Here is a 57,671-nt window from a genome sequence, read left to right as displayed (position 1 = left end):
TTAGGGATTAAATTTATCTCATTTAAATAACTATTCGCGGTTTTTTCATAACATGCTTTTACTTCATGAGCATCTTTTTTCATTTTACTTAAGAAAATGCATTGTATCTCTTGTAGGTTTGAACTATCTGTTTTTGCTAGTATTTTTTCAGTAACTATATAAGCTTCATTAAGACAACCTAAGTGTACAAGTATTTTACGTTTAGTTTTTAAAAAGTTTAAGTTGTTATCATTAGAAGGTATCTTTTTTAATAAATTTTTTAATTTTAAATGAGCCGTAATTTGGTCTTGTTCAGTATTTAGGTTGTAAATAATATCATTATATTCATATATATAAGTATTAACTTGTCTATGTTTCTTCTGAGTATCCTTCATATTAACTATTTTTGAAGGGCTATCATCAGTAGGGTGATCACAAGCGCTTAAACCTAAGCTTACTAAAGAAAACGCTAAAATTTTGTGCACTACAATTTATACCCTTATTCTCTTTTATGAGATTTGATAAGAATAATAAAATATAAAATAAAATACTGTGTAGTTTTTTATTTCTCTCATTATTGAGCAGTTCCATGGTAAATCTTAATTTGAAAATTAGTTTATATTTTTTATTGAATCAATAACATAAGGCCCTTTGTTTGAGCACTATAATTCAACAGGATCTGTACTCAACCTGTTAGAAATCCTTTTTTGTGCATGGATAGCTATTACATGCTTAATACTTTATAGATTAATAATTTAATCTACATAAATAAGAATAATTATTAACTTGAAGTTGATAACAATTATCATTCATGTTAATTTTTGTGCCGATCTTTTGCTACTGTGTAACAAGGAACATGGTAGTGAAAGGCTAAACATATGGTACAGCACATTGGTTATTATGGAATTTTCTTATGTACAATCCGCTCTTTAGAAAAGCATTTAGAGTTCACCCTTTAGCACTTTCTATGGCTTTAACAGTACCTTCAATTGTTTATGCAGATGAGGCAATGGGAACAGCCACTTTAGAAACGATAAAAGTGCAAGCAGAACAAGAAAATTCCGCTGTTACCGAAGGTTCGGGTAGCTATACAGCAAAAAGCACAAATACTTCTACAAAATTAAATTTGTCTCTTCGTGAAACTCCTCAATCGGTCAAAGTTTTAACTCGTGAATATTTAGATGATCGAAAAATCGATTCTTTTCAAGATTTAATGAACAATATTACGGGTGTTTCAACTTCACGCACCGATGAGCGCCAAAAAGCTTATGCGCGTGGCTTTGAGGTGGATTATTATTTACTGGATGGAATGCCTAGTACAACCAACTTAAGTATAGGCGATCTTGATCTAGATATTTATGATCGTGTTGAAGTCGTTAAAGGTGCTAATGGCTTAACAACAGGCGCGGGGAATCCCGCGATGGCACTCAACATGATCCGTAAACATGCTAATGCCAAAGAGCTTACAGGTAATGTTAGTACATCTTTGGGTTCATGGAACTCGTGGAGCAGCTCAGCAGATATCTCTACACCGCTTAATGCTGATGGGTCTTTACGTGGCCGTATGTTTGTAAAGCATTCTGATGAAAAATCATTTATGGATTTTTATGAGAAAGAACGGAATGTATTTTATGGTGCCCTTGATTATGACCTGAGTGATAAAACAAGCATGTCGCTTGGAGCTACTTATCAAGAGTTACACCGTGACGGTATCCGTTGGGGCGGGACACCGGCTTTTTATACTGATGGGACTCGTACTAATTTTTCTAGAAGCTTAACAGTAAGTGCGCCTTGGACTTATTGGGATGTGAATACAACCGCAGTATTTGCAAACTTAAAGCAGAATTTATTTAATGACATTAATTTAAATATAGCTTATACATTCCGCAAAGAAGATACGGACTCTATGTTGTTATATACAGCAGGCCAAGTAGATAAGGCGACCAATACCAGCCCATTAGAAAATCCGAATGATGAGAAGCATAAAGCTGATTATGTTTCTGTATATGGTGCAAAAGCTGCAAATGAAGAAAACAATATTGATGTTTTTATCAATGCACCATTTACGCTTTTTAATCTTCCACAAGAAATCATTATTGGTGGATCTTGGAATAAGAACGAAAAGACGAAAGATATTTTTGGTGGATCTAACACAAACCAAGACATTGAAAAATATTTAGGTGGTCCGCTTAACTATAACGATATAGCTCAAGAGTTGCTTCAGCCTGTTGTTTTAAACGGTAAAAATGCGCTAAATGAAACTACACAAACTGCCGCATATATTGCTGGTAAATTTCAAATTCTTGATCCTTTAAAAATTATTGCTGGTGCACGTTTATCTAATTGGGAATATAAGTCTGAAAATGATAAAGGTAACCGTGAATTTAACAATGAATTAGCACCATATATTGGCGCTATTTATGATTTTGCCCCAGATCATTCTGTGTATGCGAGTTATACAGAAATTTTCAAACCTCAAGAACGTAAAGATGTAAATGATCAATATATTGACCCGATTACAGGTAAGAGTTATGAGGCGGGGTTAAAGAGCGAATGGTTTGGAGGGCGTTTTAATACAGCGTTGTCAGTATTCCGGATCGAGCAATCTAATTTTGCTGAATCGATACCTGGCCGATTCATTATTCGCAATGGTACACAAACTACAGAGCAGGCTTATCGAGCTGTAGATGGGGTTGAAAGTAAGGGCTTTGAATTTGAAGCTGATGGTGAAATTAACGACAACTGGGGGATTAGTTTCGGTGTTGCTAATTTCGAAGCAAAAGATGCAAAAGGTACAAAGGTTAATACGACAAACTCTCGAACAACTTCGAATTTATTTGTTAAGTACAAACTTGATCAATGGAGTGCAGGATTTGGTTTAAATTATAAGAGTAAATACTACACGGGTAGTGGAAGCTCCCGTATTGAGCAAGATGCTTATGTTTTAGCAAATGCGATGCTAGGCTATCAAGTAGATAAAAATATCAAACTTCAATTCAATATTGATAATATATTTGATGAGAAGTATTACGAAGGTATTGGTGAAAACTCAATGAATTGGGGAACACCACGAAATGCAACAGTAAGTGTTCGTTATAATTTCTGATTTAGACTCTCATAAGCAGTCGATTTGTGAAAGCCCTCTGATGAGGGTTTTTCTATATTTACTCAGCATAATTTAATTATACTTAGACTAGCGTTTAGGTGCATAGATTGATTTATAAGCAGTTGTACTTATAAATATTATTTCCCTTTCAAATTCCATTCATTTTTGACAAAATGATACAAGTCACAATGGTCAATTAAAGTAATATGCCCATTAATAATTTTGCTTAAATTTTTGCAGGAATTGCGCATGTTGTTTGTTAATTACTATACAATACAAACTCTTAACGAAAGTTTTTAATTAAAAATCTTAATGATATGTTAGAAGTATTTCGATCCACTTCAAGCAAACTGATATTGCTACTGGTTATTGTTTTAGTAGCTATACTGCAATATCAATTTTGGTTAGGTGAGGGTGGTTATATCCCTCATCAAGCTCTCATGCAACAAATTCAGCAACAAGCTGAGGTAAATGAAGAGCTTAAAGAACGGAACCGTATTTTGGCGGCAGAGGTTTTTGACCTTAAAAATGGTACAGAAGCAATAGAAGAACATGCTCGCCTTGATCTTGGTTTGGTTAAACCTCACGAGACATTTGTTCAAATGAGTACAATCAGTACCCATTACAAGCCTATTTATATTGACCCGAACGCTAAAGTTGATTTGGAAACGAATGAGACACCTGCATCTCCAGATATCCCAGACTAAATTATGGGCAGTGATTCCAGCTGCAGGATCGGGAAGTCGATTTTCTAAAACTGAATTGAAGCAGTATCAATATATTCAGGATAGGACTGTTTTAGAACACACTATTGGGCGTATAAGTCAGCTTCCTTTAAATGGTTATGTTTTGGCAATTGGTACACAAGATACCTTTGCCCAGACTCTTGCATTTCAAAATATAGATAAGGCGCATTTTTGTACTGGTGGAGCCGAGCGAGTCCATTCGGTGCTAAATGCGTTAAATCATCTTTTAAATTTTGCCGATGAAAATGATTGGGTGCTTGTACATGATGCGGCTCGGCCTTGTGTAACAATTGAGTGTTTGAATGCTCTTGTGGCAAAGGCAATTGAATCAAATGAGAGCGCTATTTTAGCAATTCCTGTTCGTGATACTTTAAAGCAGGTTAAGACAGGCAATCATATTGATAAAACGGTCAGCCGAGATTTATTATGGCAAGCTCAAACTCCTCAAATTACCAAAATTGGTAAACTCAAAAAAGCAATTGAACAGGCTTTAGAGAATAACGTCACTATTACCGATGAGGCAAGTGCACTCGAATATATGGGTGAAACTGTACAGGTTGTGATGGGACGTTCGGATAATATAAAAATTACCTATCCTGATGACTTAGAACTTGCGCGTTTGATTCTTCAATCTCAGTCTTAATTTGATTATTTTAAAATTGCTTGGATAATTAAACTGTCTAAGCAATTCTTTCTACATATCTATTTATAACAACTCATATTCTTTTACATTTATAAGTCTTACGATTTAACAAGATCGGGCAACTACACATAGATAATGTTCGATCATCGAACAAATAACACTTATACCGAACAAAACCATAGCGGGATAACTAGATCAAATTATAAAAATTATCAAGAATGTTTAAAAGGGAAATCTAAGGGAAACACTCGGGATTGAGTGAAAATATTTATCTATTCTTCTCGCCTCAGTGTGTCTAACTCTCTTACCTATCTCTTCTTCAATGAGCACAATGGAGTTGTCTAATGATTGACAAAAGTAAGTCCTCACTTAGCGAGGTTCTATCGCAGATTAAAGATGGTGCCACCATCCTGATTGGTGGTTTTGGTACCGCAGGACAACCCGCTGAACTCATTGACGGACTGATTGAACTGGGTATTAAGGACCTGACTATTGTCAGCAACAATGCCGGTAATGGCGATTACGGTCTGGCTAAATTGCTGAAGGCTGGTTCAGTTAAAAAAGTGATCTGTTCTTTCCCACGTCAATCTGACTCTTATGTATTTGATGAACTGTACCGTGCCGGAAAGGTCGAGCTTGAAGTGGTTCCGCAAGGTAATTTGGCTTGTCGTATTCAGGCAGCAGGTATGGGACTCGGAGCGGTATTTACCCCAACAGGCTTTGGAACACTTTTAGCTGAAGGCAAAGAAACCCGCCAGATCGATGGTAAAGACTACGTACTTGAATATCCAATTAAGGCGGACTTCGCCTTAATTAAAGCTTACAAGGGCGACCGCTGGGGCAATCTGGTTTACCGTAAATCTGCCCGTAACTTTGGCCCGATCATGGCTATGGCTGCGGATGTCACCATTGCTCAGGTTTCTGAGGTAGTTGAATTAGGTGGACTAGATCCAGAACACATTATCACCCCAGGTATCTTTGTACAGCACGTTGTTCAAGTCGCGCCAGCACAGTAAGCAATAAGGAGAAATAACATGAGCTACCAGAAACTCAGCCGTGACCAGATTGCAAAACGTGTGGCACAGGACATTCCTGATGGTGCATATGTGAACTTGGGCATTGGCTTGCCAACCAAGATTGCAAGCTATTTACCTAACGACAAAGATATTTTCCTTCATTCTGAAAATGGTTTATTGGCTTTTGGCCCACCACCAGTGGCGGGTGAAGAAGACCCTGAACTGATTAATGCAGGTAAAGAGTTTGTGACCATGCTAGAAGGTGGCAGCTTTTTCCACCATGGTGACTCATTTGCCATGATGCGCGGTGGTCACCTTGATATTGCAGTGCTGGGTGCCTTTCAGGTTGCAGCGAATGGTGACTTGGCGAACTGGCACACGGGTGCACCGGATGCGATTCCTGCTGTTGGTGGTGCGATGGATTTGGCAGTAGGTGCCAAGAAAGTATTTATCACCACAGATCATGTAACCAAGCAAGGTGAACCGAAGATTGTGGCTGAGCTGAGCTATCCGGTGACGGGTAAACGCTGTGTTGACCGTATTTACACTGACCTTTGTGTGATTGATGTCACGAAGGATGGTTTGAAAGTGATTGAGAAAGTGGAAGGTCTCAGCTTTGATGAGTTGCAGGCTTTAACAGGTGCAACTTTGATTGATGCGACACAAGGATAAGGACGTAGAAATGACTTTAAAAAACGCTTATATCATTGATGCTATCCGTACCCCATTCGGCCGTTATGCCGGTGGTCTTGCACCTGTCCGTGCCGATGACCTTGGCGCTGTGCCGATTAAAGCTCTCATGCAGCGTAACCCAAATATAGATTGGGAACAGGTCGATGATATGATCTATGGCTGTGCCAACCAGGCCGGTGAAGACAACCGTAATGTCGGCCGTATGTCAGCACTACTTGCAGGCTTACCTTATCAAGTACCAGCAACCACCATTAACCGTCTCTGTGGTTCTTCACTCGATGCCATTGCTATGGCAGCCCGTGCTATTAAGGCAGGTGAAGCGAACTTGGTGATTGCTGGTGGTGTAGAAAGCATGAGCCGTGCACCCTATGTGATGGGTAAGTCAGATAGTGCTTTTGGTCGTAGCCAGAAAATTGAAGACACCACCATGGGCTGGCGTTTCATTAACCCAAAACTTAAAGAATTGTATGGTGTTGACACCATGCCCCAGACTGCCGAAAACGTGGCTGAACAGTTCAACGTGAATCGTGCAGATCAGGACCAGTTTGCCTTGGTGAGCCAACAACGCACCGCAAGCGCGCAAGCCAAAGGCTTTTTTTCTAAAGAAATCGTGGCAGTTGAAATCCCTCAGCGTAAGGGGGATGCTGTTGTGATCGATACCGATGAACATCCACGTGCATCAACTACACTTGAAGCTTTAAGCAAACTTAAACCTGTTGTAAAAGCGGATGGCACAGTCACTGCGGGTAATGCTTCGGGCATTAACGATGGTGCAGCAGCATTACTGATCGCATCTGATGATGCAGTTCAAGCTTACAACCTAAAACCACGTGCCAAGATCATTGCCTCTACAGCTGTGGGTGTAGAACCCCGCATTATGGGGTTCGCTCCGGCACCTGCAATCAAGAAGCTTCTTAAACAAGCTAACCTGACCTTAGATCAGATGGATGTGATTGAGTTAAATGAAGCTTTTGCTGCACAGGCTTTGGCAGTCACCCGTGATTTAGGTTTGCCAGATGATTCTGCCAAGGTAAATCCAAACGGTGGTGCAATTGCTTTGGGTCATCCACTTGGCGCTTCAGGTGCACGCCTCGTAACAACAGCCTTAAACCAGCTTGAACAAACAGGTGGACGTTATGCCTTGTGTTCAATGTGTATTGGTGTGGGCCAAGGCATTGCACTCATTATTGAGAGAGTCTAATCATGAGCCAGTTATATGCCAGCTTGTTTTATCAAAAAGACGTCACTGACATCTTTAGTGATTCATCATTAATTACATACATGATTCAGGTTGAAGTTGCGCTAGCTCAAGCACAGGCACAAGTTGGTGTGATTCCTCAAAGTGCGGCTAACACAATTGCACAAGTGGCTGAACAAGCACTAGAAAAGTTTGACTTTCCAGTTTTAGCAGTGGCAACTGGACTAGCTGGGAATATTGCTATTCCGTTTGTAAAACAACTTACAGCAATTGTTAAAGATATTGATGAAGATGCTTCACGCTATGTGCATTGGGGCGCAACCAGTCAAGATATTTTAGACACAGCGTGTATTTTGCAATGTCGTGATGCGTTGAACATTGTGGAAGCTCAACTTCAACAGTGTTACACCACTGCATTACAACAAGCGAAACAATATCGCCATCAAGTCATGATTGGACGCACTTGGTTACAACAAGCTTTGCCAATTACCTTAGGGCATAAACTTGCTCGTTGGGCTTCTGCATTTAAACGTGATTTAGATCGTATTGAAGAGATGAAACCACGTGTATTCACTGCCCAGTTAGGCGGTGCTGTTGGTTCCTTAGCTTCTTTACAAGATCAAGGTTCACTTGTGGTTAGTGCATTTGCTAAACAGCTGAATTTGAGTGTTCCAACAAGTACGTGGCATGGTGAGCGTGACCGTATTGTAGAAATCGCAAGTGTGCTTGGCATGATTGTTGGTAATACAGGCAAAATGGCACGTGATTGGTCTCTTATGATGCAAACCGAAATTGCAGAATTGTTTGAACCCACAGCGAAAGGTCGTGGTGGTTCATCAACCATGCCTCATAAACGCAATCCGGTTGCGGCTGCTTCAGTACTTGCGGCAGCAAACCGTGTGCCAGCACTCATGTCTAGCATTTACCAAAGTATGGTACAGGAACATGAACGTAGCTTAGGTGCGTGGCATGCAGAATGGTTGGCAGTTCCTGAAATTTTTCAGCTTTGTGCTGGAGTATTGAGTCGTACTGGTGAGGTTTTACAAGGTTTCGAAGTTAATGCTGAGCATATGCAACGAAACCTTGAGTGTACCAATGGATTGATTATGGCAGAAGCAGTCATGATGGCACTTGCTCCAAAAATTGGCCGTTTAAATGCTCATCATTTGGTTGAAGCAGCTTGTAAAACAGCAGTGGCACAAAACCAGCATTTATGCGATGTCGTTAGCCAGTTAGATGAAGTAAAAGCACAGTTCAGCCAAGATGAAATTGTGGAAATATTTAAACCAGAAAACTATTTAGGCAATATTCAGCAACAGATTGATGCAGTTTTGCAAGAAGCACAAGGAGAGCCAAAGTGAAACAGACTATTAGCAACCGTCAAGGTAAACAGTTAGCTGTATACACTGAAGGCTTAAAAGATGCTCCTGTGCTTGTGTTTTCTAATTCGTTAGGAACAGGCCATGGTATGTGGCAACCACAAGTAAATGAACTTAAAAATCATTTCAATGTCATTACATATGATACACGAGGCCATGGTGAAAGCGAGGTGATTGGCGACACTTCATTGCAAAATTTAGCGGAAGATGTTGTAGATATTTTAGATGCTTTAAATATTGAAAAAGCTCACTTTTGTGGCATTTCAATGGGTGGCATTACAGGGCTTTGGTTAGGTATCCATTATCCAGAGCGCTTTCATAGCATTACTGTTGCGAACTCAGCAGCTAAAATTGGGCAGGCTGATGCTTGGTTGAGCCGTGCTGAATCTGTAGAGCAAAATGGTCTGGCTGAGTTGGTTAAAACGACACACACCCGCTGGTTTAGTGAAAAATTTGACTATCAACATAATGTTGTTGCACAGATGACCATTCAAAGTCTTGCAAATACACCAGCACAAGGTTATGCCAATGCATGTCGTGCTTTAGCACATGCCGATTTAAGAGATGAAATTGCACAAATCCAAATTCCGGTACTGCTGATTGCAGGAACAGAAGATCCGGTGACTACAGTAATAGATGCTGAGTTTATGCAGCGAGCAATTAACAACAGTCAACTTGCGAAAGTGGATGCATCACATCTGTCTAATATTGAGCAACCGCAAAAATTTACTCAGGAATTAACTCGGTTTATTCAACAGCTCTAGAAATTTAGCAGTTTAAAAGGAATTGGCCTTAAGGAGGCAAATATGGCGTCTCAGGATTACGCTGCACCAAATAAAAGTATCGATGCTCAAGCACTGATCAATGATGCTCCACTCAGTAAGTATCAATGGATGATCGCAATCATCTGTTTCTTAATTATTTTTACTGATGGTATCGATACTGCTGCGATGGGTTTTATCGCTCCAGCTTTGGCTCAGGATTGGGGCGTTGACCGCTCTCAGTTAGGCCCAGTGATGAGTGCTGCACTTGGTGGAATGATTATTGGAGCTTTGGTTTCTGGCCCAACAGCTGACCGTTTTGGTCGCAAAATTGTTTTAGCTGTTTCAATGCTTATTTTTGGTGGTTTTACCTTGGCATCTGCCTATGCAACAAATCTGGATAACCTTGTTGTATTGCGCTTTTTGACAGGTATTGGGCTGGGTGCAGCTATGCCAAATGCCACTACATTATTTTCTGAATACTGTCCAACACGCATTCGTTCATTACTCGTGACATGTATGTTCTGTGGCTACAACTTAGGTATGGCAACAGGTGGCTTTATTAGTAGTTGGCTGATTCCGACTTATGGCTGGCATAGTTTATTTTTGCTAGGTGGTTGGTCTCCTCTGATTTTAATGATTTTAGTGATTTTCGTTTTACCTGAGTCTTATCGCTTTTTAATTGTGAAAGGTAAAGACCCTGAAAAAGTACGCAAAATTTTAAATCATATTGCGCCAACTCAAGTTCAAGATGTAAGCACTTTTTATGTTCCAGAAGAAAAAACTGAAACAGCTCAAAAGAAAAATGTCTTTGGAATTATGTTTTCTAAACCCTATGCGAAAGGAACACTTTTGCTTTGGTTGACCTATTTTATGGGATTGGTTGTTGTTTACTTGCTTACAAGTTGGTTACCAACCCTCATGCGTGAAACAGGTGCTTCAATGGAGCGTGCTGCATTCATTGGTGGATTGTTCCAGTTCGGTGGTGTGGTAAGTGCTTTATTTATTGGCTGGGCAATGGACAAGTTCAACCCGAACCGAGTGATTGCCATCTTCTATTTTGCCGCTGGTCTATTTGCAATTGCTGTGGGTCAAAGCTTAGGGAATTCAACTTTACTTGCTGTGTTGGTTCTTTGCGCAGGTATCGCGATTAATGGTGCGCAATCTTCAATGCCAGCTTTAAGTGCACGTTTCTACCCAACTCAATGCCGTGCAACAGGTGTGTCTTGGATGACAGGTATTGGACGTTTTGGTGCGGTAGTTGGTGCTTGGATTGGGGCTGTATTACTTGGTAATGATTGGTCGTTTACTGCCATTCTCAGTTTATTACTAATTCCAGCGACTGCTGCGGCTGTTGCTGTATTTGTTAAATCACTTGTTGCGCATACCGATGCAACTTAATAGAGGTCTATCACAATGAATGATGAACAACGCTATAAACAAGGCATTGAAGTGCGGACTGAAGTTTTGGGTGAAAAGCATGTGGGTCGGTCTTTGCAAAATCTAAATGACTTTAACCAAGATTTTCAAAATTTTATTAGTCGTTATGCATGGGGTGAAGTGTGGTCTCGTCCAGGCTTACCACGCCATACACGTAGTTTAGTCACCATTGCAATTTTATTGGCTCTGGGCCGCGAAGATGAATTACGTATGCATTTACGTGCATGTTTCAACAATGGTGTAACTAAAGAAGATTTAAAAGAGTTGATCTTACATAGCTCACTCTATGCAGGTTTACCTGCTGCAAACGCTGCAATGCATATGGCCGAAGAAGTCTTTAAAGAGTTGGGAATAGAAGTCAACTCAGTTGCAGCGAAAGAACAGGATTAAGGAGATAAAGATGTCACAACATAGCTGGGGTGCTTACGCCCAACGTAATACAGAAGATCATCCACCTGCATATGCGACAGGTTATAAGACAAGTGTTTTACGTTCGCCAAAAAATGCATTGATTTCTATTAATGAGACTTTAACTGAAGTCACTTCACCGCATTTTTCTTCAAATTTGTTTGGCCCAAAAGATAACGATTTGATTTTGAACTATGCCAAAGATGGTTTGCCAATTGGTGAGCGTGTCATTGTTCATGGTTATGTTCGCGACCAATTTGGTCGTCCTGTAAAAAATGCACTTTTAGAAGTATGGCAAGCCAATGCTTCGGGCCGTTACCGTCATCCGAACGATAAATATATTGGTGCTATGGACCCTAACTTTGGTGGTTGTGGTCGTACATTAACCGATGAAAATGGCTTTTATATTTTCCGTACCATTAAACCGGGTCCATATCCGTGGCGTAACCGCATTAATGAATGGCGTCCGGCACACATCCATTTCTCTTTAATTGCTGATGGCTGGGCTCAGCGCCTAATTTCACAGTTTTATTTTGAAGGCGATACGCTCATCGATACTTGCCCGATCTTAAAAACGATTCCTTCTGAAGATCAACGTCGTGCATTGATTGCACTAGAAGATAAAAACAACTTTATCGAAGCTGATAGCCGTTGTTACCGTTTTGACATCACTTTGCGTGGTCGTCGAGCGACTTACTTCGAAAATGATTTGACTTAATCAGGAGCCTTAGCATGAATAACTGGAATTTTCAGGAATTAAAAGAAACTCCATCTCAAACAGGTGGTCCTTACGTTCACATTGGTTTGTTGCCACAACAAGCAAATATTGAGGTTTTTGAAAACAACTTTAATAACCAGCTTGTACAAGACCAAACTCAAGGCCAGCGTATCCGTCTTGAAGGGCAAGTATTTGACGGATTAGGTTTGCCGTTACGTGATGTGCTTATCGAGATTTGGCAGGCCGATGCAAATGGTATTTACCCAAGTCAAGCTGATACACGTGAGCAAAAAGCTGACCCCGCTTTTCAAGGTTGGGGCCGTACAGGTGCAGACTTTGAAACGGGTATTTGGAGCTTTAATACCATTAAACCGGGTGCAACTGCTGGTCGTAAAGGTTCAACTCAAGCACCACATATCGCTTTAGTGATATTTGCTCGTGGTATTAATTTAGGTCTTCATACACGTGTTTATTTTGAAGATGAAGCCGAAGCAAATGCTAATGATGCAATTCTAAATAGCATTGAATGGGCACCGCGTCGCCAGACCCTTATTGCAAAACGTTCTGAAGAAAATGGTGAAGTTATTTACCGCTTTGATATTCGTATTCAAGGCGATGATGAAACCGTATTTTTTGATATTTAAGAAACACCCAAGGCTACACATGATCGCCCATGGATGCGTGTAGCCTTTTAAGGATGAACGATATGAACATGAAAACATTATTAAGCTTAAGTTTGCTTGCACTTCCATTTTTTACAGCACAAGTGAATGCTGAACCTGTTGCTTTAGCTACTCAAACACAACCTGCGGCTATAGCTGTTAAAACGATTGTTCCGATTACAGCAAAAACCAAAGAACAAGCTTTGGCACAAGCTCAAGTGATTGCAAATACAGCAGATGCTGATTTGGCAGAATTCCGTATCGATTTATTGAGTTTTGCTAGTGACACAAAGCAAGTGATTGCCTTGGGCCACGAATTGAAAAAGATTTTAGGCAATAAGCCAATGATTGCCACAATTCGTACGAAAAACGAAGGTGGCCAGCTTGAAATTAGCGATGCGGATTATGGTAAGACTTATCAGGCTTATTTAAAAAATCCGTTCATGGACTGGCTAGATGTTGAAATGTTCCGTGATCAAAAAGTTGTTTCAGAAATTGTTCAAAAAGCACATCAAAAGAAAGTGCTGGTGGTGATGTCTAATCATGATTTCCAAAAAACGCCAAGCCAAGGCGAAATTGAAAAACGCTTGCTAAAACAAGATCAGATTGGAGCAGATGTTCTCAAAATTGCAGTAATGCCAAAATCTAAACAAGATGTTTTCACTCTAATGAATGCGACTTTAAAAGTAAGTCAGCAAACCACAAAACCATTATTGACCATGTCGATGGGACAGTTAGGGACGATCTCTCGTGTTGCAACAGCCAATATGGGTGGAAGTTATAGCTTTGGCATGATTGGTGAGGCTTCTGCACCGGGTCAAATTGATGTGACCAAGCTCAAACAGATTTTAAAAACCGTTCAACCAACAAACCCGTAAATCATAAGGACATGATGAAATGAATACATTACGTTTAACTACTCTTGCATTAGGTTTGATGGTTTCAGGGGTAGCCGCTGCGCAGACTTATGTTGTTGACCGTTATCAAGACGATAACAATAAAGGTTCTTTACGTTGGGCAATTGAGCAAGCCAATGCTAACCCGACTGAAGCAAGCGAAATCTTGATTCAGGCAGTGGGCAAAGCACCGTATGCAATTAAACTAAACGGTGCGCTTCCAGAGATTAAAGCGCCAGTCAAAATCATTGGTACCCAGTGGGATAAAACTGGTGAATATATCGGGATTGATGGTTCAAACTATATAAAAGGCGAAGGTGCGAAAGCTTGCCCAGGCGCAAACCCTGAACAGTACGGAACAAATGTACGTACGATGACTTTACCGGGATTAGTACTACGCGATGTAAATAACGTTACTTTAAAAGGACTGGATATTCATCGTTTCTGTATTGGTGTATTGATTAACCGTTCAAGCAACAACCTCATTCAACACAACCGTATTAGCAATAACTACGGTGGCGCTGGAGTGATGTTAACTGGTGATGATGGACAAGGTAACCCAACTGCAACCACCACCAATAACAACAAAGTGTTGGATAATATTTTCCAAGACAATGGTGATGGTTTAGAGCTAACCCGTGGTGCTGCATTTAACTTAATTGCAAATAACCATTTTGTTTCAACTAAAGCAAATCCAGAGCCATCACAAGGTATTGAAATTTTGTGGGGTAATGACAATGCCGTAGTAGGTAACAAATTCGAAAACTATTCGGATGGCTTACAGATTAACTGGGGTAAGCGTAACTATATTGCCTACAACGAAATGACCAATAACTCGATTGGTTTTAACATGACAGGCGATGGCAACATTCTCGATAGCAATAAAATCCATGGTAACCGTATTGGTGTCGCGATTCGTTCGGAAAAAGATGCAAATGCAAAAATTACATTGACTAAAAACCTGATTTGGGACAATGGTAAAGATATTAAACGCTGTGAAGCGGGTGGTTCATGTGTATCAAATCAGCGTTTAGGTGCAATTGTATTTGGTGTACCTGCACTTGAGCACGAAGGATTTGTAGGTTCTCGTGGTGGTGGTGTAGTTGTTGATCCATCGAAACAACAGAAAACATGTACTCAGCCAAATCAACAAGGCTGTAATGCTCAACCTAACCAAGCAATTAAAGCACCTAAATTAACCGCTAATAATGGTTCAGTTGCTGTAGAAATTAATGGTTTACCAAATCAACGTTATCAAGTTGAGTTCTTTGGAAATCAAAATGCAGCATCAAAAGAAGCTGAGCAATATTTAGGAGCTGCTACTGTTGCTACAGATGCGCAAGGTAATGCAAAAGCGAATTGGAAGCCAACTGTAAAAATTGCCTCAATTACAGCGAATATCACTGATCGCTTTGGAGCGACGTCTGAACTTAGTTCGGCCGTACAAATTAAATAATAACAATAAGAGAAGCGCCTCAACCGAGGCGCAGCATAGAAATATAGAAATGATAAAAGGGACTTAAAATGCCGAATTTAATGAAACTGAGTGTGTTAATGATTGCTGTATTAGGCAGTCAATTTGCGCTTGCCAATGAGCCGTGGTCACAAGACCGTCAATGGTTACTTGGCGACTGGAATGGTGAACGTCAGCAATTAGAGCAACAGGGTTATAAATTTACTGCTTCTATTATGAGCCAAGCTGCCACAAATTTAGATGGTGGTTACAACGACAGCAATACTTTTGAAAATGCTGCACAACTTTCTTTAGGCGCAAACTTTGATTTAGAAAAAATTGCTGGATGGAAAGATACAACGGCCAGTTTAGTCGTGACTAAACGTGACGGGAATGCATTAACTCTCGAGCGTATTAAAGACCCGCGTTCTAGCCAATTAGGCAATGCTCAAGAAATTTATGGTCGCGGGAAAATCTGGCGTTTATCTCAAGCATGGGTCAAAAAAGGTTTTGCTGATAATACAGTACAGGTCAAAGTCGGTCGTATGGGCATGTCTGAAGACTTTAATGGTTCTCAATGTGAATTTCAGAACTTATTGCTTTGCGGTGGACAGTTAGGAAAGTCAATCGGTTCAATTTGGTATAACTCGCCAGTCGGTGTTTGGGCTGCAAATGTTAAATATCAATTTGCGCCTGAGTGGACTTTTGGAATTGGTGCGTATGAAGTCAATCCAGACAACATTAAAACTGAGTCTAATAGCGATGGTTTTAATCTGGATATGAACAATGTGAAGGGAGCAACCATACCAGTTGAACTTGCATGGAAACCTAAACTTGCTGCTTTTAATGGCTTACCGGGTGAATATAAAGTAGGTGCGTTGTACTCAACCGCAGAAGCAAATGACATTAAAACTATGGGTAAAGTTCATGATGGAAAACAAAGTTTCTGGATTAATGCTCAGCAACAACTTACCCATAAAGGTGAAGATCCTAAACGCGGTTTATATGTAAGTTTGAATGGTGTGGTAAATGATAAAGCGACGACTTTTGTTCAAAGTACTCAACAACTTGCCCTTTGGTATAAAGGACCATTTGATAGCCGTCCAAACGATTCGATTGGTTTTGGTATTGCCAATTATGTGGTCAATGATCGTGCTAAAGATAAGCAAATCGCAACAAACGAAAGTCGTGGATACTATAGCTATGATGCGATTGCATCTGACTATATTCCAATTCAAGACGACGAGCTAAATGTCGAATTGAACTATACCTACCAATGGTCTCCGGCCGTTATGTTACGTCCAAATATTCAATATATCCATCAACCTGCCGGTGTAAAAGCGGTCGATGACGCTTGGGTGGCGGGACTGAGCGTAAAAGTCAATTTTTAACAATGTTGATGGCTGGTTAGACATAGTTTAACTGGCCCAAATGCTTGAACTATTGTGTTCAGTATATGTGGAGTAGGATCTATGTCTGAGTCAGATTCTAAGTTTCATATCTTATTCAAAATATGGTGTTTTCTATTAGGCCTAGTTTTATTGGCTACTGGTGTTTTTTACATCGTAGGCGGTGGAAAGCTAGTGTCATTAGGTGGATCTTGGTATTTCCTCGTCGCAGGGCTGTTTATTACCATCTCTGCATTTAGTATTTTTCGTAAAAAGGCGCTTGGTGTCTGGATTTTTGCGGCTGTTTTTATTGGCACCGTAATTTGGTCATTTGTTGATGCTGGATGGGAATTTTGGCCGTTATTCTCGCGGTTAATGTTTCCTGCTGGTCTTTTTGCTGCATTGTTATTTACCTTACCTGCAATTCGACGTTACCAATTCCAAAGCAGTTTGGCATCTTCATCCTATGCGGTAGGTGGATTAGTTGTTGTTGGTATGTTGATTGCGTTCTATCAAATGTTCCAACCACATCCAACAGTAGCAAGTTCAGGTGAAAAACTACCTTTAGTACCCGTTGATCCTGCTAAAAAACAGGTGAATTGGGAAAATTATGGTAATGATGCAGGTGGTAGTCGTTTCGTTGCTCTCGACCAAATTAACCGAGATAACGTTCATAAGTTAAAAGAAGCTTGGCGTTTTAGAACAGGCGATTTAACAACGGGTAGTGGTAATGGTGCTGAAGACCAAATGACGCCGCTACAAGTTGGAAATAAAGTCTTCTTATGTACACCACATAATAATATTTTTGCGATTGATGCGGACTCTGGTAAACAGCTTTGGAAAGCTGAAGTGAACTCTAAAGCCGATGCTTGGGAGCGTTGCCGTGGGGTCGCATATTTTGATTCAACCAAGCCACTTGTACAACCAACTTTGGCTGGTGCAAATCCAGTAACTACAGTTGCAAACAATACAGCATGTCCACGCCGTTTATATACCAATACTCCAGATGGTCGTTTAATTGCAGTGAATGCAGATAACGGTCAGCGCTGTGCTGACTTTGGTGTCAATGGAACGGTTGATCTGTTAGAAGGCCTTGGAGCTGGAACCAAAGCGCCACGTTTTGAAGTGACTTCTGCACCGACTATTGCAGGCACAACCATTGTGGTAGGTAGCCGTATTGCTGATAACGTTGCTGCAGATATGCCGGGTGGTGTTATCCGTGGTTATGACGTCATTACGGGTAAACTTCGTTGGGCATTTGACCCGCGTAACCCAAACCCTAATTACGTTCTTAAACCAGGTGAAACTTATAAACGTAGTTCGGCAAACTCTTGGGCTGCAATGTCATATGACCCGCAAATGAATACAGTGTTCTTACCTATGGGTAGCTCATCTGTCGACATTTGGGGTGGTAATCGTAATCCATTAGATCACAAGTACAATACTTCTGTTTTGGCACTTGATGCGACAACAGGTAAAGAAAAGTGGGTATATCAAACTGTTCATAATGATTTATGGGACTTTGACTTACCAATGCAACCGAGTTTAGTTGACTTCCCATTAAAAGATGGTACGACTAAACCAGCTGTTGTAATTGGAACCAAATCAGGCCAATTCTTTGTACTTGACCGTGTAACGGGTAAATCACTTACTAAAGTGATTGAACAGCCTGTTAAACCTGCAAATATTCCGGGTGAACAATATAGTCTGACTCAACCACGATCAGTTGAAATGCCACAGATCGGTAATCAGACTTTAACTGAGTCAGATATGTGGGGTGCAACGCCGTTTGACCAACTCATGTGCCGTATTAACTTCAAGTCAATGCGTTACGAAGGTCTATTTACTGCCCCAGGTACTGATGTTTCACTAAGCTTCCCAGGCTCTTTGGGTGGCATGAACTGGGGTAGCATTGCTTTTGATCCGACTCATCGCTATATGTTCGTCAACGATATGCGCCTTGGCTTATGGGTTCAATTAATGGAACAGACTCCTGAAGATATTAAGATTCAGGCGAATGGTGGAGAGAAAGTAAACACAGGTATGGGTGCTGTACCAATGAAAGGTACGCCATTTAAAGTAAATAAAAACCGTTTTATGTCTGCGCTTAGCATTCCGTGTCAAAAACCGCCATTTGGTACAATGACTGCGATTGATTTAAAAACTCGTCAGGTCGCATGGCAAGTACCGCTAGGTACGGTTGAAGATACAGGGCCTATGGGGATCAAAATGGGCTTAAAAGCACCAATTGGTATGCCAACTATTGGTGGACCAATGGCAACGCAAGGCGGTTTGGTTTTCTTTGCAGCAACACAAGATTACTACTTACGTGCTTTTGATTCGTCTACAGGTAAAGAACTGTGGAAATCACGTATGCCAGTAGGTAGCCAAGGAACCCCAATAAGCTATGTTTCACCGAAAACAGGTAAACAATACGTGGTTGTTACGGCAGGCGGAGCTCGCCAGTCTCCTGATCATGGCGATTATATAATCGCATATAGTTTAGAGAAGTAACTTAATGGGCAAAAGAAGAGCATTCTTCTTTTGCCTTTAACTTTAATACATTTTTTATATTAAAATAATAGAGTAATTCCTATTGTTTTAACTAGATAGCTTTACCAAATAGTAAAAAAGTGCTTTAACTTATTGCAAAACCTAAAATATTCCTACGATTGATAATGCTTGAACACTAGATATAGCCGAACGATTAGATATTTTTTCACAATGTTTTACCTATAAATAAAATCTATTTGTTTATTAAGTTTTGTTTAACTTAAGGTTGTGAATTTTAATTAGAAATAAACATTATTGACTTTTTAGTCCTAAAAAGTAGGATTTTTTTGCTGGAAAAACAAGCGTAAATATATATTTATATTATATTTATATAATTTATAGCATTACGTTAGAATGGTCATCGCAGGTTATTACTACCCAGTAATAATTTGTATTTCAGGAATTTAAGCTTTTATTGGCTTAAGGCTCATCGCAAGATGGGCCTTTTTTTATGCGATTTAGATCATAATATTTGATTATTATAAAAATAGCCTAAGCATAGACAGATATGAATTAATGAAAACAATCACAAAAAATAGTCTTTAATGACAAGAAGTGTATGATTTGATAAATTAAAGCCACTTGATAATAATAGGTGATACGATGAGATTTTTAGTTCTTGCAACTTTATCTGGTTTAGCTTTGATGGGTTGTGCTTCTGTTCAGCAAGCACCGAATACACAAGAAACTATTCGTTATGCTTCTAGCCCATGCTTTGGTGCATGTCCAATCTATTCTGTAGAAGTAGCACCTACAGGTTTAATTCGTTTTGAAGGTAAACAATACACTAAAGCTATAGGCGTTAAAGAAATTCAAGGCAGTATAAAAGACTATCAAAAACTTGTAAGCGATTTAAAAACTTATCGACCAGAAACAGGTACACAAGCGAAAACTGGTGGATGCCAGCAAACCGCGACTGATATGTCTAGTTATTATATTTCGTGGATCCAAGCAAATGGTACAGAGACGAAGTTAAGCCACTATAAAGGATGTATGTCTCCAGCGAACAATAAACTGAATAAAATTATGGATAGCTTGCCAGAGCAGTTAGGCATTAAAGATCTAATTTAATGATAAAAGCCCCAAGAGTTTGGGGCTTTTTCTTGTTAAGAAAATTTATATACTTGGGAGTTTTATCTTAAGTATTTCTAAAAGAATAAGCGTATAATTCACATTATAAAAAAGTATATTGTTTGGATTAAACTATGTCAAATATTGTCTATGCCTTTCTAGGCGGTTTGCTACTAGGCATTGCAACTATTGGTTATTTATATATAAATGGACGTATTGTAGGGATTAGTGGGTTAATCGCTCAAATCATTAAGCCGTCTAAAGACACGTTTAAAGGTTCTGCATTTTGGTTCATTGCGGGATTAGTAATTACACCTTTCATATATGGTTATTTTTATCAGCCTGAAATTGAAATTAAAGCCAATATATTTGCACTTATGTTAGCAGGCGTACTTGTTGGTTTTGGAACACGGCTCGGATCTGGTTGTACAAGTGGCCATGGTATTTGTGGCATGAGCAGGTTATCAAAACGCTCAATGATAGCGACAGCAGTTTTTATGTTTGCTGGCATGTTAACGGTTTATATCATTCGTCATGTGTTGGGGTAATCTTATGAAAAATATCTTTGCTTTTATATTCGGTAGCTTGTTTTCATTGGGTTTAATGATCTCTGGCATGTCTAATCCTGAAAAAGTTTTAGGTTTTTTAGATATCTTTGGGCAGTGGGATATCAGCTTAATGTTTGTCATGTTAGGCGCGATTGCTGTGGCATTTATTCCATTTCAAAAAGCGATTAAAAATCCAAAAACATTTTTTAATGAACAAATTCAATTACCAACAAATACACAGATTGACCAAAGGTTAATTGCTGGAGCTTTTATTTTCGGTATAGGCTGGGGAATAGCAGGAATCTGTCCAGCACCCGCTTTAACGCTTATTGGTTTGGGACATTTTGAAGCGCTATATTTTATTGTCGCTATGTTATTCGGAATGTTGATTTACCAAGTTTTAAATAAAGGAAACTAAGCCTATGCAACAACCTCTAGTAAAAGATTTTTTTGATGAAAACACCAATACTTTTAGCTATGTTGTTGCAGATTTAGCAACTCGCCAATGTGCCATTATTGACAGTGTGCTTGACTACGATGCAGCTTCGGCAACTACAAAAACAACCAATGCTGATTTGATTATTGATTATGTTTTAACTCGAAACTTAAAAGTGCAATGGATATTGGAAACACATGTACACGCAGACCATATGACCGCTGCCCAATATTTAAAAGCCAAATTAGGGGGAACTATTGCGATTAGTCAAAAAATCTCAGTAGTACAAGAAACCTTCTGTGCTATCTATAATTTTGATTTTAAAAAATTTAATGAAAATCAGCCTTTTGATTATTTATTTGAAGACCATGAGCATTTTAAAATAGGGGATATAGCAGCCTATAACATTCCTACACCAGGCCACACACCTGCTTGCCTGAGCTATATTATCGGTGATGCTGTTTTTGTGGGTGATACATTATTTATGCCTGATTATGGTTCGGCTAGATGTGACTTTCCCAAAGGAAGTGCTGCTGCGCTCTATGACTCTGTACAACAGCTTTATACACTTCCTGACGACATGCGTATGTTTTTATGCCATGACTATAAGCCCGAAGGTCGAGATGAATACATCTGCCAAACAGATATAAAAACTCAAAAGCAAAGCAATATTCATTTAAACCGACAAGTTTCTAAAGAGTCATTCATAAAAATGCGTCAAGAACGAGATGCAACTTTAGCAATGCCAAAACTAATCTTGCCTTCAATTCAAATTAATATGAATGCAGGAAATTTTCCGGAACCTGAAGCGAATGGCATCCGTTATTTAAAAATACCATTTAATTATTTTTAGAAATAGCCTAAGCATATCCATCCAGTCATTACCAATAAACAAAATAGCCTAAGCAAATAATAAAATTTATCTCATGAAAATAGCCTAAGTATGATTTAAAGAACTTGTCTCAAATCCCGCGAAGTCTCTTGCAATAAAGGCAAAATGTGTTGTATTAAATATTCTTCAGTTGTTCTCATGGTAGGTGAAACAATATTTAAAGCAGCAACAACTTTAAAGTCTTGTCCATAAATAGGTACGGCGAGTGCATGAACACCTAATTCATGTTCTTCACGTGAATAACACCAATCTTGTTCTCGAATCTCTTGTAGTAACTCTAAAAATTTATCGTTTTCAACATGCGTATATTTGGTTAAACGCTGTAGCGGGTATTTTTGAAGCCAGTCCAATTGTTCTTCTTGACTTAAATGTGCCAGTAAAATTTTACCCGCCGAGGTCGCATGAGCAGGTAAGCGATTACCCAAGTGTAAACCGTATGGATTTACACGGTCAGTTTGTTGGTGTGCCGCACTACGCGCAATGGTAATGGCTTCATAACTATCAAGTACCATCACTGAATAAATCAGAGATGTTTGGTTGGTTAGAAGATTTAATAGAGGCTGAGATACTTTTGGAAGCTGAGCTGCACCTAAATAAGCCCCTGAAAATTTCAGAACTTTGGGGGTTAAATAGTAATAGTGGCCATCTGATTCAAGATAACCTAGATATTCTAAAGTTAATAAATGGCGTCTTGCTGCTGCTCGAGTAAGTCCGGTTTTTTCAGCTGCCATAGAAATATTTAAACGATGTTGATTGCTACTAAAACTATCTAGAATTGACATGCCTTTACCAATACCAGCAATGTAGTCTTCATGACGAATCGTTTTTTTATTGTCCTGATTCTGGATTATTCGTTCATCTTTACTCATGACAGGTCCTTGTACGATGTAGGCGTTAGTAGATCAATTTGCTTTACTGAAAAAGTTTAATAATTTCATGTCGCAAAAATTGATGCCTTAAATTATCCCTTAAATCTTCATGCCAAAACATCCCCATTTTGATATTGGTCATCTCAAATGGGAGTGAATGCAACCGAATTTCCGAACTATAGGATAAATGCTGCAAAATCATTCGGGGCATAGTCAATATTGCGTTGGCTTGAGCTCCCAAAACTTGTAACGCCGTTGAGTAGTTTTGACAGCGCATGAATACATTTCTTGAAATTTTTTGATGTTGGTTTAAATAAATATCTTCAAGTAAAGCACCCGTACGGCGTGATGAAACACCGATGTGTCGACCATTGATATAACTAGATAAATCGACTTCTTTAAGTTGACTGCAAATGACGAACTCATCTGTTACCAGATGGTCAAAGCTAATTTTTGGAGATAAGTATTGTTCTAAATCAATCACGAAATCGAGCTGCTGTGTCGCCAAGTCCGTCATAATATGTTTTCGATCTAGCTTCATACTCACAAACTGCAAATCTAAATTAAGATTTTGAAAATGTTGAGCAAGCCGAGGAAGAATAATCGGCTCAATTTCATCATGCACGGCGATTTTTAAGTTTTTTAAACTGGTTGGGTCAAATACATGCTTTTGCTGGCTAATATTTTGAATGGTTAAAAGTGCTTGCTTCACAGTCGGATAAATCTGTTCTGCAAAAGGTGTTGCAGACATTTTATTACCTACACGTATAAATATATCATCTTCGAGCTGTTGGCGTAACCGTTGCAGAGCATGGCTTGCTGCCGATTGCGTAATATTGAGGCTACTCGCAGCATTTGAAATACTTTTTTGCTCATAAATCGCGATAAAAAGCGGATATAAGTTGATATCAATTCGATGGAAAAAGCTTAAGTCGAGCCCATGCAGGTTATGAATATCATTCATGATGCGTTATTTAATAAAATCATTTCATTCATACTAAGTTTCAAGTTATGGTGATGTAAAGACAAGATAATGATGTAAAGGAAAAAGAATGTTTGAACTATCAAAAACAGCTCAAGATTTTGTCGAGCGAACAAGAAGATTTATTTTAGAAGAAATAGAACCTGTTGAAGCAAAATTTTGGGAAGAAGTTCATGAGTTAAATCCGGATGGAAACTGGAAAAAATGGCAGTGGCCCGAACTTCTAGAAACGCTGAAATCTAAAGCGAAGCAAGCTGGCCTTTGGAATATGTTTTTACCAGATGACAAACTGGGTGCAGGGTTAACGGTTCAAGAATATGCCCACATTGCCGAATTAACGGGTCGTAGTTTATTGGCACCCACTGTTTTTAACTGCAATGCACCTGACACTGGGAATATGGAATTGTTATGGCGCTATGGCAGTGAACAGCAAAAACAGCAATGGCTACAGCCGTTATTAGATGGAAAAATTCGTTCGGTTTTTTGTATGACTGAACCAGACGTTGCTTCAAGCGATGCAACCAATATGCAAGCTACTGCACTCATAGAAGGGAATGAAATTGTTTTAAATGGCAAAAAATGGTGGTCTTCTGGTTTAGGTGACCCAAATGCCAAAGTCATTATTTTTATGGCGCACACACCAGATGAAAGCAAAGACCGTCATCATCAACACTCCATGGTTTTAGTGCCTATTGATACGGCGGGTGTTGAAATCCAACGTATGTTGCCTGTATTTGGTGACTACGATGCACCGCATGGACATGGTGAAGTTCATTTTAATAATGTTCGAGTACCTTTTGATAACTTTATTGGTGGAGCTGGTCAAGGTTTTGAAATTGCTCAAGGCCGTTTAGGACCTGGTCGTATTCATCATTGCATGCGCTGTATCGGCGCTGCTGAAAAAGCACTAGAACTCATGATTGATAGAGGTATGTCTAGAACGGCGTTTGGCAAAGAAATTTTAAAACTCGGTGGGAACCTCGAACGGGTAGCCGATGCGCGGGTAGCGATAGACCAAGCTCGGCTTTTAACCTTGTATGCAGCCTATAAAATGGATACTTTAGGGAATATGGCCGCTTTAACAGAAATATCTGCAATTAAAGTGGTGGCTCCAAGTGTTTTAGAAAAAGTAGTCGACATGGCGATTCAGCTACATGGTGGCGCGGGCGTTTCAAGAGATACACCATTAACAGGTTTCTTTGCTCAAGCACGCAGTTTACGTTTAGCTGATGGACCAGATGAAGTACATAAAGGCATGATTGCCAAATTAGAGTTAGCCAAACGTGGTTACGGTCGTCATAAGAACGTATAAGTTGAAAGGAAATTAGAATGTCGGTAATTGATATAGGCGGTGAAGTACGTGAAGGTGAAGAACTTGACATTGGGGCAGTTGAAAACTGGTTAAAGGGCCAAAACGTTGAGTTGGTCGGTCCAGCAATCGTGACTCAATATACGGGTGGGGCTTCAAATTGGACTTATCGTTTAAAGTATGAAAATACCGATTTAATTTTACGACGTCCCCCTAAAGGAACAAAAGCGAAGTCAGCCCACGATATGGCCCGTGAATATATGGTGCAAAAAAATCTTGCGCCTTATTATCCGGTACTTCCTAAAATGGTGGCACTTTGTCAGGATGAAAGTGTCATTGGCTGTGATTTTTATGTGATGGAACGCATTGCGGGAATTATTCCTCGTGCAAAATTACCGCCTGAGCTTGGCTTTAATGAAGAAGATGTCCATCAACTTTGTGTAAATGTGCTTGATAAGCTTATTGAATTACACCAAGTTCCTTATGAAAACACGCCTTTAGCTGAATTGGGTAAAGGAGTGGGATATTGCCGCAGACAAGTTGAAGGTTGGGACAAGCGATATGAAAAAGTTAAAACGCTCAATGTTCCTTCATTTAAATACGTTCGAAAATGGCTAAATGATAATATCCCTCAAGACTCTACGACTTGTATTATTCATAACGATTGGCGATTTGATAATGTGATTTTAGATCCAGAGCATCCAACTGAAGTGATTGGCGTGCTGGATTGGGAAATGGCAACCTTGGGTGATCCATTAATGGATTTAGGCAGTGCTTTGGCCTATTGGGTTGAGCCTACGGATAACATGATTTTTAGATCGACACGCCGTCAGCCTACCCATTTAAAGGGAATGTTTTCTCGTAAAGAAGTTGTTGATTATTACCTACAAAAAACAGGTCTGAACCCTCAAAACTGGGCTTTTTATGAAGTCTTTGGTGTATTTCGTTTAGCAGTGATCGCTCAGCAAATTTACTACCGCTATTACCATAAACAAACGCGAAATCCAGCTTTTAAAGATTTCTGGATCGTCATTCATGCGCTACATATCAGAGCGTTAAAACTTATTGGCCAGCAAAAAATTCAAGAATCGGAATTTGCTCAGCAATCTCTACAGAAAATACAGGGTATTTTAAGAAAATGACCACAATTTATCTGGTAAGACATGGACAGGCATCATTTGGTAAAAGTAACTATGATGAGCTGTCTGAAAATGGTGAGGCTCAAGCGACTTTGTTAGGCCGTTATTTTAAAGAAATATTGAAAGAACAACCTTATGTTGTTGCAGGTACTATGCAGCGCCACGAGCAAACTGCACAACTCGCATTAAATGAATGCTTTCCAGATGCAGTGATTAATCACAATAGTTTATGGAATGAGTTTAATCATCAGCAGGTTTTTGCACGTTATGAACCGCGTTTTGAACAACCTGAACTGTTAAAAGCTGACGTAGCACAAGAACAGAATCCGCGTGCCTATCTTGCCAAAATATTTGAAGGTGCGATTGGACGCTGGACTGATGGCGATTTTCATCATGAATATGATGAGTCATGGCCACATTTTAAAGATAGAGTTGAAATGGCACTACAACAACTTTGTGATGAATTAGCAAAAACCAAACCTCGTTATGCAGTCGTTTTTACCTCTGGTGGTGTGATTTCTGTAGCAATTGGCAAATTGCTTGAACTGAGCCCAAATCGAACTTTTGCCTTGAACTGGGCAATTACCAATACAAGTCTCACCACTTTACGTTTAGTTGGAAATGAAGCTCAGGTTTTAAGTTTAAATGAACATCATTTTATAAAAGCTGAACGTCCAGATTTGCTGACGTGGATTTAAAAATAAGGATAAAAGCATGGCAAAGACAATTTTAATTACAGGCGCAAGTTCTGGTCTGGGCGCGGGTATGGCTCATGAGTTTGCAGCGAAAGGCTATAACTTGGCGATTTGTGCACGCCGTCTAGACCGATTAGAGACTTTAAAAACTGAACTTGAAAATGAATATGGCATTCAGGTGATTGCAAAAAGTCTAGATGTGACTCATTACGATCAGGTTTTCGAAGTTTTTCGTGCATTTAAGCAAGAGTTTGGTTATTTGGACCGAATTATTGTAAATGCCGGAGTCGGAAATGGCCGCCGTATTGGTAAAGGCAATTTTGAAATTAACAAAGCCACTGCTGAAACCAACTTTATTTCTGCTTTAGCGCAATGTGAAGCTGCGGTTGAAATTTTTAGAGAGCAAAATGCAGGCCATTTGGTGGTGATGTCATCCATGAGCGCCATGCGTGGATTACCAAAACATTTATCGACTTATGCGGCAAGTAAAGCTGCAGTTGCTCACTTAGCTGAAGGTATTCGTGCTGAATTATTGAGTACTCCAATTAAAGTTTCTACAATTTTTCCGGGTTACATTCGCACTGAAATGAATGAAGGTGCTAAACATTTGCCATTTGAAGTCGATGCTAAAACAGGATGCAAGGCACTGGTTAAAGCTATCGAAAAACAACCTGTAAAAGCTTATGTGCCACAGTGGCCATGGTTACCGATGAGTATTGCAATGAAGGTTTTGCCTTTAAGGTTGGTCAATAAATTAGGATAAAAATCACCCCCTAAATTTTAGGGGGTAATTTTTTATATTTAGAACTTTTTGGTGTAATTGACGAATAAACGGTCTTCACCAAAGTCATTGCCATGTTTGACATTGTAATCAATACGAATATATTGCAGGGCAACGCCTTTTAAGAATGGCTGCTGAAACGCATAGTTCATAATCACATTCGACTCAGTTTCATGGTTTTTCTCGCCATTGGCTGCTTTAAAATCATGCCCATACACATATTTCACCATCGCATTTAAGCCCGGCACATAGTCCTTAAAGTCATAGCCGTACATCACATGGTAAGACTTTTCATCTTCTTTAAAGAATCCAGTTGCGTTCCAGTTAATGAAATAGGTTTCAGGTAAGAAGCCATCCGGTAATGGGTAAGCTGATTCACCAATAATCTGTTGGTAGCCTAAACCAATGGTATGGTTTTTCACTTTTACAGTTTCAAGTAGGCCGATGTTCTGAGCATCAATATCAAAGGTGTTGCCGTCATCTTTGGCATTAAAGTATTTAAACTTAGATGTAAGTGCAAACGTTGGTTGTTTCCATGTATGCTCAAGCCCTACATAGTGCTTGTTATACAGATCCTTTAAATTACCAAAGTAGTACTCACCCTTTAATGACGGCGTAAATTGATAACGAAGGTCTAAGTAGTTTAAGCCATCAGACTCTTTGGTAACCCCATTTGCCGTGAAGGAAAACTTTTTAAAGTCTTCTTCATTTCGTGGCGACACTTTTTCAACCCGACCAATTTCCGCATAAAGCTGATCTGAAAGTTGTGATTTAAGATTGGTTCCCCAATATGAAGTAAGTAACTGACGACTTGCATCGACAGCAGTTACAGGTAAATCTAACCAGAGTTCACCCACGCTTAGCAATGTTTTGTCATAGCCAAGTTTCAAAGTTGCGCCGTATTTTAAATAGTCTGATGCCTGAGATTGGGTTTCCTTATTAAAAGGCAAAACGGTGTCGGCGACATGTTTGTCTGAACTTAAGCGCACGGCGTATTGAACAGAAGCATCTGCACCAATGGTAATATGCTTATCTGCAATTTGCAGTGGGGTGTCATGCATTTTCGACTTATAAAATAAAGAGGCTGCCTGAGACCAACTGCCAGTATCTTTGAGTGCATCGTTGTCAAAATCTCGATTGATATAGGCATTCTTTAAAGTGAATTTCCATTCATCTTCAGTTTGCTGATTCGGATTTGCAGCCCATGAATTGCCATACATCAATACTAAAGTTGCTACAGCTAAAGTCTGCGGTTTAAAGCGGTGTAATAATTCCATAATCCATTTCCAAGATAGATGCGCCAGTCCTAGGCATTACGTATTGTGAAATATTTGTGTCGTACTCCCTAAGTTCTTATAGGGAGCGTTGTTAAATAGCAGGTGCTTGCTTCAATTAATTTAATTTTTCAAGCTTCATGCTTTCACTAAAGAATTTGCAGCCTTTGAAAAGCAAAATTAAAGCCAGTACACAAGACAGACCACCCACGATAGATAAAGAAGAACCCACCATTAATGGATTACCAAAAACTTTATCTGTAATGATTGCTACTAGCGTTGTGCCAATACCCAGCCCAATTAAGTTACTGACCAAAAGGAAGAGGGCAGAAAGACGTGCTCTAAATTGATTTGGGGCCAACATTTGTAACGCAGTTGCCGAGATCACCAGAGGGAACGATGCAAAGAACATTGCTGGAATGAGTAGACTCACTGAAAGCCAGAGTTGGTCAGTTTGAGTAAAAAATGAAATTGGAATAATAAGACCAACAATACCAATCACTCCGGTAATCATCGGAGCATCTTGGCGTCCTTTTTTAATAAACCAATCATTTAACCAACCTGCACAAAACACCCCTAATGTATTGGCAATTAACAGAATCGTACCGAGCATGTAACCTGTTTCTGTTGGAGCGAGTTGAAACTTACGAATATAAAATGCAGGTGTCCAACTAGTAAGACTGTAGAGCGCCATAGCATAGAAGGTAAAACCTAAATAGTGACAGGCAAAGGTTTTTGAATGCTTTTTAATAAACTGAAGACATTGTGTAAATTTAACTTGGTCAACTTGACCATTTTGGTTGAGCTGCTGTCCTTTACGTGCTGGGTCTTTAACTGTCAGGATAAATAGCAAACCAATAATGATGCCGGGTAAACCCACAACCAAAAAGGCGATTTGCCATGCTTTAATAGCGCCCAACAATGGAACCTCAATTAAAGTCACGCCTTTAAGTAAGTTAATGACATAGCCACCGACTAAAAAGGCAATACCACCACCTAAAAAAGCGCCAATCGAATAGATACCAACAGCGCGGCCTAACTTGTCCTTGCTGAACATATCGCTAAACATTGAATATGCAGCAGGAGATAAAGCAGCTTCGCCCACACCAACGGCCATACGGCTTAAAAATAGTTGAATGAAGTTTTTACTTAAACCACAAGTGGCTGTTGCCAGACTCCAGACAATAATACCGATAGAAATCAGTTTCGGGCGTGAAAAACGGTCGGCAATATAGGCTAGAGGTAAACCCATTACGGCGTAAAACAGTGAAAAGGCAAGGCCATGTAATAGGCTAAACTGAGTATCTGAAAGTTGAAGATCGGCTTTAATTGGCTCAATCATCAGTGCCAGAATTTGGCGGTCAATAAATGAAAATATGTACGCTAACATACAGAGTACGACTACATACCATGCATATGCATTGGTTTTCTTTTGTGTCCTTTCAACAGCGATATTACTTTGGTTCATACACTTAATCCTTATGTATAAAACTCTTTTAGAGAAGTTGAATCTCGGCTATCTATGTTTCCTAAAAGATAATTTGGTTTCCCCCCAATAACTTTTGAAAAATAAATAACCTATTTGATTGAAGAATTGCCTTACATACAAACTGCATATGCAGACAAAGATAATTAAAGAAGAGGGTTAGAATTTCTATATGATGGAAATATTATTTTCTTTTTATATGTAAAATTCCATTACTTATTAAGTATGTTTAGATACCTAATAGGTATTTAAACAATCAGAAAATTTATAAATGACTATGAATTATAGAAAGGAAAAGAAGAACGAAACTTTTAGCTTTTTGATAAATATTAATAATTTTTAGAGAGTAAGCAGAAGGTCATATCGGTTTTCTGCTGACTCGTTCATGTTTAAATAAGATAAATAAGATAAATAAGATAAATAAGAAATCTAAGTTAGCTTGAAGGCATCAGATCAAATAATTTCTTCAACTGGTTATTTAGATTGTGAAGCTCATCTTCTGAAAAAGCATTCAAAATACCAGCTAAGGTCACAACACTAATCTGATTAATTTGTTCAACCAGCTCAATACCTTTAGCAGTTAATTTCACCATCGAGATCCGTTCATCGGTGGTAGAGGAGTAGACCTCAACAATTTCATCTTCAACTAATCGATATACCGCCTTGGTTGCAGTGGTTAATTTTAAAGTAGAAAGATTGGCAATGTCGGTAATACTGGCTTCACCTAAAGCATTGGTACTTAAAATAATTTTACGGCGCGTATTGTCGATACCTAGTTTTTTTATTGATTTTTCAATAAGTTGTGAATACTTTCCATTAACTTGGGAAATCCAAAAAAAAGGGAAATTTTGAATACTCGACGGTTCTTTATTAGGAAGAAATTGTTCTAAATGATCAAGCATAGCTAAGCAATAACTTAGGAAAAAAGGGTAATCCTATTATAAACAAAATTTTGCATATTTCCTTGAGTACAAATTATAAAAAATACTTGACAATTCCATTAAATTTTACCATATTTTAATCAATATATAAAAATACATGGAAAAGTGAATGAATATTATTAGCCAAAGCGTGCACAAAGGAAGTGGCAAGCTCAAGGTCATGGTTAAAGACACAATTGATATTCAGGGTCTAAAAACCATTGCTGGCAGTCGAGCTTTATTAGGTGTTGAACCAGCTCAAGATGATGCTGAAGTCGTTAAAAACATTTTAAAAGCAGATTGTGAAATTACTGCGAAAACGAATTTGCACGAATTGGCTTTTGGCATTACCGGCATTAACCATGCTTTTGGTACACCCGTTAATCCAAAATATCCTGAACTTATTCCTGGTGGGTCTTCAAGTGGCTCGGCTGCGGCTATTGCAGCAAAACAAGCTGACTTTACTTTAGGTACCGACACGGGTGGCTCTATTCGTATGCCCGCTGCGTGCTGTGGAGTTTATGGTTTAAAACCGACTTTTGGTCGTGTAAGTCGAAAAGGCGTATATCCGTCGTCCAGTTCTTTAGATTGTGTTGGGCCTTTTACAAGTTCAGTCGAAATGATTGAAAAAGCCATGCAAATTATTGACCCAACTTTCAAGCCTACTGAATGTACTAGCGCACCCAAACTTGCTGTTCTCGATGTAAAAGCAGATGACATTATTTGGAATTGTATTCGTCAAGCACTTCAAAAAGCGAATTTACAGACCACTTTAGAAAAAGTTGAACATTTTGAAGCTGCTTTTGACGCAGGCATGCAGATTATTAATTATGAAAATTGGCAAGCTTTTGGTGAGTTAACTCAAACGGGCTTAATTGGTTCTGACGTAAATAACCGTTTATTAAAAGCTGCTGAAACTACCTTAGATCAAGTAAAACAAGCAGAAATTGTGAGACAGCAGCTAACTCAAGAACTCGATGCTTTATTAGAAAAATATGATGCATTGATTTTACCAACACTTCCGCAAATTCCACCGAAAGTTGCTGAAGCTGAAAATACAGTCGCTTTTCTAAATCTGACGGCTTTAGTTCGTCCATTTAATTTATCAGGACATCCAGCCATTTCAGTGCCACTTGAAACCAGTGAAGGTTTACCTGTGGGCTTACAGATCGTATCAAAGCATCAAAAAGATGAGCAATTATGTGCAATAGCTAAATTTTGTGTTGATGCAATGCAATAAATTACAAGGAGTTAGATGATGAATAAGTTGTCTAAAATGGAGTTTGCTTCTCAAGACCAAGCAATAGATTTAGCTGCTTTGTGTCAAGAAATTCGTGAGCGCGCCTGTACAGGCGAATTCGATAATCAGGCGTATGTGAGCCAAGACATTATCGAAAAACTTAAACAGATTGGTGTTTACCGTGCATTAGTTCCAAAACGTTTTGGCGGTGAAGAATGGTCACCACGACAGTTTTGCGAATTAATCGAAACTTTATCTAAAGCTGACGGTTCAGTGGGTTGGGTAGCAAGTTTCGGTATGAGCCCTGCGTATTTAGGAAGTTTGCCAGAAGAAACGCTTAAAGAATTGTACCAAAACGGGCCAGATGTGGTCTTTGCTGGAGGTATTTTTCCGCCGCAGCCTGCCGAAATTACCGATGAAGGTGTAGTGGTTCGTGGACGCTGGAAATTTTCAAGCGGTTGTATGGGAGCCGACATTGTTGGTGTGGGGATTTCACCGCTTAAAAATAATGAAATGCAAGGCTTACCACGTATGGCAGTGATGCCTGCAAAAAAAGCCAAAATTGAAATGACATGGGATACCGTTGGCCTAAAAGGTACTGGAAGCCATGATTTGGTGGTCGAAGATGTATTGGTCGAAAAGAAATGGACCTTTGTACGTGGCGAACCTTCAAAACTAAGTGAGCCATTTTTTAAATATCCGTCACTCTCTTTAGCCACTCAAGTATTAACGGTGGTGGGTATTGGTGTTGCTGCTGCTGCATTAGAAGAATTTGAAAAATTGGCACCCGGTAAAGCATCTATTACAGGCGGGTCAGAAATTGCAAACCGCCCAGTCACTCAATATGAGTTTGCTCAAGCAGATGCAGAGTTTCAGGCGGCAAAATCTTGGTTTTATCAAACCATGGACATTGTCTGGAATGAAATTATTGCTGGTCGTGAAGCAACTGCTGAACAGATTAGCGATATGCGTTTGGCATGTACCCACGCAGCTCGAGTTTGCGCCAAAGTGACCCGAAAAATGCAAATGCTCGCGGGCATGACAGCTATTTATACCAACAATCCATTTAGCCGTTTTGTTAATGACACAAACGTGGTGACTCAGCATGCCTTTATGGGCGATGCAACATTACAAAATGCAGGATCAATCAGTTTCGGGTTAAAACCAACCCCAGGTTATTTGTAAGTTTTTAATTTTTAAAAGGATATTGAGATGGAAGCTAAAAAATCATTACGTGTTTTATTCTGCATGGGTATTAACCAAAACTTTTTTGATGCGGAACCTGCTGAAGCAAAAGCAGTTTGGGCAGCATTTGGTGAAATGTGGAATGGCATTCATGACTTACCGGGCGTACATGTTTTTGGAAATCTTGATGATGACCAAAGTATGGTTGGTCCAAGTGCAGGTTGGCCATGGACGACATACTTGCTTGCAGATGTTCCAGATATTGAAACCGTACATGCCGCTTGTAATTTGTTTAGAACGACAGTGGTGGGTGAAGGTCCATACAAACTTTGGAAATATTGCAAAGTTGAAGCTCGTGTTGGGCGCGAATTGATTATCCAACGTTAAGGCGACTGTAATGACTGACAAAGTGAATATTGCAGAAATCATGGAACGGTTAGAACAGTTGGAAGCCCATAACGCTATTCGTAACTGTCTGAACCGTTATATGGAAATCTGCGACGAGCTCAATGCAAATACAGATCTTGATGAGTTAATGAATCTTTTTGATCAAGACTGCATTTGGGAAGGTATTGGTGAGAAATATGCCAAATCTTTTGGTCGATATGATTCTTGGCAGTCGATTTACGACATGTTTAAAAGCTATACCCAAAAAGAATCTCACTTTGTCATGAATGCGCACTTTGTAAATTCAGAGCAAATTTATGTAAATCAAAATGATGCGAAAGCTTCATGGCTTATGTTGCAAACTTCAACTTTTAAAGATGGCCGTAGTCATCTGAATGCAGCAAAGCTCAATGTGAAGTTTCAAAAGCAAGCAGATGGAATATGGAAAATTAAACATTTCCAAACACAGAATATTTTCAGTCGTCCCGTATCGCATTGGCACAGTGAAGCCGAACTGCCGATACCTTCCCAGGAATGACTCAGGACATATTTAAAAGGACTATTGATATGAACAGTATTATCCCAACGCACAACATTGGTATTGATTACGAGGGTTTGGTTCAAAGTGACCGTGCCCATACTTCTCTTTATAAAGATGAACGCATTTTTGATGAAGAAATGGAAAAAATCTTTTATAGCACTTGGGTATGGGTTGCACATGCCAGCGAAATTCCGGAAGGCGGAAGCTATAAAACTATTAATATCGGTAAACAGCCTGTTGTTGCGGTGCGTGACCGTAAAAAGAAAGTCCACGTACTTTTAAACCGTTGCCGTCACCGTGCAGCAACCGTATGCGAACATAAAAAAGGGAAAACCAATAGTTTTGTATGTCCCTACCACGGTTGGAGCTATGCATTAGACGGTAGCTTACGTGGTGTGCCATCTCCGGAAAGTTACGGTGATTGCTTAGATAAGTCTGAGTTGCCGCTAGTTAGTCTGCGTGTAGAAGAATATAACGGCATGATCTTCGCTTCATTTAAAGAAGACATTCAGCCGCTTGAAGAGTTCCTTGGACCTGCAAAAAAATGGATCGACTTGTTCATGAAGCAAGGTGCGGGTTATCCAATTAAAGTGTTGGGTGAGCATCGTTTCCGTTTTCCGGGTAACTGGAAAATCCAACTTGAAAATACCACGGATGCATATCACTTTCCGTTGGTCCATAAGTCATTCTTAAGTTCTGTAGATGAAAAGACTGAAGAACTCTTTAACTTCGAAAATCAACCCGGCTTTGTTGAAGACTTAGGAAATGGTCACAGTGTCATGGTGATGATTCCTGAACTGGTTGATTTAGACGAAGAGCTCATGGAGCGACCAATTCAAGAACGTTTTGAAGACTTAGCTCAAGCTTTGCGCGACGAAGGTCATGAAGAATTAGAAGTGCGCCGTATTGTACGTGCAGTCGGTGGTTCTGGCTTTAACTTAAATTTATTCCCGAATATTGCATGTTCAATGGCGTTCTTCCGCGTTTTACAACCAATTTCAGTTGCTGAAACAGAAATTCATCACTCGGTGATTACGATGGACGGTGGTCCACAAATTGCCAACCAATATCGCTTACGTTTGCATGAACATTTCCAAGGTCCATTTGGTTTTGGTACTCCAGATGACTCAGAAGCTTGGGAACGCGTACAACACGGCGCCAATGCGGGTAATGACTTATGGATCATGTTGAATCGCGGTTTACCGGGTGAAGTCAAAACCGAAGATGGCTTAAAAAGTGATGTCAGTGCTGAAACAGGTATGCGTGCTGCATATCAGCAGTGGAAAAAGATGATGACGGCTTAAGGAGAGAGCAATGAATATGAATCTGCAATTATTAAATGAAGTCACTGCTTTCATCTGGGCTGAAGCAGATATGTTAGATCACAGTGAATACCGTGAATGGCTCAATTTATGGAATGAAAAAGGTGTCTATATCATTCCGATTGACCCAAACCTAACCGACTACGAAAACAATCTAAATTATGCCTATGACGATAACCATATGCGTACTTTACGTGTAGAGCGTCTTGAAAATGGTGAAGCGATTTCTACAGCGCCGAAAGCAAATACGGTACGCAGTGTTTCTCGTGTACGAGTTATTCAAGATCAAGACAATGAAATCGTTTTACGCTGTGCTCAAAACTTACGTGAGTTCCGTAAAGAAAACCTCAAGCATTACACCGCAGATATTACTTACCATTTGGTTCGTGATGCTGATACGGGTTTTAAAATTAATCGTAAAATCATTAACTTGGTTAATTCAACCGATACCTTAGCTGGTATTAGCTACATTCTTTAGGAGCAGCAAATGAAACAAGTTGTTTTAGTGACAGGGGCTGCTTCTGGACTCGGTAATGTTATTGCTGAATATTTTGCGAGCCAAGGCCATCAAGTGATTTTGTCAGCCAGTACGCTTGAAAAGGCCGAAAAGGCAAAGGCGCAAAGCCAGCATGCACAAAATATGTTTCCCGTGAAATTAGATATTTCGGTCGAAGCAGATTTTCATGCCGTAGTGCAATGGATTGAAGAGAAATTTTCTAAACTTGATGTGTTGATTAACAATGCAACTGTCACTAAGGCAACTCCGGTATTAGAAATTACCGCAGCCGATTTTGATTGGGTGACCCAAGTCAATCAACGTGGCACTTTTCAGGCTTGCCAAATTATTGGTCAATATATGGCTAAGAAAGGCTATGGACGCATTATTAATATGGCGTCTTTAGCGGGGCAAAACGGTGGTACGGCAACGGGTGCACACTATGCGGCAACCAAGGGTGCCATTGTCACTTTAACCAAGATTTTTGCCAAAGAGTTTGCGGCAAAAGGTGTAACAGTCAATGCGGTTGCACCGGGACCGATGGAATCACCGATTGTTCATAGTGTGGTGTCAGTCGAAAAAATGGAACAGTTCATCCAGAATATTCCTGTGAAATCTTTAGGTAGCATGCATTTTATTGCTGAAACTTGTGGGTTGCTCGCGAGTCCAAATGCGGGGTTTGTGACTGGTGCAACATGGGATATTAACGGTGGTTTATTCATGCGCTAAGCACGTAGCTTACGCATGAAAAGGGAGTTGAATCATGACTACACTTTATGATGTTGTCGTTAAAAATCGCCATGTGGAAGGTGGAAATATTGCAGTCATGGAGTTTGAATCTGCAACCTCCGCAGCATTGCCAAAAGTTGAAGCTGGTGCACATATTGACGTGCACTTACCGAATGGTATGGTACGTCAATATTCACTTTGTCAAAATCCAAATGACGAAGGAAAGTTCCGCCTTGGAATTTTACGTGACCCAGAATCACGTGGTGGATCGGTCTCGGCTTTTGATGAAATTAAAGATGGCATGCAAATTCAGGTCAGTGAACCAAAAAATTTATTTCCACTTTTAAAAGCCAAACACAGTGTGTTGATTGGCGGTGGAATCGGGATTACGCCGTTAATCACAATGGCATATCAACTTGCCCATGAAGGTGAATCATTTGAACTTCACTACTGTGGCGCTAGCCCTGAAAACTGTGCTTTTGTTGATGAAATTAAAAATGGTGAGTTAGCAAAATACACAACCTTCCATTTTAAATCCGAAGGTGCAAGCCACAGAGCGTTTTTTGAATCTGCCATTAAAGATATTGATCTTGAAAGCCATATTTACACTTGTGGTCCAGTCGGTTTTATGGACTGGGTGATTAACCTTGCTACGACTCACAATTTTCCTGAGCAGCAAATCCACAAAGAATATTTCCAAGTCGAAACCGACACCTCAGGAGATTCATTTGAGGTGGTGGCTGAGCGTAGCGGAAAAATCATTATGGTTGAAGCTGGCGAAACCATTTTGCAGGCTTTGGCTAAAGAAGGCATCGAGATTGAAATGTCTTGCGAACAAGGCGTATGCGGAACCTGCATGTGCGATGTGATTGAAGGTGAACCTGATCATCGAGATGTTTACTTTACTGATGAAGAAAAAGCCAGCAATGAGCAAATATTAGTGTGCTGTTCACGCTCTAAAACACCGAGATTAGTTTTAGATATCTAATGTTCTCGCGATTTATATGGATATAAGAAAAGATTTAGGAGAAAGATGATGAATGTATTACAACAAATAGATGAGTTTACGGTTGATCCACTACAGTTTCGACGGGCATTAGGAAATTTTGCAACAGGCGTTACTATCGTTACCGCACAAAATGCACAAGGTGAGAAAGTTGGTGTAACTGCAAATAGTTTTAACTCAGTATCACTCGATCCACCACTTATTTTGTGGAGTATTGATAAAAAGTCTTCAAGTTTTTCAGTGTTTGAAGAAGCGACACATTTTGCCGTCAATATTTTATCGGGCACGCAAATTGAGCTGTCTAATAAGTTTTCGAGACGTAATATTGATAAATTTGCAGACACAAACTTTCAGCTTGGTGTCGAATGCGCACCCATTTTAGAAAATTGTTCTGCGGTGTTTGAGTGCGAACGTTATCAGGTTATTGAAGGTGGTGACCACTGGATTATTGTTGGCAAAGTAGTCCGTTTTCATGACCAAGGTCGAAGCCCGCTGGTTTACCATCAAGGTGCATATTCTTGTGTAATGCCGCATCCAAGCCTTCAAGTTAAACAGACGGAACAGAACGGCGTAGACCAAACACATTATGGGCACTTATATAATAATGTCTGTTACTTGATGAGCCGTGCTTTTAAAGCTTATCAAACCGACTATATTCCTAAGCAAATGGCTTCTGGCTTTCGAACCAGTGAATCACGGCTCTTGCTGGTTTTGGCCAGTGGTACTGCTTCAAGTAAAGAAGATTTACCACGAGATATTGCCATGCCAATGCAAGAGGTAGAGAGATCGGCCGAAATTTTAAAATTTGAAGGATTGCTGGTCGATCACGATAATTTATACGCACTGACCGAGAAAGGTAAACAAACGGCGCAGTATTTATTTGATATTGCCGATAGCCACCAAAATGAAGTGTTTAAAAAATATTCTGAGGAACAAAAGGATATTTTTATTACCATGCTGCGAGACTTTGCAGGAGTAGCATAAGCCTCATTAAGCTGATAAATTGAATTGATTTATCAGCTTCTTTACATCTAGCTGACTATAATCAAAAGAATTCCAAGGATAAGGAATTTTTTGGCACACAATTTGTTTATCAATAAAACATGATTGCAAATAAGCCAAGACAGTGAACTACCGCGAAAGAAAATATTTCGCGGTGGCACGTGTATAGAGAGGTAAGGGATGAACCAATATGTAAGTGATGCATTGTTGAATTGGACAACCCATATCAAGAATGTTTGCGGAAATTTTGAAACAGATTTTGATGGTACGCGTAATTTATTCATTGGAGAGGTTCAATGTTTTTTATTGGGTGACACCGAAATTGCTTTTATCAGAAATAATGCAAATAAGATTGTCCGAAAAGCCGATGAAATCGATCGAGTGAATAATCGTTTTTGCTTTTTGATTTTGCAGTATTCAGGAAAAATGCTGCTCGAATATAAAAATGAGACTCTTAGCCTGAATGAAGGCGATATTGTGTTGGTAGATCCGGTCGAAACCATTTCGATGTACCCGCAAGGGTTGGTTAGCCAGATTTCAGTGCACTTGTCGCGTGAAAAATTACTTAAAGAAAATATTAGTACTGAATATTTTGGAAAGCTGATTACTCAAAATATGAGTGGTTTTTTACTCAAGAATATTTTGAAAAACATGTCTGCTGAAAATATTAAACTCTGGTATGCAACCGAAGATGGTAATGCTTTTGAAGATGCATTAATTGCTTTAATCAAACCTACAATTAATTATAAAAATATTAATAGCTCTAATAACCTGATGGAAAAAGCTGAGCGCTATATTATAGAAAACTTAGCAAAACCGGATTTAACCCCTAAATTAATTGCAGAGCATATTGGGGTGTCGCTACGTCATCTTTACCGTTTGTTTCTGCAAGAAAATCTATCTATTAACAAATATATACAGCTCAAACGCCTAGAAAAAGTCAAAGCAGATTTACTCGATAAAAGAAACAAACAAAGCTCGATTACCCAAATTGCTTTGAAATGGGGCTTTTGGGATGGTGCGCATTTTTCAAAAATCTTTAAAAAGACTTATGGTATTTCTCCTAAAGAATTTAGAGAGAGTAGATTGGCTTAATTCTTTAATTTTTCGATGTCATTTTTAGACAAGTTCGACGTCATTCTTGAACAAGCTAGCCCGATGTAACTGTGTTGAAATTAAATTCATTAGAGCAGGTTAGATAAGCTTAATAACTATAGAACTATTAAGTTGGTCTAATGAATTTCACTCACAGGAAAGTGCATTTTTAACTGTCTGATTCAGATAGTTCAGGGATAGATGAAAAGGATGAAACCAATGCGTAAACAACGATTATTGAATGACATACAAAAAATACTGGCACTTAACTTATCAATCGCTGCAAGCTTTTGGGGAATCAATACTCAAGCTTATGCTCATGGTGGAAAGGCCGAAATGGTGTCTCTTTATCAAAACATGGGTGAGCAGGGCGCTAAAGTTGTAAAAGATGATTTTACCAATACTTATATGATTACCAAGGGTTCTATGGTGGTTAGAGCTAAACCTAACTCAGATCAGGTTTTGGTGAATGGCAAACCTTTCAAGCTCAGTGTGCCTTTACTAATTAAAGATGGTAAACCTGTTATTGGAAAAGATTTTTTTAATGAAGTTTTCCAGTCTGGTTTAGATCAAACCTTTAAAATTGAAAATACATTTCATCCACTTAATAGCTTAAATTCCGACGAAATTAAAAAGACATTTGATGTCATTAACCGCTCGAAATACGCCTATAAAAATATGCGTTTTGCCGAGTTAAAGCTTAAAGAGCCTGAAAAAGCAAAAGTTTGGGATTACTTTATTAATCACAAAGAATTTAAAGACGCTCGAATTGCATCTTTCATTTTGTTAAAGGGGAGTCAAGCGATTGAAGGTGAAGTTAATCTTAACACTCAACAAGTCACCAAATGGAATGTACTTAAAGACACTCATGGAATGGTGCTTCTAGATAATTTTGAGGCCGTACAGCGTGTAATTGAGACAAGTAAAGAGTATCAAGATGCTTTACGCAAACGCGGCATCACAGATGTGAAGAAAGTGATTGCTACACCACTGACCGTTGGATATTTTGGCGGTAAAGATGGACTTGATAAACAACTCAATATATTAAAAGTCGTTGCTTACCTCGATGTAGGAGATGGTAATTATTGGGCGCATCCAATTGAAAATTTAGTTGCTGTAGTCGATTTAGATAAAGAAAAAATTATTAAGATTGAAGAAGGTGCGATCATTCCTGTGCCGATGGCAAATCGACCTTATATGTCGAATAAGCCAGTAGCAAGTAAGCTAAAACCACTCAATATTTCTGAACCTGAGGGCAAGAACTTTAGCATTACTGGCCAAACCATACATTGGGGGAATTGGTGTTTGCATGTGGCCTTAGACTCTCGTGTTGGCTTACAGCTTTCAACAGTGACCTATAAAGATAAAGGTGTTAAGCGTAAAGTCATGTATGAAGGTAACCTTGGTGGAATGGTGGTTCCATATGGCGACCCTGATATTGGATGGTACTTCAAATCTTATTTGGACTCTGGCGAATATGGGATGGGAACCCTTACCTCATCTATTCTTCCGGGAACTGATGCACCAGACAACGCTGTTTTACTTGATGCCGTGATTGCAGATTACAAAGGCCAACCACAAGTAATTCCAAATGCTATTGCGGTGTTTGAACGTTATGCTGGACCTGAATATAAACATCATGAAATTTTTGGTAATCAAGATGCCAGTGAGGCCCGCCGTGAACTTGTGGTGCGCTGGATTAGTACGGTCGGAAACTACGATTACATGTTTGACTGGGTATTTGCCCAAAATGGTGTAATTGGGATTAATGCGGGTGCAACGGGTATTGAAGCTGTTAAAGGCGTTAAATCACGCACCATGCATGACAGTACCGCCAAAGAAGACACCAAATATGGAACTTTGATTGACCATAATATTGTGGGTACAACGCATCAACATATCTATAACTTCCGCTTAGATATGGATGTAGATGGAGAAAACAACAGCTTTATGCATATGGACCCTGTAGTAAAGGCCAATGACAAAGGTGGTGTTCGTACAAGCACAATGCAAATCGATAGTAAAGTCATTACGAATGAGCAAAATTCGGCTGAAAAATTTGATCCGTCTACCATTCGCTTACTGACTAATTTCAACAAAGAAAATAAATTAGGTAATCCGGTTTCTTACCAACTCATTCCTTTTGCAGGTGGAACACACCCTGTGGCGAAGGGTGCTAATTTTTCTAAAGATGAATGGTTATTTAAACGTTTGAACTTTATGGATAAGCAAATTTGGGTGACGCAATATAATCAGGATGAACGCTATCCTGAAGGTAAATATTCAAACCGTTCGACTCATGACACAGGGTTAGGACAATTCATTGGCAACAACGAAAATATTGAAAATAAAGACCTCGTGGTCTGGATGACAACAGGCACAACTCATGTGGCACGTGCTGAAGAATGGCCAATCATGCCGACAGAGTGGGTCAATACCCTCATCAAACCTTGGAACTTCTTTGACAACACGCCGACTTTAAACTTGGGTGAAGAAGAGCAAAACACGCAGCACGACCATCACTAAAAATGTGCGTGAGCCAGAATGGGTAACGAATAAGCTACCCATTCCTGAGCGCTGGTAAGCCGTTCGCAAAAAGGAATTCTGTATGAAAACTCTACTTTCTCAAGTGATGAGAGGGACTCTCTTTGTCTCATTTTTTTCAACTGCACATGCTGGTGAGCTTGAAATTAAACCGACTTTTGAAGCAACTTTTGGGGCTTTTAGCAGTGGTAAAAGTTATAACGGCGAAAACATAGAAGACGAAAGAATAAATTGGCAAGAAGGCCACCTTAAATATGGTGCTAAAGGGCAATATACCTTTAAAAATAATCAGCTCTATGCAAGCTTGAGTGGTATTAGCTCAGCAACATTTGGCGATGGCGACGCAGGCCAAAATAGTAATGGTAAGGAACGCAAAACAGATGTGAATGAATGGATCATTGGCTTTAAAGACGGTACCAATAAAGATGAGTTGGCTACCTATGATTTAAGTATTGGCCGACAAAATATCATGATTGGTGATGGTTTTTTCATTGCGGGTGATGCATTAAATCTCGGCAAATCTCCAGCAGATGGCGCCTTAGACCGAGGCGGGGCATATTATCTGGCAGCACGACGCAGCTTTGATTTTACCAGTCTGCTTCAATACAAACCGCAAGAGAATACAACGCTAAAACTGGCTTATTTAAAATCGAATAATAAAGCACAATTTTCATCTGAACTCTTTGTAACTGATCTGATGTATCAGCTTAAAGATAAGGGTGTTGGGTTTACTTACTTAAATGTATTAGACCTTGAAGATGCTGAACAAGTTTCAGGACGACAAGACCTTAAAAATTATGCCTTGCGTTTGAATTATCAACCTTTACCTGAATTACAGGTGAAGTCTGAGTTTGTTATTCAAGATAAAAAAGATGGTCAAGAAAATGCAGGTTACGTAGGGCTGAACTATAACTTTTTATCTTCAAAATATACGCCCTCATTAGGTTACCGTTTTAGCCATTTTTCAGACCAATACGATCCGATGTTCTATGGAAATACGGTTGGGTTTGGCACGTGGTTTCAGGGCGAAATTGCCGGAAATTATGCTGGCCCATTCAATAAAAATGCAGATATTCACCAAGTCTCTTACATGATGAACTTAAAAGAAAATTTCATGTTAGGTGCTTTGGCCTATAAGTTCAAAACAGTCAATAAGTCTTTAAGTAATGTGGATGGACATGAGCTGGATGTGTTCTCGGTTTGGTCCGTCAATAAAAAATTCAATGTTATTCCGTTGGTTGGACTCTATAAGCCTAAACAGGATATCCAGAGTGGCGGCACTCAAAACTACGATGACAAAACCAATGTGTATGCACAGTTGATTCTGCAATACATCTATTAATAGACCCTTTTAAATGAATTGAGAGAAATAAAAATGAGTGAAGTTCAAATTCTAGCAAGCGTACAGCAATTTATGGCACGTCAACATGGACACTTTATTGATGGAAAGTTAGTTGCTGCTGAGCATTTAGATAAAGTGGATATAGTAAATCCATCGACTGAACAAGTGGTTGCTCAAATTAGTATTGGTAGTCAACAAGACGTTGAAAGCGCCGTGAAAAGTGCTGAACATGCTTTCCAAAATGCTTGGGCGGAAACGACACCGTATGAACGTGGCGTTAAACTGAATAAACTGGCTGATTTAATTGAGCAATATGGTGAAGAACTTGCTCAGATTGAGTCATTGTCTACTGGAAAACTCATTAATATTTCCCGCCATCTTGAAGTCGCACAATCTGTTATTTTCTTAAGATACTTTGCTGGTTGGGCAACCAAAATTAATGGCCAAACCATGCAACCTTCTATTCCTTCCATGCAAGGTGAAAAATATACGGCCTTTACTTTAAGACAACCGATTGGCTTAGTCGCAGGTATTGTGCCTTGGAATTTTTCACTCATGATTGGTGTTTGGAAAATTGGGTCAGCTTTAACAACTGGCTGTACCATTGTGCTTAAACCAAGTGAGTTTGCCAGTTTATCTTTATTACGTTTAGCCGAACTTGCCATTGAGGCAGGTATACCGGCTGGTGTAATTAATGTAGTAACAGGTAAGGGCGATACAGGACAATATTTAATTGAATCGCCGCTCGTTAAGAAAGTCTCGTTTACAGGTTCAGTACCAACAGGTATTGCGATTGGCAAGCTCGCAATGAGCAGTGATTTAACCCGTGTAAGTCTGGAGTTGGGTGGTAAAAATGCCATAGCCATCTTGGCTGATGCAAATATTGATGAGATTTTACCGACTTTGTTGCAAGCAACTTTTGTGCATCAAGGTCAAGTTTGCGCATCTCCAGAGCGGTTTTTTGTACACCACACAAAATATGATGAACTAGTCGAAAAGCTATCCAAAGCACTATCTCAATTCAAAATTGGATCGGCTATGGATGAGGGAAGTATGTTTGGTCCACTCTCTAATCAGCCACACTTTCATAAAGTGAAACATTATTTAGATTTGGCTAAAGCCAACAACCAGATTATTGCAGGGGGTGAGGCTTTAGATCAGACAGGATATTTTGTGCAGCCGACTTTAATTTCCTTTAAAAATACGGATGATCCTTTATTTTCAGAAGAGACGTTTGGTCCAGTGGTCGGAGTAATGCCGTTTGAAACTGATGAAGAGCTTATTCAGCTTATGAATCAATCACGCTTTGGTTTAACTGCAAGTATCTGGACAAATGATCTGTCCAAAGCTTTGCGTTTAATTCCTAAAATTGAAGCAGGGACTTTATGGGTCAATATGCATACTTTCTTGGATCCATCGGTTCCATTTGGCGGCGTTAAAGCTTCAGGGATAGGCAGAGAGTTTTCAGATGCATTTATTGAAGATTACACTGAATTAAAATCGGTCATGATTCGGTATTAAGCCAATAAAGAGGTTTGTCATTTTATAAATAACAAACCTCTGTCTTTAAAATAAAAATTGGACTAAAAGTTAATAGTTTAAAGTGATGCTTTGTTGAGTTGATTGGTCGATTTGCTTTTGGCTAACGGCATCATCTTTGCATTTGTAACTTTCAAATAAAGGGAGTTGGTCAGCAAAGTGGGCATCAGGTTTTCCATTTTGATTAATAAAGCCACTTTGTCCAGGAGCTAAAATTGAACACATCGTGACTTGATTTGGATTTAAAACCACTCTGAAGGTTGCACTTCCCGTATTTCCATAAGTGCTGAGCTGTTGTTCATGCGATGGATCAGCCCATGGAATACCTACCGAATTTTTGCTAGAAAAGCCCATGGTTGCGACCGGAATTTTCCAGTCATTCGGGTCAGTAGAGTGATATTGATTTGAAAGTTCAGTCAGCGCGTTTTCTAAAGCTTTTAACACAACCTCATCTGCTGTTTGTCCTTTTAAGAAATCAACGTTCTGAGGAACGCTTGCCTGTTTTCCTTGCAGTGCATTCCAGACTAATTTCGATGCACTCGCTGGTTGTGCACTCCGTGGATCATTATTTACTGGATAAAGCGTATCGGTATAACGCTTATAAATATTCTCTGAAAGATTAGGTTTGAGTACCAGTTCAATCATTTGATTGAGCCATACACGTGTAATTGCTGGTGCTGCACCTTGATAGTATTTTGCTCCGCTGTCTGGACGTAATTTAAGGTCCCAATTGGCAAGTAAAGGAGCTATTTTTTTTGCTAATGGCGATGCTTTAGGACTTTGTGCAGCTTTAATCATATAAGGCACAAAATAGCGTGCATTTAAATCAGACCATGCTGCCATTTTATTAATTTCCCAAATTTCTTGCTGACTCAGTTTAGGTTTACTTTCTAGAGGTTCAAGCAGTTCATTGACCCGATCGACATAAGAAAAGTTTGATGAATCTGAGCGTAAGCCAGCATATGCTTTGTTATTCCAGCTTGTGACATAACCTTTTTGCGGATTGTATTCTTTAGGGTTGTGTGAGAAGTCATAAAAACCTTGCCACTCCATTGAACCATCGCCTTTAGCTGGAAGTTGAATATGCTGGTTTTCAGGGCGAATAGGTAAGCGGCCTAAAGCAGCAACACCAATATTATTTTTAGTATCGGCATAGAACCAAGTGATAGATGCAGCGACACGTTTGGCTTGAGCAAGAAACTCATCCCAGTTAGAGGCCTTCGCGGCATTCGCCCATCCTAATAAGCTTTCAATTTCTACGCCTTCCCAGCTACGTTTTTGTGCGTACGCCGTATGGGTATTTTCATCCCATGTACTTACAAAACCTTGTTTGCTCTTATAAACATCTAAAACATGGTCAGCTTGATTCTTAACTTTAATTTTTACTTGTTTGTGCTCAAATGGAATATAACTCCCTTTATATAAATATTCTTTTGAATTGCTTGGATTTAAAGTGAGTTGGTAAACATCGCTAGTATCGAGCGAACCTACGGTAGACCCCCATGCTATTTTTCCATTAGTTCCAAATAAAATTGCAGGTAATCCAACTGGAGTAATACCAGTCAAATTATAGCCAGCGCCATGTAAACCAATGCTATAGGTGATTGCTGGTGTATACCAGCCTTGTTGGGGGCCATTATATAAAACTGCTTGGCCTTCAATGGTTTTATCACCTTTTAAAACCCAAGCATTACTTGCAGTCGGTACACCATCTACCACACTTTTACCTAAAGCAATGCGAGCTTGGGCTAAATAGGTTTTTGCTGCTTTATTCGAGATGGGGCTAATGTCTTTAATTATTTGCTGTTGGCGTGCTACTAGCTGTGTTTTTTGTGCAGATTGAATAATAGTCGGAGCGCTTGGGTCATCTAGCCAGCGTAATTGTTGATAGACTTTAAGGCCTTCTTCTTGGCCTTTTTCTTTTTGCAGTTGTGTGAGTAAATCTAAATTTGAGACTTCATAACTTGCTGAAAAGAAGCGATTTAAAATTAAGCCCACCCAAACCATAGCAATATCTTCTGTTTGCCACGTTGAGGGCTTAAAGCCATGAACTGTGAACTCTTTAGGCATAAGAGTCGGATCTGCTAAAACTTCTTTTACCCGTTTATTAAAACCAGCGGCATAACCTTCAAAAATTGCTCGATCTTCAGGTGAGAGCGCGGCAAGTTGCTGTTTAATATTTTCTGGGTCAAAACGGCTATGTGTAGCAATATCATATTGAAGATAGTCGGGGCCGAGTACCTCAGCAACAGTGCCTAGTCCTGTACGTTTTGACATTTCCATCTGGAATAATCGATCGGTCGCTACCGAATATCCATAACCATAGAAAAGTCCATAGGTATCATTTGCATATACATGTGGTGTACCGAATTTATCGCGCTTAATTGTGATCTGCTTTTGTGTCGGTGTGGGGTCTAAACTTGACGAAGAATTACAACCAGCTAAAAGCGCACTTAAAAGTAATATTCCATATTTAATTAAAGGGCGTGTAGGGTGAGGCCGAGAGTTCAGCATAAGTATGTTCAATTTAGATATCCTTACTTTCATTGTGATGTAGAAGTGAATGATTTAAGAAAGTTCTTAGATTCACGTCACTGATGAACAAGCCCTGTTCATGAATTTAAAATACTGTTATTTATCCATGTAATTTTCCATTAAATTTGAGGTATATATTTATACCTTCTCGAACAAGTTATTTAGATTTTTATTTTGAGCTAATAAAAAAAGGCCATATTTGGCCTTTTTAGAAATGAATGAATTTTATAAAAGCTAAATTAGCTCCCTAAAAAATCTTTTAAGATTTTATTAAAAGCTTCTGGCTGCTCGACATTGGAAATATGAGATGCGTCTATTTCTGCAAGCTTTGATTGCGGAATGCGTTGCTTCATAAACTCACCATCTGCAACGGTTGTTACTGGGTCTTGAGTTCCAGCAATCACTAATACTGGAACTTTGATATCTTTTAACTGCTCCCTGACATCCGCTTTAGCCAAAGCCTCACAACAATTGGCATAACCCATTGCGCTGCCAGCACTTAAGTCGTTACACAGGTTGGTGACAATTGAAGAGTGACTTTGGATAAAGGGATCTGTAAACCATCGCGAAGCTGCTGTAGCTGCGATTGGTTGTAAACCTTGCTCACGTACTAATTTTGCACGGTCAAGCCATGCTTGTTCTTGTCCAATTTTAGCGGCAGTATTTGCTACAACCACATGACTAAAACGGTCTGGATAGTGAATTGCAAGCGATTGACCTGTTAAACCGCCCATAGAAATTCCACAAAAAGCAGCTTTGCTAATATTCAGGTGGTCTAGTAATCGGACAACATCCTCACCTAATTGCGCGACAGTGTATGGGCCGTCAGGTGTAGATGATGAACCGTGACCACGTGTGTCATAGCAGATCACAAAAAATTGATCTTTTAACTCATTAAACTGTTTTTGCCACATGGCATAGTTGGTGCCCAAAGAGTTGGAAAATACCAGAGCAGGGGAAGAGGGTTCGCCAAAAGTTTGATAGTTAATTTGTGCATCAGCAGATTGAAAAGATGGCATTTGTTTCTCCTTAATGTGCTTCAACACGTTCAATAATGAGTGCAATGCCTTGACCCACACCAATACACATTGAACATAAGGCATAACGTCCACCTGTTTGTTCAAGCTGGTTTAAAGCTGTTGTTACGAGGCGTGCACCTGAAGCGCCAAGTGGATGACCCAATGCAATTGCACCACCGTTTGGATTTACCTTGGCAGAATCATCTGGCAAACCTAAATCACGGGTGACTGCCAAAGCCTGTGCAGCAAAAGCTTCGTTAAGCTCAATTACGTCCATCTGATCTAAAGTCAGGTTGGCTTGTTTAAGAAGCTTTTTAATTGCAGGTGCTGGAGCAAAACCCATAATACGAGGTTCTACACCCACTGCTGTTGAAGCAATGATTTTGGCACGTGGCTTTAAGTTATAAGCTTGAACTGCTTCATCAGAAGCAATCAGCAGTGCTGCTGCACCATCATTAATACCTGAAGCATTACCCGCAGTAACTGTGCCATCTGCTTTTACAACAGGTTTAAGTTTGCTTAAAGCTTCAAGCGTGGTTGATGCACGTGGATGTTCATCGGTATCAATCACAACAGCATCACCCTTACGCTGAGGGATTTCAACTGCTACGATTTCTTTAGAAAAAAAGCCTTTGGCTTGCGCGCTTGCGGTGCGTTGTTGGCTCGCCAAGGCAAACTGGTCCTGATCTGCACGATTCACGTTAAACTTTTCAGCTACGTTCTCGGCAGTCTGGGGCATGGTGTCTACACCATACAATTCTTTAAGTTTAAGGTTAATGAAACGCCAGCCCATGGTGGTGTCTTCAATCTTCTGGCTACGACCAAAAGCACTGTCTGACTTACCCATCACATAGGGTGCACGGCTCATGCTTTCTACACCACCAGCAATAACCAAGTTCGCTTCACCTGCCTTAATAGCACGGGCTGCCATAGCAATGGCATCGAGTGAAGAACCACACAAACGGTTAATGGTGGTTGCTGGAACCTGATACGGTAAACCTGCAAGCAATGCTGACATACGGCCAACATTACGGTTGTCTTCACCGGCTTGGTTAGCACAGCCATAGATCACATCATCAACTTGTTCCCAATCTACATTTGGATTACGCTGCATTAAGGCTTTAATCGGTATAGCGCCAAGGTCATCGGCACGGACAGGTGCAAGGCCACCGGCATAACGGCCGAATGGAGTACGGATAGCATCGATGATATAAGCGTTTTTCATTCTAACTTTTGTCCTTTACTTCAGGCCTTTTAGCCATTCTCCGTAGGTATTTCGCGGTGGCGGCATGGATGTCGCCTCGTTGCTCAGCACAACAGGGATGTTGTGTCTGAGTAACAAAGATTTTTGGTTACTTTTTTAAAAAAGTGACACGAATTAGCTCGTGGCATCTGGCTTAAACAGATAAGACTCCGTTGTGATGATCTATAAATTTTCATATCAACGAATGACATCACAGCTGTAATTTACCGTGATATACGTAGGTCTGTTGTGTAAGCGATACCTTACTTTTGAAAGGTCAAAAGTAACAAAAACCTTTGTTGAACAGAGGAGGCTTCCTTGCCTCCCTGTCCAACGGGTGACATCCATGTCGCCTGTCACGATAGTGAATATATTTTTAAAAACTTAATTCGTTGCATCAATCAAAGTTGCACCAGTCAAAGCCTGTAACTCATCAAAGCTGAGACCTTCCACTTTCTCAATCACCTTTAAACCATCTTTGGTCACATCAATCACACAAAGGTCAGTGTAAATACGGTCAACACAGCGTTTACCCGTCACCGGATAGCTCAGCTCAGCTACAATCTTCGGCTCACCTTGCTTGGTCACATGGTCTGTGGTGATAAATACTTTCTTGGCACCTACTGCCAAATCCATCGCACCACCAACAGCAGGAATCGCATCCGGTGCACCCGTGTGCCAGTTCGCCAAGTCACCATTCGCGGCAACCTGAAAGGCTCCAAGTACTGCAATATCAAGGTGACCACCACGCATCATGGCAAATGAGTCGCCATGGTGGAAAAAGCTGCCACCTTCGAGCATGGTCACAAACTCTTTACCTGCATTAATCAGTTCAGGGTCTTCTTCACCTTCCGCAGGTGGCGGGCCAAAAGCCAATAAACCATTTTCAGAATGAAGGAAAATATCTTTGTCGTTGGGTAAGTAGCTTGCAATCTTGGTCGGCAAGCCAATGCCCAAGTTCACATAGGCACCATCTGGAATATCTTGTGCCACACGTTTTGCAATCTGGTCACGGCTGAGTTTCTGGTAGCTCATGTTATTTCTCCTTATTGCTTACTGTGCTGGCGCGACTTGTACAACGTGCTGTACAAAGATACCCGGGGTAATAATGTGCTCTGGGTCTAATCCACCCAGTTCAACTACTTCAGAAACCTGAACAATGGTGACATCAGCCGCCATGGCCATGATTGGGCCAAAGTTACGTGCAGATTTACGGTAAACCAGATTGCCCCAACGGTCGCCCTTGTAAGCTTTAATTAAGGCGAAGTCCGCCTTAATTGGATATTCAAGTACGTAGTCTTTACCATCAATCTCACGGGTTTCTTTACCTTCAGCTAGAAGTGTGCCAAAGCCTGTTGGGGTAAACACAGCCCCAAGTCCCATACCTGCTGCCTGAATACGACAAGCCAAGTTACCTTGTGGTACGACTTCAAGCTCAACCTTTCCGGCACGGTACAGTTCATCAAACACATAAGAGTCTGATTGACGCGGGAAAGAACAGATGACTTTTTTCACTGAACCAGCCTTAAGCAATTTAGCCAGACCGTAATCGCCATTACCGGCATTGTTGCTGACAATCGTTAAATCTTTAACACCCAGTTCAATCAGTCCGTCAATGAGTTCAGCGGGTTGTCCTGCGGTACCAAAACCACCAATCAGGATGGTGGCACCATCTTTAATTTGCGACAGAACCTCGGTAAGTGAGGACTTACTTTTGTCAATCATGTGAAAAACCTTAAAACGTGGGGTAAGGGTGTAGATTATTTATGACTACCGCTAAAAATTTATTCGAAATTCTTAGCGGTAGTCATAAATAAAGCTTCCAAAAAGATGGATTAAAAGCGAATTTTTAATCCATCTGACTTAGATCATTAAGCACTAGCGCGACGGCGTTCAACTTCAGTAGAAGGTGCAGCAGCGGCGTCTTTCACAAGTTCAATGTTAAATGTGATGTGTTTGAAAGCGTGATCTAAACCACGACGTTGAATTTCAGCTGGGTCAGTTACATCAACTGCTGTTGCAACTAAGCCATCACGGGTTGCAAAAGCAAAGTCGTCCCATAAATACTCATCGCCCTCAATGTTGAATTGAGTTGTAAGCTTGCGGAAACCCGGTGCAGAAACGAAGTAATGAACGTGAGATGGACGGTTACCATGACGACCTAACTTGTTAAGAAGCGCTTGGGTGGTTCCTTCTGGAGGGCAACCATAACCAACAGGCATAGTCGTTAGCGCAACATATTTACCATCAGCATCAGTCAAAATACTACGACGTAAGTTAAAGTCAGATTGAGACTTGTCAAAGAATGAGTAATTACCCAAGCTGTTGGCATGCCATATTTCAACTTTTGCATTTTCAATGATTTTGCCATCTGTATCTGTCACAGTACCTTCAATAATTAAGGTATCGATTTTACCTGTTTCAGTACCATCATCCATACGTGCAAAACCAACAGTTTCAGGCGCACCAGCTACATAAAGTGGGCCTTCGATGGTACGAGGCGTACCACCAGCAACGCCTGCTTTGGCATCGGCTTCATCAGCACGTAAATCAAGGTAATGCTCAAGACCTAGACCAGCTGCCAACAGTCCAAGTTCATTGGCTTGGCCTGCATCTGTGAAATATTCCAGACCTTTCCATACTTCTGACGGTTGGATATCTAAATCTTCGATGGCTTGAAATAAATCCCCGAGAAGGCGCACTACAATTTGCTGAACACGTGCATCGACTTGGCCTTTAGCTGTGTCGATATTCATTTGTTTTACAAGCGCATCAATTTGTTGACGGTTCATACTAAAACTCCTTAAGTATGCAATACGGTTTTGGGTGGCAGTGTTGCGGGCATTTTGTTTTGCTAGCGAATAATGACTGCCACATTCCTTGTTACCTTCTGAATCAATATATTTAGTTTTTAAATGGACTTCAGAAATCACATTTAAAAATTCTTTTTGATTTACGAATCATCATCACGAACAGAAGAAGGGTGGCGATTAAGTGCCATGACTTCGATGTTCATGTAAGGATAGAGGGGTAATCCCTGTAAAATATTGTGCAATTCCTCATTGCTCTCTACATCAAAAATACTGATGTTTGAGTACTGACCTGTAACTCGCCAGATGTGACGCCATTTACCTTGACGTTGTAAGTCTTGCGAATAGGCTTTTTCAACGGCCTTAATTTCATTTGCTTTGTCGGCTGGCATATCAAGTGGAATATGCACATCCATACGTACATGAAATAACATGGGAAACTCCTTATCCTGTTGCCTTAGCGACGTAACTTCTCAACTTTGTTTTCATCAATTTCAATGCCTAGGCCTGGAGCTGTTGGCAAGTGCAATTCAAAGTTCTCGTAGTGTAAAGGTTCTTTTAAAATTTCTTCGGTCAGTAATAACGGGCCAAATAATTCGGTACCGAATGCTAATGTTTCAAAAGTTGCAAATGCATGAGCAGACGCAATGCTACCTACAGGGCCTTCAAGCATGGTGCCGCCATAAAGGTCGATTCCAGCCAAACCTGCAATTTTGGCAACTTCACATGCTTCAATTAGACCGCCAGATTGCTCAATTTTTACTGCAAATACATCGGCGCCATGATTTTTTGAAATACGGTACGCACTGTCTGGTCCAGTTAAAGCTTCATCAGCCATGATTGGGACATCAAAACGATGGGTTAAACGAGCAAGTGCTTCAGTATTTTGAATAGCACAAGGTTGTTCGATTAAGTCGATTCCGCCATCTTGCAGTTGTTGAATACCTTGAATACATTCCAGCTCTGACCATGCACGATTTACATCAACACGTACACTAATATCTGTGCCAAGTGCTTTTTTAATTGCAATGACATGGTCAACATCGTGCTGTAAAGGGCGTGAGCCAATTTTGAGCTTGAACGTGTTATGACGTTTCAACTCAATCATTTTTCGCGCTTCAGCAATATCTTTTTCTGTGTCGCCAGACGCCAGAGTCCAAAGTACAGGTAAACTATTGCGTAGACGTCCACCTAAAACTTCGCTTAATGGCACGCCTAAACGTTTTGCCTGAATATCAAGTAGGGCAGTCTGAATGGCACATTTCGCAAAACGGTTACCATTAATATTTTTACGAATCAGTTTTAGTGTTTGAGCAACGTTTAAATCTTTAACTGATGTGAGTAATGGTGCAAAGTAAGTATCAATATTGGCTTTGACACTTTCAGGACTTTCTTCACCATAGTTCAGTCCACCAATGGTGGTCGCTTCACCCCAACCGACAATACCATCCGTAGTCGTAATTTTAACGAGCACCAAAGTCTGAGTACGCATTGTGGTTACAGACAACTGGTGAGGACGGATAGTTGGAATATCCACAAGTATGGTTTCTATGGTTCTATACATGAAGTTTCAACTATTTCAAACTTATTTACATACCATAGAAGAATGTAATAGCCTAAAATAGATATAGAACGGTATTTTAAGATACTAAAAAGGTATATTAATGGAATTAAGACATCTACGTTATTTTGTTACCGTTGTTGAAGAGCAAAGCCTGACAAAAGCGGCTGAGAAGCTTTTTATTGCCCAGCCACCTTTAACGCGTCAAATCAAAAAGCTAGAGGAAGAGTTAGGGATTGATTTGTTTGTGAAAGGTTCACGTCCATTAAAAGCGACAGAAGCAGGCCTGTTTTTTTACCAACATGCGGTACAAATCTTAACGCATACCGCTCAAGCGGCTTCTATGGCTAAAAAAATGAAGCTGGTCGATAACATTGTCAAAGTAGGTTATGTCAGCTCACTGCTTTACGGGCGTCTACCACAAATCATTTATCTATTTAGACAAAAAAATCCTGACATTCATGTTGAACTGATTGAGTGCGGAACACGAGATCAGGTTGAAGCTTTAAAATTAGGGAAAATCGATTTAGGTTTTGGTCGATTACCCATTAGTGATCCAGCCATTAAAAGACTTCTACTCAGAAAAGAAAAATTAAAATTAGCGATTCATAAAAAACATCCTTTAAGTGAATTTCAAGATTCGGGAATTTATTTATCTCAAATCATTAATGAGACGATTTTTTCTTATCCAACTACGCCTAAGCCGAACTTTTCCACCACTATTCAAGCTTTATTTACCAAGTTAGGTTTAATTCCAGCCAAATTCACCGAAGTGCGAGAAATTCATATGGCATTGGGACTCGTGGCGTCCGGAGAAGGGATTTGTATTATTCCAGAAAGTGCCTGTGACATTGGAATGAAGAATTTAACTTACTTAAATATCTTAGACTTAGAAGCTTATAGTCCGATTTCTCTATCTATGCGAAACATGGATCAAAGTTCGTATATTCCTAAAATTTTAGATTGTATTGAAGAGATCTATAGCCAAGAAGAAGTGTCTAGAAATTTGAATTTATAAATTTTTAATACGATTAAAATTGAATTTTCATGTTATTTTAAAACTTTAAACCTATAGGTAATATGTAAAAGGAATTATTGAATGAGAAAAATTTTAGGAATAGCTTCTCTCATTATGTCTACTGGTGTTGTACATGCTGAACAATTAAATGAACAAGAACAAATTTCTCCATACAGTGCAAATGTAACTTTCGCGAGTCAATATATATCACGTGGTTTCCAACAAACATGGGGTAAACCAGCTTTACAGATTGGTTTAGATTATGCAAATCCGAATGGATTATTTGTGGGTACTTGGGCATCAAATGTGAGTTCTAACTATCTTCGAGATGCTTCAGTTGAGTGGGACTTTTATGCTGGTTACTTAAAAACTTTTGATAAGTTTTCGGCTGGCATGACGGTTTTTTATTACTACTATCCAGGAGCTGAAAGCACACCTGAAACGGGTAGTACCAGTTATGACTATGGCGAAATTGTGCCGCAAATTGGTTATGGACCTTTAACGCTTAAATACTTTATTACCTATACGCCAGATTATGCAGGTTATAACTCAAATACGATGGGTGGTCCAGAAGGTAAACGCTCAAGAGGAACAACATATCTGGATTTAACTTTTACGCAGCCAATAAATGAAACTTGGACTTTTGGTGCCCATTATGGCTATGAAAGAATTAAAAATTTCTCAGAAGCTAATTTTCAGGATGTTAAAGTCGAACTTATTAAAGATTTAGGTGACGGTTGGAATACAGGATTAGCCTACACCAAAGCTTGGGATAAGGATGGGTTCTATAAGAAGTATAGTAATGGTGAGCCAGATGCACCTATTTCGAATCCGATTGACTCAACATTTACGGTATCAGTGAAAAAGGTTTTCTAATTTCAAAATATAAAAAACACCTGATTACTTTGTCTTGGGATAATCAGGTGCTAAATAATTAAGATGTATAAAAATTATTTTTTGATTAAATCGTAAGCCATTTTAGTATCGTCTAATTGAACGAGTGACGCATGGCGTGCTGATAATGGATCTTTATTTTCAATTGCTGTCAAAATTGCTTTATGCCTTGGCAATGAATGACCTTGTAAATTTGGGCGTAGACTGGTGACCTGAATAGATTGCTGTAAGGGTAAAACCAGCATTTTTGACATATAGGCCAATAGGTCATTATGTGTTGCTTTGGCAATCGCCAGATGAAATTGAATATCCGGTTCTATAAATTCTTCCACCGTTACAGCTTTTTCCATACCTTCATAGGCATGTTTAATACGTTGAATATCTTCATCGGTGGCTGTGCTTGCTGCAATATAAGCTAACTCTGGTTCAAGAACTCGTCGTACGGTAGAGAGAGTCTTAAAAAACTCATGTTCAGGAGTCGTTTGAATCAGCCAAAAAAGTACATCTGGGTCGAGTAAATGCCATTCATCTTTAGGTCTAACAACAGTACCAATTTTAGGCCTTGAGTAAGTTAAACCTTTGGCATTTAAAACACGTATCGCCTCACGAAAAACAGGGCGGCTGACTTTGTATTCCTCACACAAATCAACTTCACTTGGCAGCTTTTCATTTTCCGAAATTTCTCCAGAAACAATTTTTAGCCCGAGTTGTTGAACAATTAA

General features: G+C 39.7%; 54 protein-coding genes (2 of these 54 running past the window's edge). 39 read left to right on the top strand and 15 right to left on the bottom strand.

Features of this window, described 5'->3' with window-relative positions; all coding sequences use genetic code 11:
- Positions 1 to 464, bottom strand: the 5' portion of a protein-coding gene (locus KTH84_RS04155; RefSeq protein ID WP_262472120.1) for a hypothetical protein. The gene continues 217 nt to the left of window position 1, outside the view; 464 of the gene's 681 nt are visible here — the first part of the coding sequence; it begins with the start codon at positions 462 to 464; its stop codon lies off the left edge, out of view.
- Between the two features lie 428 nt (positions 465 to 892).
- Between KTH84_RS04155 and KTH84_RS04150 the strand changes: the two genes are divergently transcribed.
- The 20 genes from KTH84_RS04150 (at position 893) to KTH84_RS04055 (ending at position 21,947) form a co-directional block, all read left to right on the top strand.
- On the top strand, positions 893 to 3,085 hold the full coding sequence (locus tag KTH84_RS04150; RefSeq protein WP_410374394.1) for a TonB-dependent siderophore receptor: 2,193 nt from the start codon (positions 893 to 895) through the stop codon (positions 3,083 to 3,085).
- A 317-nt stretch (positions 3,086 to 3,402) separates the two neighbouring features.
- Complete coding sequence (gene ftsB, locus KTH84_RS04145) at positions 3,403 to 3,792, top strand: cell division protein FtsB (protein WP_004643028.1); 390 nt, start codon at positions 3,403 to 3,405, stop codon at positions 3,790 to 3,792.
- The gene (gene ispD / locus KTH84_RS04140) at positions 3,758 to 4,474 is read left to right on the top strand and encodes a 2-C-methyl-D-erythritol 4-phosphate cytidylyltransferase (protein ID WP_262472119.1); all 717 of its coding nucleotides are present in this window, start codon (positions 3,758 to 3,760) and stop codon (positions 4,472 to 4,474) included. The genes ftsB and ispD overlap by 35 nt, the downstream gene beginning before the upstream one ends.
- Before the next feature lie 344 nt (positions 4,475 to 4,818).
- A complete protein-coding gene (locus tag KTH84_RS04135) occupies positions 4,819 to 5,490 on the top strand; it encodes a 3-oxoacid CoA-transferase subunit A (protein ID WP_004792014.1) in 672 nt (223 codons plus the stop codon).
- Between the two features lie 18 nt (positions 5,491 to 5,508).
- Complete coding sequence (locus KTH84_RS04130) at positions 5,509 to 6,162, top strand: 3-oxoacid CoA-transferase subunit B (RefSeq protein ID WP_262472117.1); 654 nt, start codon at positions 5,509 to 5,511, stop codon at positions 6,160 to 6,162.
- A gap of 10 nt (positions 6,163 to 6,172) precedes the next feature.
- Complete coding sequence (gene pcaF, locus KTH84_RS04125) at positions 6,173 to 7,384, top strand: 3-oxoadipyl-CoA thiolase (protein ID WP_262472116.1); 1,212 nt, start codon at positions 6,173 to 6,175, stop codon at positions 7,382 to 7,384.
- 2 nt (positions 7,385 to 7,386) lie between these two features.
- Positions 7,387 to 8,742 carry a 3-carboxy-cis,cis-muconate cycloisomerase gene (gene pcaB, locus KTH84_RS04120; RefSeq protein WP_262472115.1) on the top strand — a complete coding sequence of 452 codons (1,356 nt, stop codon included), beginning with the start codon at positions 7,387 to 7,389 and terminating at the stop codon, positions 8,740 to 8,742.
- Positions 8,739 to 9,524 (top strand): 3-oxoadipate enol-lactonase, encoded by a 786-nt coding sequence (gene pcaD / locus KTH84_RS04115; protein WP_262472113.1) that lies wholly within the window; start codon positions 8,739 to 8,741, stop codon positions 9,522 to 9,524. The genes pcaB and pcaD (KTH84_RS04115) overlap by 4 nt, the downstream gene beginning before the upstream one ends.
- A 42-nt stretch (positions 9,525 to 9,566) precedes the next feature.
- The gene (locus KTH84_RS04110; protein ID WP_042896112.1) at positions 9,567 to 10,922 is read left to right on the top strand and encodes an MFS transporter; all 1,356 of its coding nucleotides are present in this window, start codon (positions 9,567 to 9,569) and stop codon (positions 10,920 to 10,922) included.
- Between the two features lie 15 nt (positions 10,923 to 10,937).
- Positions 10,938 to 11,351, top strand: coding sequence for a 4-carboxymuconolactone decarboxylase (pcaC, locus tag KTH84_RS04105; protein WP_005306044.1), 414 nt, complete (start codon positions 10,938 to 10,940; stop codon positions 11,349 to 11,351).
- Between the two features lie 10 nt (positions 11,352 to 11,361).
- Positions 11,362 to 12,087, top strand: coding sequence for a protocatechuate 3,4-dioxygenase subunit beta (gene pcaH / locus KTH84_RS04100; RefSeq protein ID WP_202741926.1), 726 nt, complete (start codon positions 11,362 to 11,364; stop codon positions 12,085 to 12,087).
- A gap of 14 nt (positions 12,088 to 12,101) precedes the next feature.
- A complete protein-coding gene (gene pcaG, locus KTH84_RS04095; RefSeq protein WP_133973365.1) occupies positions 12,102 to 12,731 on the top strand; it encodes a protocatechuate 3,4-dioxygenase subunit alpha in 630 nt (209 codons plus the stop codon).
- A 68-nt stretch (positions 12,732 to 12,799) separates the two neighbouring features.
- Positions 12,800 to 13,627 (top strand): type I 3-dehydroquinate dehydratase, encoded by an 828-nt coding sequence (gene aroD / locus KTH84_RS04090; RefSeq protein WP_262472483.1) that lies wholly within the window; start codon positions 12,800 to 12,802, stop codon positions 13,625 to 13,627.
- A gap of 19 nt (positions 13,628 to 13,646) precedes the next feature.
- A complete protein-coding gene (locus KTH84_RS04085) occupies positions 13,647 to 15,101 on the top strand; it encodes a NosD domain-containing protein (protein ID WP_262472111.1) in 1,455 nt (484 codons plus the stop codon).
- 68 nt (positions 15,102 to 15,169) lie between these two features.
- Entirely contained in the window at positions 15,170 to 16,489 is a 1,320-nt protein-coding gene (locus KTH84_RS04080) for a carbohydrate porin (protein ID WP_262472110.1), read from the top strand.
- Between the two features lie 81 nt (positions 16,490 to 16,570).
- A complete protein-coding gene (locus KTH84_RS04075; RefSeq protein WP_262472109.1) occupies positions 16,571 to 19,000 on the top strand; it encodes a glucose/quinate/shikimate family membrane-bound PQQ-dependent dehydrogenase in 2,430 nt (809 codons plus the stop codon).
- A gap of 642 nt (positions 19,001 to 19,642) precedes the next feature.
- Positions 19,643 to 20,110, top strand: coding sequence for a DUF6438 domain-containing protein (locus tag KTH84_RS04070; protein WP_042896126.1), 468 nt, complete (start codon positions 19,643 to 19,645; stop codon positions 20,108 to 20,110).
- A gap of 134 nt (positions 20,111 to 20,244) precedes the next feature.
- Entirely contained in the window at positions 20,245 to 20,658 is a 414-nt protein-coding gene (locus KTH84_RS04065; protein ID WP_202741931.1) for a YeeE/YedE family protein, read from the top strand.
- Between the two features lie 4 nt (positions 20,659 to 20,662).
- The gene (locus KTH84_RS04060) at positions 20,663 to 21,076 is read left to right on the top strand and encodes a DUF6691 family protein (protein WP_262472108.1); all 414 of its coding nucleotides are present in this window, start codon (positions 20,663 to 20,665) and stop codon (positions 21,074 to 21,076) included.
- A 4-nt stretch (positions 21,077 to 21,080) separates the two neighbouring features.
- On the top strand, positions 21,081 to 21,947 hold the full coding sequence (locus KTH84_RS04055; protein ID WP_262472107.1) for an MBL fold metallo-hydrolase: 867 nt from the start codon (positions 21,081 to 21,083) through the stop codon (positions 21,945 to 21,947).
- Positions 21,948 to 22,042: 95 nt separating this feature from the next.
- On the opposite strand, the gene pcaU is transcribed toward KTH84_RS04055, so the two are convergent.
- Complete coding sequence (gene pcaU / locus KTH84_RS04050; RefSeq protein WP_133973381.1) at positions 22,043 to 22,855, bottom strand: IclR family transcriptional regulator PcaU; 813 nt, start codon at positions 22,853 to 22,855, stop codon at positions 22,043 to 22,045.
- A gap of 43 nt (positions 22,856 to 22,898) precedes the next feature.
- On the bottom strand, positions 22,899 to 23,819 hold the full coding sequence (locus KTH84_RS04045) for a LysR family transcriptional regulator (protein WP_262472105.1): 921 nt from the start codon (positions 23,817 to 23,819) through the stop codon (positions 22,899 to 22,901).
- An 88-nt stretch (positions 23,820 to 23,907) separates the two neighbouring features.
- Here KTH84_RS04045 and KTH84_RS04040 point away from each other — a divergent pair, with 88 nt between their 5' ends.
- Genes KTH84_RS04040 through KTH84_RS04025 form a run of 4 tightly spaced genes read left to right on the top strand, consistent with a single transcriptional unit; the run spans position 23,908 to position 27,743 of the window.
- A complete protein-coding gene (locus KTH84_RS04040; RefSeq protein WP_262472104.1) occupies positions 23,908 to 25,149 on the top strand; it encodes an acyl-CoA dehydrogenase family protein in 1,242 nt (413 codons plus the stop codon).
- 17 nt (positions 25,150 to 25,166) lie between these two features.
- Positions 25,167 to 26,288: a phosphotransferase family protein gene (locus tag KTH84_RS04035; RefSeq protein ID WP_262472102.1), complete on the top strand. Its 1,122-nt coding sequence runs from the start codon at positions 25,167 to 25,169 to the stop codon at positions 26,286 to 26,288.
- A complete protein-coding gene (locus KTH84_RS04030; protein WP_202741938.1) occupies positions 26,285 to 26,983 on the top strand; it encodes a histidine phosphatase family protein in 699 nt (232 codons plus the stop codon). Before KTH84_RS04035 ends, KTH84_RS04030 begins: the two co-directional genes overlap by 4 nt.
- A 16-nt stretch (positions 26,984 to 26,999) precedes the next feature.
- Positions 27,000 to 27,743, top strand: a complete 744-nt coding sequence (locus tag KTH84_RS04025) for an SDR family oxidoreductase (RefSeq protein WP_262472100.1) — start codon at positions 27,000 to 27,002, stop codon at positions 27,741 to 27,743.
- A 38-nt stretch (positions 27,744 to 27,781) separates the two neighbouring features.
- Here KTH84_RS04025 and KTH84_RS04020 read toward each other — a convergent pair whose 3' ends face one another.
- From KTH84_RS04020 to KTH84_RS04010, 3 genes are all read right to left on the bottom strand, one after another.
- The gene (locus KTH84_RS04020) at positions 27,782 to 29,038 is read right to left on the bottom strand and encodes an OprD family porin (protein ID WP_262472098.1); all 1,257 of its coding nucleotides are present in this window, start codon (positions 29,036 to 29,038) and stop codon (positions 27,782 to 27,784) included.
- Between the two features lie 115 nt (positions 29,039 to 29,153).
- On the bottom strand, positions 29,154 to 30,503 hold the full coding sequence (locus KTH84_RS04015; protein ID WP_262472096.1) for a spinster family MFS transporter: 1,350 nt from the start codon (positions 30,501 to 30,503) through the stop codon (positions 29,154 to 29,156).
- Positions 30,504 to 30,955: 452 nt separating this feature from the next.
- Entirely contained in the window at positions 30,956 to 31,423 is a 468-nt protein-coding gene (locus KTH84_RS04010) for a MarR family winged helix-turn-helix transcriptional regulator (protein WP_133973397.1), read from the bottom strand.
- 148 nt (positions 31,424 to 31,571) lie between these two features.
- Here KTH84_RS04010 and KTH84_RS04005 point away from each other — a divergent pair, with 148 nt between their 5' ends.
- The 13 genes from KTH84_RS04005 (at position 31,572) to KTH84_RS03945 (ending at position 45,851) form a co-directional block, all read left to right on the top strand.
- A complete protein-coding gene (locus KTH84_RS04005) occupies positions 31,572 to 32,681 on the top strand; it encodes an amidase (protein ID WP_262472093.1) in 1,110 nt (369 codons plus the stop codon).
- 36 nt (positions 32,682 to 32,717) lie between these two features.
- Entirely contained in the window at positions 32,718 to 33,866 is a 1,149-nt protein-coding gene (locus KTH84_RS04000; protein ID WP_262472482.1) for an acyl-CoA dehydrogenase family protein, read from the top strand.
- A gap of 27 nt (positions 33,867 to 33,893) precedes the next feature.
- On the top strand, positions 33,894 to 34,253 hold the full coding sequence (locus KTH84_RS03995) for a hypothetical protein (protein ID WP_000387554.1): 360 nt from the start codon (positions 33,894 to 33,896) through the stop codon (positions 34,251 to 34,253).
- 10 nt (positions 34,254 to 34,263) lie between these two features.
- Positions 34,264 to 34,791, top strand: a complete 528-nt coding sequence (locus tag KTH84_RS03990; RefSeq protein ID WP_262472092.1) for a nuclear transport factor 2 family protein — start codon at positions 34,264 to 34,266, stop codon at positions 34,789 to 34,791.
- Between the two features lie 29 nt (positions 34,792 to 34,820).
- On the top strand, positions 34,821 to 36,098 hold the full coding sequence (locus KTH84_RS03985; protein ID WP_202741945.1) for an aromatic ring-hydroxylating oxygenase subunit alpha: 1,278 nt from the start codon (positions 34,821 to 34,823) through the stop codon (positions 36,096 to 36,098).
- A gap of 10 nt (positions 36,099 to 36,108) precedes the next feature.
- Entirely contained in the window at positions 36,109 to 36,594 is a 486-nt protein-coding gene (locus KTH84_RS03980) for an aromatic-ring-hydroxylating dioxygenase subunit beta (RefSeq protein ID WP_004642994.1), read from the top strand.
- Between the two features lie 9 nt (positions 36,595 to 36,603).
- Entirely contained in the window at positions 36,604 to 37,341 is a 738-nt protein-coding gene (locus KTH84_RS03975; RefSeq protein WP_262472089.1) for an SDR family NAD(P)-dependent oxidoreductase, read from the top strand.
- 34 nt (positions 37,342 to 37,375) lie between these two features.
- Positions 37,376 to 38,329 carry a PDR/VanB family oxidoreductase gene (locus KTH84_RS03970; protein ID WP_262472087.1) on the top strand — a complete coding sequence of 318 codons (954 nt, stop codon included), beginning with the start codon at positions 37,376 to 37,378 and terminating at the stop codon, positions 38,327 to 38,329.
- Between the two features lie 45 nt (positions 38,330 to 38,374).
- Entirely contained in the window at positions 38,375 to 39,331 is a 957-nt protein-coding gene (locus KTH84_RS03965; protein ID WP_262472085.1) for a p-hydroxyphenylacetate 3-hydroxylase reductase component, read from the top strand.
- Positions 39,332 to 39,529: 198 nt separating this feature from the next.
- Complete coding sequence (feaR, locus tag KTH84_RS03960) at positions 39,530 to 40,444, top strand: transcriptional regulator FeaR (RefSeq protein ID WP_202741948.1); 915 nt, start codon at positions 39,530 to 39,532, stop codon at positions 40,442 to 40,444.
- Positions 40,445 to 40,654: 210 nt separating this feature from the next.
- Complete coding sequence (gene tynA, locus KTH84_RS03955; protein WP_262472084.1) at positions 40,655 to 42,970, top strand: primary-amine oxidase; 2,316 nt, start codon at positions 40,655 to 40,657, stop codon at positions 42,968 to 42,970.
- Positions 42,971 to 43,076: 106 nt separating this feature from the next.
- Positions 43,077 to 44,330: a hypothetical protein gene (locus KTH84_RS03950; protein WP_262472481.1), complete on the top strand. Its 1,254-nt coding sequence runs from the start codon at positions 43,077 to 43,079 to the stop codon at positions 44,328 to 44,330.
- Positions 44,331 to 44,363: 33 nt separating this feature from the next.
- Positions 44,364 to 45,851 (top strand): NAD-dependent phenylacetaldehyde dehydrogenase, encoded by a 1,488-nt coding sequence (locus tag KTH84_RS03945; RefSeq protein ID WP_262472083.1) that lies wholly within the window; start codon positions 44,364 to 44,366, stop codon positions 45,849 to 45,851.
- 69 nt (positions 45,852 to 45,920) lie between these two features.
- On the opposite strand, the gene KTH84_RS03940 is transcribed toward KTH84_RS03945, so the two are convergent.
- The 8 genes from KTH84_RS03940 to KTH84_RS03905 all read right to left on the bottom strand — a co-directional run bounded on the left by KTH84_RS03940 (position 45,921) and on the right by KTH84_RS03905 (position 55,040).
- A complete protein-coding gene (locus KTH84_RS03940; protein WP_262472081.1) occupies positions 45,921 to 48,383 on the bottom strand; it encodes a penicillin acylase family protein in 2,463 nt (820 codons plus the stop codon).
- Between the two features lie 260 nt (positions 48,384 to 48,643).
- Positions 48,644 to 49,423: a 3-oxoadipate enol-lactonase gene (gene pcaD / locus KTH84_RS03935; RefSeq protein ID WP_262472079.1), complete on the bottom strand. Its 780-nt coding sequence runs from the start codon at positions 49,421 to 49,423 to the stop codon at positions 48,644 to 48,646.
- 10 nt (positions 49,424 to 49,433) lie between these two features.
- The gene (pcaF, locus tag KTH84_RS03930; protein WP_262472078.1) at positions 49,434 to 50,648 is read right to left on the bottom strand and encodes a 3-oxoadipyl-CoA thiolase; all 1,215 of its coding nucleotides are present in this window, start codon (positions 50,646 to 50,648) and stop codon (positions 49,434 to 49,436) included.
- A 402-nt stretch (positions 50,649 to 51,050) separates the two neighbouring features.
- Entirely contained in the window at positions 51,051 to 51,701 is a 651-nt protein-coding gene (locus tag KTH84_RS03925) for a 3-oxoacid CoA-transferase subunit B (protein WP_262472076.1), read from the bottom strand.
- Positions 51,702 to 51,719: 18 nt separating this feature from the next.
- On the bottom strand, positions 51,720 to 52,391 hold the full coding sequence (locus tag KTH84_RS03920) for a 3-oxoacid CoA-transferase subunit A (protein ID WP_133973355.1): 672 nt from the start codon (positions 52,389 to 52,391) through the stop codon (positions 51,720 to 51,722).
- Between the two features lie 146 nt (positions 52,392 to 52,537).
- Positions 52,538 to 53,458, bottom strand: a complete 921-nt coding sequence (catA, locus tag KTH84_RS03915; protein WP_262472075.1) for a catechol 1,2-dioxygenase — start codon at positions 53,456 to 53,458, stop codon at positions 52,538 to 52,540.
- A gap of 161 nt (positions 53,459 to 53,619) precedes the next feature.
- Positions 53,620 to 53,910 (bottom strand): muconolactone Delta-isomerase, encoded by a 291-nt coding sequence (gene catC / locus KTH84_RS03910; RefSeq protein ID WP_003651954.1) that lies wholly within the window; start codon positions 53,908 to 53,910, stop codon positions 53,620 to 53,622.
- 23 nt (positions 53,911 to 53,933) lie between these two features.
- Entirely contained in the window at positions 53,934 to 55,040 is a 1,107-nt protein-coding gene (locus KTH84_RS03905) for a muconate/chloromuconate family cycloisomerase (protein ID WP_262472074.1), read from the bottom strand.
- A gap of 100 nt (positions 55,041 to 55,140) precedes the next feature.
- Here KTH84_RS03905 and KTH84_RS03900 point away from each other — a divergent pair, with 100 nt between their 5' ends.
- Together KTH84_RS03900 and KTH84_RS03895 are read left to right on the top strand one after the other, a co-directional pair.
- A complete protein-coding gene (locus tag KTH84_RS03900) occupies positions 55,141 to 56,055 on the top strand; it encodes a LysR family transcriptional regulator (protein WP_075431426.1) in 915 nt (304 codons plus the stop codon).
- Positions 56,056 to 56,136: 81 nt separating this feature from the next.
- Entirely contained in the window at positions 56,137 to 56,931 is a 795-nt protein-coding gene (locus KTH84_RS03895; protein WP_262472072.1) for a TorF family putative porin, read from the top strand.
- Between the two features lie 74 nt (positions 56,932 to 57,005).
- Here KTH84_RS03895 and KTH84_RS03890 read toward each other — a convergent pair whose 3' ends face one another.
- Positions 57,006 to 57,671: the 3' portion of a FadR/GntR family transcriptional regulator gene (locus tag KTH84_RS03890; protein WP_042896165.1), read on the bottom strand. It continues 51 nt past the right edge of the window; only the last 666 of its 717 coding nucleotides appear in the window; the start codon falls outside the window, past its right edge — the gene reads right to left on this strand; the stop codon is at positions 57,006 to 57,008.

This window comes from Acinetobacter sp. WU_MDCI_Abxb74, assembly GCF_025513915.1.
In the GTDB taxonomy this organism is placed as follows: domain Bacteria; phylum Pseudomonadota; class Gammaproteobacteria; order Pseudomonadales; family Moraxellaceae; genus Acinetobacter; species Acinetobacter calcoaceticus_C.
This window is presented reverse-complemented; position numbering and strand designations above follow the sequence as displayed.

Bases quoted from the DNA above. Each gene is read 5' to 3' on its own strand.
- KTH84_RS03900 (WP_075431426.1), top strand. From the start codon at position 55,141: ATGGAATTAAGACATCTACGTTATTTTGTTACCGTTGTTGAAGAGCAA.
- KTH84_RS04075 (WP_262472109.1), top strand. From the start codon at position 16,571: ATGTCTGAGTCAGATTCTAAGTTTCATATCTTATTCAAAATATGGTGT.
- pcaB (WP_262472115.1), top strand. From the start codon at position 7,387: ATGAGCCAGTTATATGCCAGCTTGTTTTATCAAAAAGACGTCACTGAC.
- catA (WP_262472075.1), bottom strand. From the start codon at position 53,458: ATGAACCGTCAACAAATTGATGCGCTTGTAAAACAAATGAATATCGAC.
- pcaF (WP_262472116.1), top strand. From the start codon at position 6,173: ATGACTTTAAAAAACGCTTATATCATTGATGCTATCCGTACCCCATTC.
- KTH84_RS04135 (WP_004792014.1), top strand. From the start codon at position 4,819: ATGATTGACAAAAGTAAGTCCTCACTTAGCGAGGTTCTATCGCAGATT.
- KTH84_RS04025 (WP_262472100.1), top strand. From the start codon at position 27,000: ATGGCAAAGACAATTTTAATTACAGGCGCAAGTTCTGGTCTGGGCGCG.
- KTH84_RS04130 (WP_262472117.1), top strand. From the start codon at position 5,509: ATGAGCTACCAGAAACTCAGCCGTGACCAGATTGCAAAACGTGTGGCA.
- KTH84_RS03950 (WP_262472481.1), top strand. From the start codon at position 43,077: ATGAGAGGGACTCTCTTTGTCTCATTTTTTTCAACTGCACATGCTGGT.
- KTH84_RS03970 (WP_262472087.1), top strand. From the start codon at position 37,376: ATGACTACACTTTATGATGTTGTCGTTAAAAATCGCCATGTGGAAGGT.
- KTH84_RS03895 (WP_262472072.1), top strand. From the start codon at position 56,137: ATGAGAAAAATTTTAGGAATAGCTTCTCTCATTATGTCTACTGGTGTT.
- KTH84_RS04150 (WP_410374394.1), top strand. From the start codon at position 893: ATGTACAATCCGCTCTTTAGAAAAGCATTTAGAGTTCACCCTTTAGCA.
- KTH84_RS04085 (WP_262472111.1), top strand. From the start codon at position 13,647: ATGAATACATTACGTTTAACTACTCTTGCATTAGGTTTGATGGTTTCA.
- KTH84_RS03905 (WP_262472074.1), bottom strand. From the start codon at position 55,040: ATGTATAGAACCATAGAAACCATACTTGTGGATATTCCAACTATCCGT.
- KTH84_RS03975 (WP_262472089.1), top strand. From the start codon at position 36,604: ATGAAACAAGTTGTTTTAGTGACAGGGGCTGCTTCTGGACTCGGTAAT.
- KTH84_RS03945 (WP_262472083.1), top strand. From the start codon at position 44,364: ATGAGTGAAGTTCAAATTCTAGCAAGCGTACAGCAATTTATGGCACGT.
- pcaU (WP_133973381.1), bottom strand. From the start codon at position 22,855: ATGAGTAAAGATGAACGAATAATCCAGAATCAGGACAATAAAAAAACG.
- pcaG (WP_133973365.1), top strand. From the start codon at position 12,102: ATGAATAACTGGAATTTTCAGGAATTAAAAGAAACTCCATCTCAAACA.
- KTH84_RS03980 (WP_004642994.1), top strand. From the start codon at position 36,109: ATGAATATGAATCTGCAATTATTAAATGAAGTCACTGCTTTCATCTGG.
- KTH84_RS04035 (WP_262472102.1), top strand. From the start codon at position 25,167: ATGTCGGTAATTGATATAGGCGGTGAAGTACGTGAAGGTGAAGAACTT.
- KTH84_RS04005 (WP_262472093.1), top strand. From the start codon at position 31,572: ATGAATATTATTAGCCAAAGCGTGCACAAAGGAAGTGGCAAGCTCAAG.
- tynA (WP_262472084.1), top strand. From the start codon at position 40,655: ATGAAACCAATGCGTAAACAACGATTATTGAATGACATACAAAAAATA.
- KTH84_RS03940 (WP_262472081.1), bottom strand. From the start codon at position 48,383: ATGCTGAACTCTCGGCCTCACCCTACACGCCCTTTAATTAAATATGGA.
- KTH84_RS04020 (WP_262472098.1), bottom strand. From the start codon at position 29,038: ATGGAATTATTACACCGCTTTAAACCGCAGACTTTAGCTGTAGCAACT.
- KTH84_RS03920 (WP_133973355.1), bottom strand. From the start codon at position 52,391: ATGATTGACAAAAGTAAGTCCTCACTTACCGAGGTTCTGTCGCAAATT.
- KTH84_RS04080 (WP_262472110.1), top strand. From the start codon at position 15,170: ATGCCGAATTTAATGAAACTGAGTGTGTTAATGATTGCTGTATTAGGC.
- KTH84_RS04030 (WP_202741938.1), top strand. From the start codon at position 26,285: ATGACCACAATTTATCTGGTAAGACATGGACAGGCATCATTTGGTAAA.
- KTH84_RS04010 (WP_133973397.1), bottom strand. From the start codon at position 31,423: ATGCTTGATCATTTAGAACAATTTCTTCCTAATAAAGAACCGTCGAGT.
- KTH84_RS03965 (WP_262472085.1), top strand. From the start codon at position 38,375: ATGATGAATGTATTACAACAAATAGATGAGTTTACGGTTGATCCACTA.
- KTH84_RS03925 (WP_262472076.1), bottom strand. From the start codon at position 51,701: ATGAGCTACCAGAAACTCAGCCGTGACCAGATTGCAAAACGTGTGGCA.
- KTH84_RS03985 (WP_202741945.1), top strand. From the start codon at position 34,821: ATGAACAGTATTATCCCAACGCACAACATTGGTATTGATTACGAGGGT.
- KTH84_RS04065 (WP_202741931.1), top strand. From the start codon at position 20,245: ATGTCAAATATTGTCTATGCCTTTCTAGGCGGTTTGCTACTAGGCATT.
- KTH84_RS04110 (WP_042896112.1), top strand. From the start codon at position 9,567: ATGGCGTCTCAGGATTACGCTGCACCAAATAAAAGTATCGATGCTCAA.
- ispD (WP_262472119.1), top strand. From the start codon at position 3,758: ATGAGACACCTGCATCTCCAGATATCCCAGACTAAATTATGGGCAGTG.
- KTH84_RS03990 (WP_262472092.1), top strand. From the start codon at position 34,264: ATGACTGACAAAGTGAATATTGCAGAAATCATGGAACGGTTAGAACAG.
- KTH84_RS03995 (WP_000387554.1), top strand. From the start codon at position 33,894: ATGGAAGCTAAAAAATCATTACGTGTTTTATTCTGCATGGGTATTAAC.
- KTH84_RS04060 (WP_262472108.1), top strand. From the start codon at position 20,663: ATGAAAAATATCTTTGCTTTTATATTCGGTAGCTTGTTTTCATTGGGT.
- KTH84_RS04040 (WP_262472104.1), top strand. From the start codon at position 23,908: ATGTTTGAACTATCAAAAACAGCTCAAGATTTTGTCGAGCGAACAAGA.
- KTH84_RS04015 (WP_262472096.1), bottom strand. From the start codon at position 30,503: ATGAACCAAAGTAATATCGCTGTTGAAAGGACACAAAAGAAAACCAAT.
- pcaC (WP_005306044.1), top strand. From the start codon at position 10,938: ATGAATGATGAACAACGCTATAAACAAGGCATTGAAGTGCGGACTGAA.
- catC (WP_003651954.1), bottom strand. From the start codon at position 53,910: ATGTTATTTCATGTACGTATGGATGTGCATATTCCACTTGATATGCCA.
- KTH84_RS04045 (WP_262472105.1), bottom strand. From the start codon at position 23,819: ATGAATGATATTCATAACCTGCATGGGCTCGACTTAAGCTTTTTCCAT.
- KTH84_RS04055 (WP_262472107.1), top strand. From the start codon at position 21,081: ATGCAACAACCTCTAGTAAAAGATTTTTTTGATGAAAACACCAATACT.
- pcaH (WP_202741926.1), top strand. From the start codon at position 11,362: ATGTCACAACATAGCTGGGGTGCTTACGCCCAACGTAATACAGAAGAT.
- KTH84_RS04000 (WP_262472482.1), top strand. From the start codon at position 32,718: ATGGAGTTTGCTTCTCAAGACCAAGCAATAGATTTAGCTGCTTTGTGT.
- aroD (WP_262472483.1), top strand. From the start codon at position 12,800: ATGAAAACATTATTAAGCTTAAGTTTGCTTGCACTTCCATTTTTTACA.
- ftsB (WP_004643028.1), top strand. From the start codon at position 3,403: ATGTTAGAAGTATTTCGATCCACTTCAAGCAAACTGATATTGCTACTG.
- feaR (WP_202741948.1), top strand. From the start codon at position 39,530: ATGAACCAATATGTAAGTGATGCATTGTTGAATTGGACAACCCATATC.
- KTH84_RS04070 (WP_042896126.1), top strand. From the start codon at position 19,643: ATGAGATTTTTAGTTCTTGCAACTTTATCTGGTTTAGCTTTGATGGGT.
- pcaF (WP_262472078.1), bottom strand. From the start codon at position 50,648: ATGAAAAACGCTTATATCATCGATGCTATCCGTACTCCATTCGGCCGT.
- pcaD (WP_262472079.1), bottom strand. From the start codon at position 49,423: ATGCCATCTTTTCAATCTGCTGATGCACAAATTAACTATCAAACTTTT.